60 protein-coding genes and 1 tRNA gene (2 of these 61 cut by a window edge) are annotated in these 55,220 nt (G+C 68.4%); 25 read left to right on the top strand and 36 right to left on the bottom strand.

Translation table 11 applies throughout. The features are described from left to right. A protein-coding gene (locus EV643_RS34010; protein WP_202869881.1) for a hypothetical protein crosses the window boundary here: on the top strand, positions 1 to 555 show its 3' portion. It extends 468 nt beyond the left edge of the window; the window shows 555 of its 1,023 coding nt (coding positions 469-1,023); the start codon falls outside the window, past its left edge; it ends in the stop codon at positions 553 to 555. A 28-nt stretch (positions 556 to 583) separates the two neighbouring features. On the opposite strand, the gene EV643_RS34005 is transcribed toward EV643_RS34010, so the two are convergent. The 4 genes from EV643_RS34005 to EV643_RS33990 form a co-directional block, all read right to left on the bottom strand. After that, a complete protein-coding gene (locus EV643_RS34005) occupies positions 584 to 1,060 on the bottom strand; it encodes a cupin domain-containing protein (RefSeq protein WP_133804293.1) in 477 nt (158 codons plus the stop codon). 133 nt (positions 1,061 to 1,193) lie between these two features. Continuing rightward, the gene (locus EV643_RS34000; RefSeq protein WP_133804292.1) at positions 1,194 to 2,750 is read right to left on the bottom strand and encodes an HD domain-containing phosphohydrolase; all 1,557 of its coding nucleotides are present in this window, start codon (positions 2,748 to 2,750) and stop codon (positions 1,194 to 1,196) included. A 48-nt stretch (positions 2,751 to 2,798) separates the two neighbouring features. Further along, on the bottom strand, positions 2,799 to 3,674 hold the full coding sequence (locus EV643_RS33995; RefSeq protein ID WP_133804291.1) for a diacylglycerol kinase catalytic domain-containing protein: 876 nt from the start codon (positions 3,672 to 3,674) through the stop codon (positions 2,799 to 2,801). Next, positions 3,671 to 4,669: an SPFH domain-containing protein gene (locus EV643_RS33990; RefSeq protein ID WP_133804290.1), complete on the bottom strand. Its 999-nt coding sequence runs from the start codon at positions 4,667 to 4,669 to the stop codon at positions 3,671 to 3,673. Before EV643_RS33990 ends, EV643_RS33995 begins: the two co-directional genes overlap by 4 nt. Positions 4,670 to 4,749: 80 nt before the next feature. On the opposite strand from EV643_RS33990, the gene EV643_RS33985 reads away from it, so the two are divergent. Further along, positions 4,750 to 5,433, top strand: a complete 684-nt coding sequence (locus EV643_RS33985; RefSeq protein WP_238165988.1) for an NUDIX hydrolase — start codon at positions 4,750 to 4,752, stop codon at positions 5,431 to 5,433. Here EV643_RS33985 and EV643_RS33980 read toward each other — a convergent pair. From EV643_RS33980 to lipB, 10 genes are all read right to left on the bottom strand, one after another. Continuing rightward, a complete protein-coding gene (locus EV643_RS33980; RefSeq protein WP_133804289.1) occupies positions 5,420 to 6,307 on the bottom strand; it encodes a carbohydrate kinase family protein in 888 nt (295 codons plus the stop codon). The two genes, EV643_RS33985 and EV643_RS33980, sit on opposite strands and share 14 nt — an antisense overlap. A 76-nt stretch (positions 6,308 to 6,383) precedes the next feature. Continuing rightward, a complete protein-coding gene (locus EV643_RS33975; RefSeq protein WP_133804288.1) occupies positions 6,384 to 8,330 on the bottom strand; it encodes a CocE/NonD family hydrolase in 1,947 nt (648 codons plus the stop codon). A 93-nt stretch (positions 8,331 to 8,423) separates the two neighbouring features. After that, complete coding sequence (locus EV643_RS33970; protein WP_133804287.1) at positions 8,424 to 8,642, bottom strand: helix-turn-helix domain-containing protein; 219 nt, start codon at positions 8,640 to 8,642, stop codon at positions 8,424 to 8,426. Beyond that, positions 8,642 to 9,244: a DUF2975 domain-containing protein gene (locus EV643_RS33965; RefSeq protein WP_133804286.1), complete on the bottom strand. Its 603-nt coding sequence runs from the start codon at positions 9,242 to 9,244 to the stop codon at positions 8,642 to 8,644. Before EV643_RS33965 ends, EV643_RS33970 begins: the two co-directional genes overlap by 1 nt. A gap of 107 nt (positions 9,245 to 9,351) precedes the next feature. Further along, a complete protein-coding gene (locus tag EV643_RS33960; protein WP_133804285.1) occupies positions 9,352 to 9,981 on the bottom strand; it encodes a CoA transferase subunit B in 630 nt (209 codons plus the stop codon). 1 nt (position 9,982) lies between these two features. Continuing rightward, positions 9,983 to 10,771: a CoA transferase subunit A gene (locus EV643_RS33955; protein ID WP_133804284.1), complete on the bottom strand. Its 789-nt coding sequence runs from the start codon at positions 10,769 to 10,771 to the stop codon at positions 9,983 to 9,985. A gap of 131 nt (positions 10,772 to 10,902) precedes the next feature. Next, positions 10,903 to 11,838, bottom strand: coding sequence for a tetratricopeptide repeat protein (locus EV643_RS33950; protein WP_133804283.1), 936 nt, complete (start codon positions 11,836 to 11,838; stop codon positions 10,903 to 10,905). A gap of 36 nt (positions 11,839 to 11,874) precedes the next feature. Further along, positions 11,875 to 12,579, bottom strand: coding sequence for a carbohydrate-binding family 9-like protein (locus tag EV643_RS33945; protein ID WP_133804282.1), 705 nt, complete (start codon positions 12,577 to 12,579; stop codon positions 11,875 to 11,877). Then, positions 12,572 to 12,997 carry a hypothetical protein gene (locus EV643_RS33940; protein ID WP_238165986.1) on the bottom strand — a complete coding sequence of 142 codons (426 nt, stop codon included), beginning with the start codon at positions 12,995 to 12,997 and terminating at the stop codon, positions 12,572 to 12,574. The genes EV643_RS33945 and EV643_RS33940 overlap by 8 nt, the downstream gene beginning before the upstream one ends. Before the next feature lie 29 nt (positions 12,998 to 13,026). Continuing rightward, positions 13,027 to 13,665 (bottom strand): lipoyl(octanoyl) transferase LipB, encoded by a 639-nt coding sequence (lipB, locus tag EV643_RS33935; protein WP_133804281.1) that lies wholly within the window; start codon positions 13,663 to 13,665, stop codon positions 13,027 to 13,029. Between the two features lie 343 nt (positions 13,666 to 14,008). Here lipB and EV643_RS33930 point away from each other — a divergent pair, with 343 nt between their 5' ends. Next, on the top strand, positions 14,009 to 15,010 hold the full coding sequence (locus tag EV643_RS33930) for an integrase core domain-containing protein (RefSeq protein ID WP_202869880.1): 1,002 nt from the start codon (positions 14,009 to 14,011) through the stop codon (positions 15,008 to 15,010). Positions 15,011 to 15,080: 70 nt separating this feature from the next. On the opposite strand, the gene EV643_RS33925 is transcribed toward EV643_RS33930, so the two are convergent. Both EV643_RS33925 and EV643_RS33920 read right to left on the bottom strand, forming a co-directional pair. Then, positions 15,081 to 15,154: transfer RNA gene (locus EV643_RS33925), tRNA-Pro, on the bottom strand. 9 nt (positions 15,155 to 15,163) lie between these two features. After that, complete coding sequence (locus EV643_RS33920) at positions 15,164 to 16,123, bottom strand: metallophosphoesterase (protein WP_133804280.1); 960 nt, start codon at positions 16,121 to 16,123, stop codon at positions 15,164 to 15,166. A 26-nt stretch (positions 16,124 to 16,149) separates the two neighbouring features. On the opposite strand from EV643_RS33920, the gene EV643_RS33915 reads away from it, so the two are divergent. After that, a complete protein-coding gene (locus EV643_RS33915) occupies positions 16,150 to 16,617 on the top strand; it encodes a GatB/YqeY domain-containing protein (protein WP_133804279.1) in 468 nt (155 codons plus the stop codon). Here EV643_RS33915 and EV643_RS33910 read toward each other — a convergent pair. From EV643_RS33910 to bagA, 4 genes are all read right to left on the bottom strand, one after another. Then, entirely contained in the window at positions 16,614 to 19,004 is a 2,391-nt protein-coding gene (locus EV643_RS33910; RefSeq protein ID WP_133804278.1) for a penicillin-binding protein, read from the bottom strand. The two genes, EV643_RS33915 and EV643_RS33910, sit on opposite strands and share 4 nt — an antisense overlap. 199 nt (positions 19,005 to 19,203) lie before the next feature. After that, on the bottom strand, positions 19,204 to 21,555 hold the full coding sequence (gene lon, locus EV643_RS33905; protein WP_133804277.1) for an endopeptidase La: 2,352 nt from the start codon (positions 21,553 to 21,555) through the stop codon (positions 19,204 to 19,206). Positions 21,556 to 21,643: 88 nt separating this feature from the next. Next, positions 21,644 to 22,768 carry an ArsA family ATPase gene (bagB, locus tag EV643_RS33900; RefSeq protein WP_133804276.1) on the bottom strand — a complete coding sequence of 375 codons (1,125 nt, stop codon included), beginning with the start codon at positions 22,766 to 22,768 and terminating at the stop codon, positions 21,644 to 21,646. Beyond that, a complete protein-coding gene (gene bagA / locus EV643_RS33895; RefSeq protein WP_133804275.1) occupies positions 22,765 to 23,715 on the bottom strand; it encodes an ATPase BagA in 951 nt (316 codons plus the stop codon). The genes bagB and bagA overlap by 4 nt, the downstream gene beginning before the upstream one ends. 84 nt (positions 23,716 to 23,799) lie before the next feature. Between bagA and sp36 the strand changes: the two genes are divergently transcribed. From sp36 to EV643_RS47045, 5 genes are all read left to right on the top strand, one after another. Next, a complete protein-coding gene (gene sp36, locus EV643_RS44395) occupies positions 23,800 to 23,961 on the top strand; it encodes a Sp36 family protein (RefSeq protein WP_166665676.1) in 162 nt (53 codons plus the stop codon). Next, entirely contained in the window at positions 23,958 to 24,419 is a 462-nt protein-coding gene (locus EV643_RS33890; RefSeq protein WP_133804274.1) for a RidA family protein, read from the top strand. Before sp36 ends, EV643_RS33890 begins: the two co-directional genes overlap by 4 nt. Positions 24,420 to 24,421: 2 nt before the next feature. Further along, a complete protein-coding gene (locus EV643_RS33885) occupies positions 24,422 to 25,273 on the top strand; it encodes an NUDIX hydrolase (RefSeq protein ID WP_238165985.1) in 852 nt (283 codons plus the stop codon). After that, entirely contained in the window at positions 25,270 to 26,058 is a 789-nt protein-coding gene (locus EV643_RS33880; protein ID WP_133804273.1) for an MBL fold metallo-hydrolase, read from the top strand. Before EV643_RS33885 ends, EV643_RS33880 begins: the two co-directional genes overlap by 4 nt. A gap of 101 nt (positions 26,059 to 26,159) precedes the next feature. Beyond that, positions 26,160 to 26,693: a type IV toxin-antitoxin system AbiEi family antitoxin domain-containing protein gene (locus tag EV643_RS47045; protein WP_370452417.1), complete on the top strand. Its 534-nt coding sequence runs from the start codon at positions 26,160 to 26,162 to the stop codon at positions 26,691 to 26,693. Here EV643_RS47045 and EV643_RS33870 read toward each other — a convergent pair. Then, positions 26,590 to 27,267: a Crp/Fnr family transcriptional regulator gene (locus tag EV643_RS33870; RefSeq protein ID WP_131361434.1), complete on the bottom strand. Its 678-nt coding sequence runs from the start codon at positions 27,265 to 27,267 to the stop codon at positions 26,590 to 26,592. The two genes, EV643_RS47045 and EV643_RS33870, sit on opposite strands and share 104 nt — an antisense overlap. 143 nt (positions 27,268 to 27,410) lie before the next feature. On the opposite strand from EV643_RS33870, the gene nth reads away from it, so the two are divergent. From nth to EV643_RS33840, 6 genes are all read left to right on the top strand, one after another. Next, positions 27,411 to 28,199, top strand: coding sequence for an endonuclease III (gene nth / locus EV643_RS33865; protein WP_133804271.1), 789 nt, complete (start codon positions 27,411 to 27,413; stop codon positions 28,197 to 28,199). 101 nt (positions 28,200 to 28,300) lie between these two features. Further along, complete coding sequence (locus EV643_RS33860; protein WP_238165984.1) at positions 28,301 to 28,867, top strand: TlpA family protein disulfide reductase; 567 nt, start codon at positions 28,301 to 28,303, stop codon at positions 28,865 to 28,867. Next, positions 28,861 to 29,634 carry an NUDIX hydrolase gene (locus EV643_RS33855; protein WP_238165983.1) on the top strand — a complete coding sequence of 258 codons (774 nt, stop codon included), beginning with the start codon at positions 28,861 to 28,863 and terminating at the stop codon, positions 29,632 to 29,634. The genes EV643_RS33860 and EV643_RS33855 overlap by 7 nt, the downstream gene beginning before the upstream one ends. Beyond that, positions 29,631 to 30,803 carry a MarP family serine protease gene (locus EV643_RS33850; protein WP_133804270.1) on the top strand — a complete coding sequence of 391 codons (1,173 nt, stop codon included), beginning with the start codon at positions 29,631 to 29,633 and terminating at the stop codon, positions 30,801 to 30,803. The genes EV643_RS33855 and EV643_RS33850 overlap by 4 nt, the downstream gene beginning before the upstream one ends. Positions 30,804 to 30,862: 59 nt before the next feature. Further along, positions 30,863 to 31,390, top strand: a complete 528-nt coding sequence (locus EV643_RS33845; protein ID WP_202869879.1) for a SigE family RNA polymerase sigma factor — start codon at positions 30,863 to 30,865, stop codon at positions 31,388 to 31,390. Then, on the top strand, positions 31,371 to 32,075 hold the full coding sequence (locus EV643_RS33840; RefSeq protein ID WP_133804269.1) for a hypothetical protein: 705 nt from the start codon (positions 31,371 to 31,373) through the stop codon (positions 32,073 to 32,075). The genes EV643_RS33845 and EV643_RS33840 overlap by 20 nt, the downstream gene beginning before the upstream one ends. On the opposite strand, the gene EV643_RS33835 is transcribed toward EV643_RS33840, so the two are convergent. The 3 genes from EV643_RS33835 to nhaA are packed head-to-tail and all read right to left on the bottom strand — an operon-like array spanning position 32,028 to position 34,616. Beyond that, positions 32,028 to 32,918 carry an alpha/beta fold hydrolase gene (locus EV643_RS33835; RefSeq protein WP_238165982.1) on the bottom strand — a complete coding sequence of 297 codons (891 nt, stop codon included), beginning with the start codon at positions 32,916 to 32,918 and terminating at the stop codon, positions 32,028 to 32,030. The two genes, EV643_RS33840 and EV643_RS33835, sit on opposite strands and share 48 nt — an antisense overlap. Positions 32,919 to 32,968: 50 nt before the next feature. Then, positions 32,969 to 33,367: a phage holin family protein gene (locus EV643_RS33830; RefSeq protein ID WP_370452414.1), complete on the bottom strand. Its 399-nt coding sequence runs from the start codon at positions 33,365 to 33,367 to the stop codon at positions 32,969 to 32,971. Between the two features lie 37 nt (positions 33,368 to 33,404). Beyond that, positions 33,405 to 34,616, bottom strand: coding sequence for a Na+/H+ antiporter NhaA (nhaA, locus tag EV643_RS33825; protein ID WP_133804266.1), 1,212 nt, complete (start codon positions 34,614 to 34,616; stop codon positions 33,405 to 33,407). Positions 34,617 to 34,894: 278 nt separating this feature from the next. Between nhaA and EV643_RS33820 the strand changes: the two genes are divergently transcribed. The 5 genes from EV643_RS33820 (at position 34,895) to EV643_RS33800 (ending at position 39,953) form a co-directional block, all read left to right on the top strand. Continuing rightward, on the top strand, positions 34,895 to 35,341 hold the full coding sequence (locus tag EV643_RS33820) for a CBS domain-containing protein (RefSeq protein ID WP_133804265.1): 447 nt from the start codon (positions 34,895 to 34,897) through the stop codon (positions 35,339 to 35,341). Positions 35,342 to 35,360: 19 nt separating this feature from the next. Further along, positions 35,361 to 36,650: an ArsB/NhaD family transporter gene (locus EV643_RS33815; protein ID WP_133804264.1), complete on the top strand. Its 1,290-nt coding sequence runs from the start codon at positions 35,361 to 35,363 to the stop codon at positions 36,648 to 36,650. Between the two features lie 48 nt (positions 36,651 to 36,698). Beyond that, on the top strand, positions 36,699 to 37,364 hold the full coding sequence (locus EV643_RS33810; protein ID WP_133804263.1) for a TetR/AcrR family transcriptional regulator: 666 nt from the start codon (positions 36,699 to 36,701) through the stop codon (positions 37,362 to 37,364). A gap of 82 nt (positions 37,365 to 37,446) precedes the next feature. After that, a complete protein-coding gene (locus EV643_RS33805; protein WP_133804262.1) occupies positions 37,447 to 38,355 on the top strand; it encodes an ABC transporter ATP-binding protein in 909 nt (302 codons plus the stop codon). Then, entirely contained in the window at positions 38,352 to 39,953 is a 1,602-nt protein-coding gene (locus tag EV643_RS33800; protein WP_133804261.1) for an ABC transporter permease, read from the top strand. Before EV643_RS33805 ends, EV643_RS33800 begins: the two co-directional genes overlap by 4 nt. Positions 39,954 to 39,971: 18 nt before the next feature. Here EV643_RS33800 and EV643_RS33795 read toward each other — a convergent pair whose 3' ends face one another. Continuing rightward, positions 39,972 to 40,919 carry a glutathione S-transferase family protein gene (locus EV643_RS33795; protein ID WP_133804260.1) on the bottom strand — a complete coding sequence of 316 codons (948 nt, stop codon included), beginning with the start codon at positions 40,917 to 40,919 and terminating at the stop codon, positions 39,972 to 39,974. Between the two features lie 165 nt (positions 40,920 to 41,084). Between EV643_RS33795 and EV643_RS33790 the strand changes: the two genes are divergently transcribed. Continuing rightward, the gene (locus tag EV643_RS33790) at positions 41,085 to 41,846 is read left to right on the top strand and encodes a GntR family transcriptional regulator (RefSeq protein ID WP_133804259.1); all 762 of its coding nucleotides are present in this window, start codon (positions 41,085 to 41,087) and stop codon (positions 41,844 to 41,846) included. A gap of 450 nt (positions 41,847 to 42,296) precedes the next feature. After that, positions 42,297 to 44,414, top strand: coding sequence for a hypothetical protein (locus EV643_RS33785; RefSeq protein WP_133804258.1), 2,118 nt, complete (start codon positions 42,297 to 42,299; stop codon positions 44,412 to 44,414). Between the two features lie 108 nt (positions 44,415 to 44,522). Here EV643_RS33785 and EV643_RS33780 read toward each other — a convergent pair whose 3' ends face one another. The 9 genes from EV643_RS33780 to EV643_RS33740 all read right to left on the bottom strand — a co-directional run bounded on the left by EV643_RS33780 (position 44,523) and on the right by EV643_RS33740 (position 51,507). Beyond that, a complete protein-coding gene (locus EV643_RS33780) occupies positions 44,523 to 44,948 on the bottom strand; it encodes a hypothetical protein (protein WP_133804257.1) in 426 nt (141 codons plus the stop codon). A 378-nt stretch (positions 44,949 to 45,326) separates the two neighbouring features. Continuing rightward, entirely contained in the window at positions 45,327 to 45,890 is a 564-nt protein-coding gene (locus tag EV643_RS33775) for a hypothetical protein (protein ID WP_133804256.1), read from the bottom strand. 46 nt (positions 45,891 to 45,936) lie between these two features. After that, positions 45,937 to 46,389 carry a hypothetical protein gene (locus EV643_RS33770; protein ID WP_238165981.1) on the bottom strand — a complete coding sequence of 151 codons (453 nt, stop codon included), beginning with the start codon at positions 46,387 to 46,389 and terminating at the stop codon, positions 45,937 to 45,939. 69 nt (positions 46,390 to 46,458) lie between these two features. Continuing rightward, positions 46,459 to 48,396, bottom strand: a complete 1,938-nt coding sequence (gene acs, locus EV643_RS33765) for an acetate--CoA ligase (protein ID WP_133804352.1) — start codon at positions 48,394 to 48,396, stop codon at positions 46,459 to 46,461. Between the two features lie 200 nt (positions 48,397 to 48,596). After that, the gene (locus EV643_RS33760; protein ID WP_133804255.1) at positions 48,597 to 48,944 is read right to left on the bottom strand and encodes a hypothetical protein; all 348 of its coding nucleotides are present in this window, start codon (positions 48,942 to 48,944) and stop codon (positions 48,597 to 48,599) included. Next, positions 48,941 to 50,314 carry a DUF4331 domain-containing protein gene (locus tag EV643_RS33755; protein ID WP_133804254.1) on the bottom strand — a complete coding sequence of 458 codons (1,374 nt, stop codon included), beginning with the start codon at positions 50,312 to 50,314 and terminating at the stop codon, positions 48,941 to 48,943. Before EV643_RS33755 ends, EV643_RS33760 begins: the two co-directional genes overlap by 4 nt. A 10-nt stretch (positions 50,315 to 50,324) precedes the next feature. Then, positions 50,325 to 50,609 (bottom strand): hypothetical protein, encoded by a 285-nt coding sequence (locus tag EV643_RS33750; protein WP_133804253.1) that lies wholly within the window; start codon positions 50,607 to 50,609, stop codon positions 50,325 to 50,327. A gap of 81 nt (positions 50,610 to 50,690) precedes the next feature. Beyond that, a complete protein-coding gene (locus EV643_RS33745; protein WP_202869878.1) occupies positions 50,691 to 51,134 on the bottom strand; it encodes a MarR family winged helix-turn-helix transcriptional regulator in 444 nt (147 codons plus the stop codon). A gap of 19 nt (positions 51,135 to 51,153) precedes the next feature. Then, positions 51,154 to 51,507 carry a winged helix-turn-helix transcriptional regulator gene (locus tag EV643_RS33740; RefSeq protein ID WP_133804252.1) on the bottom strand — a complete coding sequence of 118 codons (354 nt, stop codon included), beginning with the start codon at positions 51,505 to 51,507 and terminating at the stop codon, positions 51,154 to 51,156. 57 nt (positions 51,508 to 51,564) lie between these two features. On the opposite strand from EV643_RS33740, the gene EV643_RS33735 reads away from it, so the two are divergent. From EV643_RS33735 to EV643_RS33725, 3 genes are all read left to right on the top strand, one after another. After that, entirely contained in the window at positions 51,565 to 52,179 is a 615-nt protein-coding gene (locus tag EV643_RS33735; RefSeq protein ID WP_133804251.1) for an NAD(P)-dependent oxidoreductase, read from the top strand. A gap of 16 nt (positions 52,180 to 52,195) precedes the next feature. Next, on the top strand, positions 52,196 to 52,621 hold the full coding sequence (locus EV643_RS33730; RefSeq protein WP_238165980.1) for a MarR family winged helix-turn-helix transcriptional regulator: 426 nt from the start codon (positions 52,196 to 52,198) through the stop codon (positions 52,619 to 52,621). 166 nt (positions 52,622 to 52,787) lie between these two features. Further along, positions 52,788 to 53,279 carry a winged helix-turn-helix domain-containing protein gene (locus EV643_RS33725; protein WP_238165979.1) on the top strand — a complete coding sequence of 164 codons (492 nt, stop codon included), beginning with the start codon at positions 52,788 to 52,790 and terminating at the stop codon, positions 53,277 to 53,279. 86 nt (positions 53,280 to 53,365) lie between these two features. On the opposite strand, the gene EV643_RS33720 is transcribed toward EV643_RS33725, so the two are convergent. Both EV643_RS33720 and EV643_RS33715 read right to left on the bottom strand, forming a co-directional pair. Beyond that, entirely contained in the window at positions 53,366 to 53,878 is a 513-nt protein-coding gene (locus EV643_RS33720) for a hypothetical protein (protein WP_133804249.1), read from the bottom strand. A 267-nt stretch (positions 53,879 to 54,145) separates the two neighbouring features. Then, a protein-coding gene (locus EV643_RS33715) for a discoidin domain-containing protein (protein WP_133804248.1) crosses the window boundary here: on the bottom strand, positions 54,146 to 55,220 show its 3' portion. Its footprint extends 2,513 nt past the window's final position; 1,075 of the gene's 3,588 nt are visible here — the last part of the coding sequence; its start codon lies off the right edge, out of view; the stop codon is at positions 54,146 to 54,148.

Raw genomic sequence — 55,220 nt, 5'->3', positions numbered from 1 at the left:
TGGAAGCGCCGGGTCCGGATGCTCGGCTCGCCGCAGACCGACAACCTGCCCGCCTATCAGCCGCAGGCGGATCGGGTGCTCGTGCTGACGAGCGTGACCCGGCCCGACCCGACCGGTGGGGCCGCGCCGGGGACCGAGTTGCTGCTCGATGCCGCAGCGAAGTTAGAGGCCGCGGGCAAACACATCGTGGTCGGCCTGCATCCGCGCGAGGACCGGACCCTTTGGGAGCGGTACGAGATCAGCCTGGTCCCGTCGGTCCAGGCATCGGCGACGGCGGAGTGCGCGGTCGGCATCCCGGGCACGGTGTTCCCGATCGTGGCCGCGGTCGGCGTACCGCTGGTCGGTTGTGTGGACCCGAAGCTGGAGGTGCCGGACTACATCCTCGACGTCTGCTCGTCGACGATCGACAGCCCAGAGCAGGCTGCCGATGCTGTGGAAGCCGCGCGACCGGCCAGCCGCGGCGACGTGTTCGCGGCGGTCGGCCCGATCGGTGGCTCAGCCCGCAGGCTGTTCTCCGCGTGGCACGCGACAATCACCTGCACCGAGGTCGCCTGACCCCTGCTGGACAGCGTGGCGCTCCCGGCTACACCGCGGCGGGCGAGTGAACGATCACGCCGTACCGCGCCGCCGTGGTGGCAAGGGTTGCGACCGCCTCGGGGGCAGGAGGCCCGGCGGGGACGTCGGTCGGCAGCCTGCCGGAGAGCTCGAGGAAGAACTCCTCCAATCCGCCGGGGAGACAGACGAGCAGAGCCCGAGCGGGGCGGTCCGACAGGTTCGCGAAGGCATGCGTGCGTCCCTTGGGCAAGAACATCGCCTCCCCGGGAGCCAGCGCCGAGCGGCCGTCTTCGGTCTCGAGGACGATCGTGCCTTCGATCCCGTACCACATCAACGCCTCACGGGTGTTGGTATGCCGCGGAGCGCCGGCGCCAGGCTGGACGGAGACTTCGAGGACCCCGGCGGCACCATCGGTGTGTTCGTTCCGCAGCAGGATGTGGTTGTCCATGCCGAGGAAGGTGGACGTCTGGCGCTCATGGACGCTGATATGCACGTTGTTGCTCATGACAAGCCTCCGGTCTGTCGGGCGGGTGATCCTGGACCCCGCGGTACTCACGTCCTCATAGTTGATGACCGGTGTGCGTGCGGCATCGGTAGGACCTACCCATTCTCGGGATGTTGGCGATCCGCGGCGTGGTTCAAGACTCCAAGGCGGGCAGCAGGTCGTGCTCCAAGGCGAAGAGTGCCGCCGCTGAGCGGCTCGTCACGCCGATCTTGGCGTAGGTGTTCTGCACATGGTGTTCGGCTGTTCGTGGCGAGATGTGCAACTGCTCGGCGATCTCCCGGTTCGAGCACGCCCTCGCGACCAGCCGAAGGACCTCGACCTCCCGATCGGTCAGTCCGGCCGGCCCGGCTGCCCGCCGACGATGGACCCGTTGCCCGGCAGCCTCGAGAACCGCCGCGACCGCCTCGTGATCGAGCCTGCGCCTGTCGGCGGCCGCCCGAAGCTCCTCGGCGGCATGTTCAGGATCCAGGGCATCACGGTGAGGACGCTGCTGGGTCATCGCCTGGTAGACATCCGCAGCCGCCAGCACGCGCGCGGAGATCGAGATCTCCGGAGTCCGGCACCCCCGGTGGTAGCCGGAACCGTCGAGCCGCTCATGATGCATCCCGGCGATGCGAGCCAGTGGCTCGAGAGTTCGCGACGTCGCCAGGATCCGTTCGGTGTGGTACGCGTGCAGGCGGATCTGCTCCCACTCCGGACCGGTGAGCGGCCCCGGTCTCTCCCAGAGCAGGTCGGAGATCCCGACCTTGCCGAGGTCGTGCAGCAAGGCGGCGACGTGCAGGCGCTGGGTCGCTTCGGCGTCGAACCCAAGGCGCTCTGCCGCGCCCTTGGCCAGCCTGGCGACCTCCTTCGAATGTCCATGGGTGAACGGGGTCTTCAGATCCACCAGATCGCCGAAGGCGGCAGCGACCAGCGGCAGATCGCCAGCCGGCTTCTTCACGACGGGTTCCGGTTCCGCCGTCAGTACTCCTGCCCGCGGATCCCCGGCGTCGGCGTCCCTCAGCAGCGCATCCGCGTTCGCCACGAAGTCCGCGACGATCGCGGGATCGAGGAGCGAACCGCTGCGGCGTGACACCGCCTGTACGGCGAGCTCGACACCTCCGATGTCGTAGAAGAGGGTCGCTTCGGACGCCACCCGCGCAACGCGGGCGGGCACGCGAATCTCGTCCCCCTCGAGCCGCTGGGGGAAACCGCTCCCGTTCCACGCCTCCTTCACCTGGAAAAGGGCACTCTGCACTCCGTCGGCCAGATCGATCCGGCGTGCGGTTTCCCGCGCGATCTCACACACAGCCGAGTCGTAGTGCCGTCCCAGCGCGCGGCCCCGGGTCAGGATGAAGGCCGCGGTTCTTGCCCGCGCCAGGAGCGGCATCCCGCGCGTGGACTCCGGGATCAGCGACCAGAAGATGTCCTTCGGATCCGCGAAGTTCGTCCTCGCGCCTGCCTGGTTCGCTCTCAGTTCGTCGCCGAACGCGGCGGACATCTCATGGGAGAACGCTGCACATCCAACGTGGGACAACAGCGAGGTGTAGAAGGTTTCGCCGGTCTCGTGCTCAGACAGGCCGATCTTTCGTGCGAGGGCCACTCCGACAAGGCACGAGCGCATCGCGTGGCCCGGCGCCAGCCCGTAGCCCAGGTCAGCCGCGAGAGACAGTCCCGCCAGCAGGTCGGCAAGACGCAGATTGGTGCCCACCGTTCGATTGTGACCCGCCCGGCCGGTGCCCAGAAGAACTTGAGGTGGTCACCTGACCAGGTGGAGACGGATGTCGGCGACTGTGATGTCGAGACGTTGGCCCCAGCTGAGGACGAGGGTGTCGGACTCGACGCCATCGCCGAAGACCACCAGGTCGGACTCGGCCGTGACGGTGAGGTGCTGGTCCGCCATCAGCAGACCCTCCGTGCAGTCGGTGCCGGTCGCGGGCGACGGCCAGGCTTCGCGAACGAACCAGCAGAGTGTTGACTCGGATGCTGTCGGCAACATGAGCGGACTGTGCCGCTCCTGCCAGGCCGAGCGACACCAGCCGGTCGAACCGGTCCCCGTGCCCACCAGTAGGCCGGACGACGACTGGCGCTCTTCCAGCGCGTCGGGCGAGCGAAGCCGATAGCGGGCCGACTGGTGTGTCTGGTGGCCGACGTACACCTCGTTGAGGGCGAGCAGCCGCTGCCCGTCATCGGTGCTCGCGGCAACCATCGTTCGTTCCTCCACGACTGTCGACCCCAGCAGCCCGGCCACCGCCGCCGGCGGGTGCGGCACCAGCACCCCAGGGTTCCGCGCCGGTTCCGGATTCACCCCGATCACCGATTGCCCGTCGAGGTACTTCGCCACGTTCGCGACCAGACCGTCCTGACCGACCGCGATCACCACATCCTCCGGCCCGAACACGAACCGGTCCAGATCGTTGCGCTCGGCAACAGCGCGCCGCCAGTCCAGCGGGATCGCCGCCGACACCGTGGCCAGCGCCTCCTGCTGGGCCTGATGTCTGGCGTCCAGCTCGGCCAGATCCCGGCCCCGGCTGGTCAGGAAGAAGCCGGCCTGCTGACGGGTGCCGTGCCGGGCGACCAGCTCGGTGAGCTCGGTCGCCCGGTGTACCAGCACTGCCCGAGGTGGCAGGCTCATGCCTGGTTCCCGGACGTCAGCCTGGTCAGCAGCGGCGTGATCAGGTCCGGGGTCAGGTTCAGTGTGCCGATCTCCGGCAGCGCGCCCTGCTTGATCGCCATCGCCAGGATCTTCGCCTGGTCGAGCTCGGCGTACGCCTCCAGCAGCGCCTTCTCGGCCGCCGCCTCGGCAGCACCGATCACCCGCTTGGCGTCCGCCTCGGCCTCGCTCAGCGCCCGCTTCCGGCTCGCCGCGGCCTCGGTCTCGATCCGCCCGGCCGCGGCCGCCTCGGTGGCGCGCTGCCGCTCGTTCTGCCCGCGCTGGGTGACCAGCTGCTCCTCGCGTCGAGCCAGCTCGATCTGGTTCTGCAGCTCGTTCTCCGCGATCGACCGCTCCCGCTCGACCGCCATCGCGCGCCGCTCGTACGTCGCCTTGTCGGCCGCCTGCTGCACCATCTCCCGCGTCGGCGTCTGCAACGCCTTCTCCACTTCACGCTCGGCACGTACGGCGACCACGCGGACGTCTTCCACGCCGATCCCGAGTCCGGTGAGCCGTTGGTCCTCGCGGAGCCCAGTGCTCATCGTCTGCCGCAGCGACGCCATGCCCTCGGACAACGCCTCCGTCAGGTTCATCCGGGCCAGTACGTCCAGCGCGGTCTGCTGGGCCAGCTCGGTCATCAGGCCGCCGAGCTGCTCGAGCGGCGTGGACCGCCACACGCCCGTGTCCGGGTCGATCCCGAAGTCGAGCCGGGTCGACGCGAGCGCCGGGTCGATCACCCGGTACGTCACGGTCGCCTGCACGGTGACGTCCTGGAAGTCGATCGTCCGGCCGTGGAACAGCAGCGGCTGCTCGCGGTCGTCGATCGGCACCTCGCTCAGCGAGGAGTTCAGCGCCCGGAACCAGAACGCCTGGCCGGCCCCGTCGTGGCTGAGCTTGCCGTTGCGCAGGTGCCGGACGTGGGTGGTCGGGTTGGCCCGTAGGTGACTGATGAAGCGGAACCGGGTGATGTCTGCCATCTCTCATCTCTCCTTGTCGTCAGTATGACGATAAGGCCGGTGATCGCTTTTCGTCAAGGTGACGATTAGAGTGGTCCGTCATGGACTTCGAGCCGATGGGCGTGGCTGCCGACCTGATCATCCTGACCGTCCGGGACGGGTCGCTGCAGGTCTTGCTGATCCGCCGCGGGATCGCGCCGTACAAGGGCCGCTGGGCGTTGCCGGGCGGATTCGTCCGGCCGGCGGAGGATCTGGAGACCGCCGCGCGCCGCGAGTTGGCGGAGGAGACGGGACTAGGGTCGGACCGGATCCACCTCGAGCAGGTCGCGACGTACGGCCAACCGGGGCGCGACCCACGCGGCCGGGTGGTCAGCGTGGCCTATTTGGCCTTGGTCCCGGATCTGCCCACCCCGGTCGCCGGGTCGGACGCGGCGTCGGCGTCCTGGGTAGGGGTGGCCGACGTGCTGGGGGATCCGAAGCGGCTCGCGTTCGACCATCACCGGATCCTGACCGACGCCGTCGAGCGCGCCCGTGCCAAGCTCGAGTACTCCCCGCTCGCGACCGCCTTCTGCGCCGACGAGTTCACCATCTCCGAACTCCGTGGTGTCTACGAAGCGGTCTGGGGGCAGGCCCTGGATCCGCGCAACTTCCACCGCAAGGTCACCAAGACCGAAGGCTTCGTCACCCCGACCGGTGCCACCACCACCCGGGACGGCGGCCGCCCCGCGCAGCTCTTCCAGCGCGGCACCGCGACCACCCTGCATCCACCCCTCACTCGCGCCTGAGCGCAGCCAGTCCCTCGGCGGTGATGAGGTCGGTGTGGGTCCCGGCCGAGCCGCAGGCCCACGCGCCCGCGATCGATCCGGCGGCCGCGGCCCGCTCCCAGCTGTCGCCGTCAAGCCAGGTCGTGAGGAACGCCGCGACATAGGCGTCGCCGGCGCCGTTGCTGTCGACAACGGGGCGGTCGGCGAGCTGAACAGGCGGGACGTGAACCGGTTCCAGACCGCGGGCGTACAGGTAGCTGCCGTCGGCGCCTGCCATGACGACCACCGCTTCGGCACGTCCGTGCTTGAAGATCCACTCGATCGCGTCGTCCGGGAGTGCGGCGGCCGAGACGAAGACGACGTCAGCCGCCATCGCGAAGTCCTGGTGATACGGATTGTGGCCGTCCCAGTCGTGCAGGTCGGTCGACACCGTGCACCCGGCGGCGGACAGGTCGGGAAGCGCCTGGCGGGCGAAGTCCATGATCGACACATGGACGTGCCGGGATCGCAGAATGGGCATCCGCCAGAGGTCCGGGTCCACCTTCAGGTTCGGCGGGTGCCGGCCGTCGTACAGGGACAGCCGGCGGCCATCCGGGGCGACCAGGTTGACCGCCCGCCGGGTCCCGCTCGGGTGCAAGGCGCCGGCGAACGGGATGCCGAGATCCTCGTACAGCCGCCGGATCTGCCGGCCCTCCAGGTCGTCACCGATCACGTCCACCAGACCGGTCCGCAGCCCGAGCAGGTGGCAACCGAGCACGACCCCGTGCCCCGTATGGCCGACGTACGACTCGATCGGCTGCACGTGGATCGTCTCCACGTCTTCCAACGGCAGCGACGGCACCCGCACGATCGTGTCGACCCCGACCCCACCGATCACGAACACATCCAGCTCCACCCCGCAATCCTCCCGGAGAACCCCCCACTCCGACGAGGGGTTCACCGGTCAGATCGCAGGTTCTTTACGGAAAGCGTTACCGCGAGGTGTCGACGAACTGGCGGATCAGCTCGGCCGGGTCCTTCTCCGGCTCGGGGTGGGCCTTCACCCGCGCCGGCACCGGCTCGGCCGGACCGGGAGTACGCAGCGTCGTCGTCGCGCCCGCCAGGGGCAGGGTGAGCGACGAACCCACCGGGTCGATGGTCAGCGCCCGCCGCGCGTCGAGATCGTCGGGGTTGCCCGGCTCGACCGTCAGGATGAGGCCGATCCGGTGTCCCGCGGCGAACACCGCGTCGTCGGCGTTGAGCTCGAACGACAGGTCGTACCAGACCCCGCGCTGCAACGACTCCCGCTGGGTCAGCGACTTGTAGTGACCGATGTCCGCCATCGTGCGAGCCACCACGTTGAGGTCGGACTTCGCAGTCGCGATCCCGGTGTCGGCGTAGCAACCGGTGTCGGTCGTGGTCCCGTCTCCCCAGCACGTCGTCGTCGGCTTGGCGAAGTACGTCGTGTAGCGGTTGGCCGGGCCGTAATCGACCAGGCGGGCCTTGATCGCCGCCGACGGCTGGGACGACTGGACGCGGACCTTCACCGTGCCGGTGCCGGACAACCGTACGGCGCTGGTCAGCTCGTTCGTCAGGAACACGGCTCGGTCGGATCGCAGGGTCGTCGGGTCGAGCACGTAGTCGTCGTCGGAGTCCTTCCGATCGGAGAAGTTGACTGTGCCAGACGTCGTCACCGCATCCGTCGTCAGCGTGCCGGCGGTCCGCCCGGCCGACGCCGCCAGCGACAGCTTCGTCTGCTGGGCTCCGGCGGCCGGCCAGGTCGCCTCGGTGGTGAAGGTGCCGTCCTCGCGCTGGAGCATCGCCATCGGTGTGTCCATCACGCCGTTGTCGAGACCCTGCAACCAGTGGTTGAACCACGGGTGCAACCGCTGCACCCAGGTGTCGCGGTAGCTGAACGAGTCGATGTGGACGTCCTGGTGCAGGAAGATCTTTCGCGGTACGCCGTTCTTCGCCAGCTCGTCCCACCACTCGCCGAAGTGCCTGGTCTTGACGTTCTCGTCGTTCAGCCCGTGCACGACGTACACGCTGGACCGGACGTTCGCGGCGTCGAGGCGGTAGTTGCGCGGATCCCACCAGGAGCTGTAGCTGCCGGTCGCGGAGTCGGACGCGGTCTCCAGGTCCTTGGTCAGTTGCGGGCAACGCGGACTCACGTCGTTGCTGACGTAGTCGTGCAGGAAGCCGACGTACTTGCCCCAGAACGGGACGCCGTAGCTGCGGGTGTAGTCGTACCAGCTCGAGATCGCCGCGATCGGCACGATCGTCTCGAGGCCTTCCACGCCGGTGCCGGCGACCGAGTTGGCGATGGTGCCGTTCCAGGAGACGCCGATCATGCCGGCCTTGCCGGTGGACCAGTCCGCTGTCACGGGGCTGCCCGACGGCGTGAACCCGTTGGCCCGGCCGTTCAGCCAGTCGATCACGGCCTTACCGCCGGCGACCTCGTAGTCGCCGCCGACGTCGTCGCAGCCGGAGGAACGGAAGGTGCCGATCAGATCGACGAAGGCCACCGCGTAACCGCGCGGTACGAAGTAGTTGTCCAGCCAGGTGTTGAACACCTGCCGGGTGCCATCGGCGTCGAAGTAGCTCGCCGGGTTCGAGGCGTAGTACGGGGACGCCTGGATGATGACCGGTACGTCGACTCCGGCCTGCGCGGCCTCACCGGGCCGGATCAGGTCGACCATCACCCGGTCGTTCACGCCGTTGTCGTCGGCGTCGACCGGCACCTCGACCGAGACCCGCTCGTGGATCGCGTTGTCGTAGTCGTAGACGGCCGTTGTTTGCGTACCCGAGACGAAGGGTCGTGACTGTGCTGGTGGTGCCGCGCCGGAGGGGAGCGGGCTGAGGGCGGTCGCGGCGAGGACGGTGGCCGCTGTGGCGGCGATGGTTGCCCGGCGGGATCGCCGGAACGAGCTGAGCAGCATGGGCGGACTCCTGAGCTTGGGCGGGCACACCCCGGGCTGTTCAACCCAGGGCGTGCCCGCACACTAGGTGGTCGCCATTGCCCACGCCAGACCTCAGTTGAGCTTCAGGAGGTCGCCCGGCTGGCAGTCGAGGGCGTCGCAGAGCGCGGTCAGGGTGGAGAAGCGGATCGCCTTGGCGCGGCCGTTCTTGAGCACCGACAGGTTCACGACGGTGACATCGATGCGCTTGGCGAGTTCGGTCAGGGTCATGTCGCGCTCGGCCAGCAGACGACCCAGGTTGACCTGGATCCGGTGGCTGTCGTCGGCCGGCATCACACCAGCCCTTCGGTGTCTTCGCGGAGCCGTACGCCGATCCGGAAGGCCTCGGCCACCGCGGCGACGAGCGCGGCCACCACCAGCGGCAAGAACGAGAAGTCGACCGAGAACGGCACGTGTTCCTCGAGCGACGTGCCGGCCACCAGCTGGTGGGTCGTGATCCCCGTCAGCAGGCTGTCGCCGAACGTGCCGACGACGATCAGCGCGGCAATCCCGAAGAGGCGGAACGGGTTGCGCGGAGCGAAGGGGTCACCCGCGCCGAGTGTCCGCGCGACCAGGAACAGCCAGTAGATCCCGAGCAGAATCAGTACGGCGTAGAAGACGGCCGGCAGGTCGAGCAGAACCCGCTCACCGAGGCTCGGGTCGGCAACCTTCAGCGTCGCGGACTCGGAGACGGAAAGCTTCATGCCATCCGCCTCAGCGAGATCGGTCCCCACATTCGGGTTCACCAGAACGTCCCGGGTGCTCACGACGTCCAGCGCCCCGGCGACGTGCAGCAACGGGAGCACCAGGCCCCAGAAGGCTTCTATGACGAAGGCGATGCCGAGCATGCCGGTCAGAACACGGGTGTCGGTACGGCCCCAGCTGGCGAACCCCATGGCGTCCCCCTATCGTTTCTCGATAATATCGTTGGTCGATACTAACGATAAACGATATGTCGATGTCAAGCGCCGTACGACGACCGGGCCGGCGGTCGTCGTACCGCTTACTGCTTGATCGGGGCGCCCGTCTTCTCTTGCAACTCGTCGAAGGTGACGCCGTCGGCAAGCTCGACCAGCTTCAGGCCGTCGTCGGTGACATCCAGGACCGCGAGGTCGGTGATGATCCGGTCGACCACGCCGCGACCGGTGTAGGGCAGGTCGCACTCCTCGAGGATCTTGTGCGAACCGTCCTTGGCGACGTGTTCCATCAGCACGATCACCTGCTTCGCGCCGTGCACCAGGTCCATCGCGCCGCCCATCCCCTTGACCATCTTGCCGGGGATCATCCAGTTGGCCAGGTCGCCCTTGGCCGAGACCTGCATGGCGCCCAGGATGGCCGCGTCGATGGCGCCGCCGCGGATCATCCCGAAGGACAGCGACGAGTCGAAGAAGGATGCCCCCGGCAACGTGGTGACGGTTTCCTTGCCGGCGTTGATCAGGTCCGGGTCCTCTTCGCCCTCGACCGGGTACGGGCCGACGCCGAGGATGCCGTTCTCACTCTGGAGTACGACGGTGACGCCGGCCGGGATGTAGTTCGGCACCAGTGTGGGCAGCCCGATCCCGAGGTTCACATACGAGCCGGTCTCGAGCTCCGCAGCTGCCCGGGCCGCCATCTGCTCACGGGTCAGTGGCATCTCAGGCCTCCAGCTTCTCGCGGGCGGCCTCGTAGGCCTCGCGGGGTTGCACCGTACGCTTCTCGATCCGCTTCTCGATGTTCTTGCCAACGGCAACCACCCGCTGGACGTAGACACCCGGCAGATGGATCTCATCGGGGTCCAGCTCACCAGGCTGGACCAGCTCCTCGACAGAGGCGATGGTGATCCGGCCGGCCATCGCGGCCAGCGGGTTGAAGTTGCGCGCGCTCCGGTCGAACACCAGGTTGCCGTGGGTATCACCCTTCAGCGCGTGCACCAGGCCGAAGTCGGTGGTGATCGACTCCTCCAGCACATAGGTGACGCCGCCGATCTCGCGGGTCTCCTTCGGCGCCGAGGCCTTGGCGACCGAGCCGTCCTCGTTGTACCTCTGCGGCAACCCGCCATCGGCCACCTGGGTACCGACCCCGGTCGGGGTGAAGAACGCGCCGATCCCGCAACCGCCCGCCCGCAGCTTCTCCGCCAACGTGCCCTGCGGAGTCAGCTCGACCTCCAGCTCACCGGACAAGAACTGCCGGGCGAACTCCTTGTTCTCCCCGACATACGACGACGTCATCTTCGCGATCCGCTTGTCCGCCAGCAGGATGCCAAGACCCCAGTCATCGACACCACAGTTGTTCGACACCACACTGAGCCCGCTCACCCCCCGGTCATGCAGGGCGGTGATCAGTTCCATCGGGTTGCCGCACAGCCCGAAGCCGCCGACCGCGAGGCTCGCGCCGTCGCCGATGTCGTCGACCGCGGCCCGCGGCGACTCGTACGTCTTGTCCATCAGCTGCTCCGTTGCAGGTCTGCGCTGGGTCAGCCCGACTCTAACCAGCCATGTGCGAGTCGGGCGAGGGGGACCTTCTGTGGCCGCTGCCACAGGTGTGGCGGTGTCCCACAGCCGTATGTGGGCTGGCCCTACGCGGAGGCCTCGGAGTTGATCAGCAGGTTCAGCTCGTGCATTGCCTCGTAGCGGGCGTCTTCCAGGTCTTCCGAGTCGCGGGACACAACGACGGCCAGGTGCTCTCTGGCCGTCAGCAGGTCGCCACTGCAGCGGGCGACCCTGGCCAGGCCGATGTGGGCGGCAGCAGCGGTTTCCGGCAGGTCGGCGTGCTCAGCCAGAGCCAGCGCCCAGCTGAAGTCCTCGCCGGCCGCATCCAGGTCACCCTGACGGCGGTAGAGCTCGCCGCGCTGGCACAGCAGCAGTCCGGACTCGTCGTCCGCTCGGAGCTTCTCGGCCAGCTCCAGGGCCTCGCTGATGATGTCGACAGGGTCATCGACGATCTCTCTGAGCGCGGTCAGCGCCAGGAACATCCCCCAGCGGTCGTCGAGCATCCGGAAGCGTCCCAGCGCCGTGCGCAGCGCCTGAGCGGCGTCACCCGGCGTGGCGGAGGTCAGGCCTGGATAGCCACGGCACAGCTCGACCGCTGCCCTGGTCCAGGCGTCACCGTCCTCGTTCCGCGCCAGTACCTCTTCCACCACCGAGGCGGACTCGAACGGCCCGAACACCAGCGACCACAGCAGCACTGTCACCGAGTACCGAAAGGGTCCTGTTGTGGCCAGCACGATCTGCTCGGCCAACTCCAGCTGCTCCTGCTCAGCTGACGCGGCGCCGTGGAGCACTGCCAGCAAGTACTCCTCGTCGAGCCCGACAGGCACTGTCCGGCCCAGCATGCTCAGCACCCGCTCCGCCGCCGCCGCAGCCTCGTCCTGCATCCCGTGCGACCACCAGTAAGTCGAGTACTCCGCAACCAGTCGCAGCGCGGCCCGGGGGTCGGTGTCACAGGCGCGCTCGATGGCGCTCACGACCTCATCGTCGTACCCGTCGTCACCCCAGAACTCCACGTAACTCATTGTCACCCTGCCCCGGTCACGGGCTGACAACGGGGGTCAAAACTGGAGCACGCCCCACGTCGCCGGTCGGTGCATGTCGACCACGTACTGCGGCGACCAGACCCAGAAGTCCGACTCCTCGCCCTTGCGGTACGCCCCGTCCACGACCTCGTGCGGCCACTGGCACCGCATCAGGTTCATCCGCCACTCGTCCCCTGGTTGCGGAGGCGTCGCGCCGCCTTCGTTGAACTGCGCCAGGTCGGACCACGGCAGCGAGAACTCCACCGTCCAGCCGGTGTCGGTGTCGCTCGGGTCGTTCAGCGTCCCGTTCACCTGTACTGCGGAGCGCAGGCCCGGCAGGTTCGTCGGATCCACGGCGACCCCACCCTCGGCGTACGGCTTGGGCAGGGTGAGCTCCCAGATCGTGCCGAGTGGGTTGATTTCGAACTCGTAGTAGTTCAGCCCGTCGCCGTCCGGGTCGAGGAACAGCTCGAAGTTGTTCTCCTCGTACAGGAACGTGTTGCGCTCGGTCATCGTTGACCAGACGTGCGGTTCCTCGAGCTCACCGCCGACGTACAGGTGGGTGTCGTCGTACAGGAGCTTCGCCCGGGTCCGGAACCGCGGCACCGATCCGTCGCCGCGGATGTCGACGAAATCGCTGGTCCACGGCGCCTCCGCCCAGACCGGGTGGCTCAGCGTGCCGTCGATCGGCGGCGGCGTGCTGACCCGGTGGGCCTTGTAGCGGGGGGACTGGTCAGGCATCGGCACGCTCCAGGAATCCGGCGATCAGATGGGCGACTTCGAACATGATCGCGGTCAGCGCCGGTACCACCAGCAACGTCCAGGTGCTGAACAAGCTGTCCGACAGAAAGCCGACCACGATCAGGACCATGAACGCTACGCCGAGAAACGCCACCAGCTTCGGATGCGGCATCGCCAGCCGGCTCAACGCCATCGCCGCCAGCACCACCGTCACCACCATGGTCAGTACCAGCAACGGAAGCCCGAACGCGCCACAGTTCGAAGCGCCCCGGAACCGATCGCACCCTCGCTCGCTGAGCCAAACCATCGCGATGACGACGAACCCACTCAGCACCCCGACCACGGCCAGAATCAGCAGTGGCGGCAGCGGCGGGGCGTCGAACCGGCGGGCCTCGCTGTCGTCGTCGGGCTCGGTCATGGGCCGCAGGCTACCGACAACCGACCGTCCTAGACAGCTCCGAGAGCGGTTGCGACGGCGGCCCGTACTTCGGCCTCGGTCGGCGCCGGCCTGCCGCGCTCGGCGGCCAGTTCGGCCAAGGAGACCATCGTCACGTCGTGCAGGCCGCATGTTGTGAACGTGTGAAAGACGGTCATGTCGGGGTCGACGTTGATCGAGAATCCGTGGCTGGTGACGCCGTGGCGGATGCGCATGCCGATCGAGCAGAGTTTGCGGTGGTCCTCGGTCCAGACACCGACCAGGCTGCTCGCGCCGCGCGGGGTGTCGCGCCGGATCAGGGGGAAGCCGAGGGTGCCGAGCGCCTCGATCAGGCCGTTCTCGACCCAGCGGACGATGTCGACGGGGCCACGCCGCTTGAGGTCGATCACCAGGTAGCCGACCAGTTGGCCCGGGCCGTGGTACGTCGCGAAGCCGCCGCGGTCCACCGCAACCGTCGGGATCGCGGCCGTCTCGGCGGGTAGGTCGGCCAGGGACGTCCGCGGGCCGTAGGTGATCACCGGTGGATGGCTCAGCAGGAACAACCGGTCTCCCGCGTCCCCGTCGATCCGCTCGGCCACCCAGGTCTTCATGTCCTTCGCGGCGACCTCGTACTCGACCTCACCCAACTCGACCCGCTGCAGCACACTCACGCCGCCCAGCGTAGGTCGGGCTGGAAATGACTGAGGGCGGCGACTCTCGCGAGTCACCGCCCTCATCTGTCGGGCTGACAGTGTTCTGGTTCACGACATCCCGGACACGTGTCTCACGACATGCCGGACTGATGTCTCCGGAGATCCCGGGATGAAGTGCCGCCCGCGCTGAGCGTGCGGTCATGACATCGAATAGATTGCTGATCACCGCGATGGTGGTCGAGAACCGTCCTGTCCGGGAGGTCGCCGCGACCTACGGCGTCTCAACCTCGTGGGCGACGCGGTCTTCGATCCACGCTCCCGACGGCCCGCCTCCAACCCGAACGCGACGCCCGTAGAGGTCGTGGACCTTATCGTGCGGCTCCGCAAGGAACTGGCCGACCAGGGCCTGGACGCCGGCCCGGAGACGATCACCTGGCACCTGGCCCACCACCACGACATCACCGTGTCGCGGGCCACCGTGGCCCGACATCTCACCGCCCGCGGCATGGTCACTCCAGAACCGAAGAAGCGGCCGAAGTCGTCCTACATCCGCTTCGAAGCCTCGATGCCCAACGAGTGCTGGCAGTCCGACTTCACCCACTACCGGCTCACCCGACCCGACGGCCGACCCGGCGCCGACACCGAGATCCTGACCTGGCTCGACGACTGCACCCGCTACGCACTACGCATCACCGCCCACCACCGAGTCACCAGCTCGATCGTGCTCACCGAGTTCCGCAGAACCGTTGCCACCCACGGCATCCCGGCCTCCACCCTCACCGACAACGGGATGGTGTTCACCACCCGTCTGGCCGGCGGCAAAGGAGGCCGCAACCAGCTCGAGACCGAGCTCCGCCGACTGGGCGTGGACCAGAAGAACGGCCGCCCCTGGCACCCCCAGACCCAGGGCAAGGTCGAACGCTTCCAGCAGACCATGAAGAAGTGGCTCCGCGCCCAACCCGACCAGCCCGCGACCATCGCCGACCTCCAGGCCCTGCTCGACCGCTTCACCGAGGAGTACAACCAGCGACGGCCACACCGGTCCCTGCCCCACCGGGCCACCCCGGCCACGATCTACACCAGCCGACCCAAGGCCACCCCCGGCGACCGCACCGACGACACCCACGACCGGATCCGGCACGACCGCATCGACAAGTCCGGCAAGATCACCCTGCGCCACGGCGGGACGCTCTACTCCATCGGCATCGGCCGAACCCACGCCCGAACCCGCGTCATCGTCCTCGTCCAAGACCTCGACATCCGCATCATCGACGCCGCCACCGGAGAACTCCTCCGCGAACTGGTCCTCGACACAACCCACCGCTACCAAGGCACCGGCAGACCACCAGGCCCCACCCGCTAAAAACCAAGGACGGCCGAACCCACATCTATTGGGTTCGGCCGTCCGCGATGTCCTGAGACATCACAATCTGTCGGGCTGACAGGATTTGAACCTGCGACCTCGTCGTCCCGAACGACGCGCGCTACCAAACTGCGCCACAGCCCGAAGCCGGAGTTAGCTTACATGTGCCCTTGGCTCGGACGAAATCGGGTTAATCCGCGGAACCAACGTGAGCAATGTCGCCTCCGGCCGGCAGGCGAACCGGACCGGCGCATACGGCGAGGTGCCGAGCCCGGCCGACACGTGCATGGTCGCCTGACGGCCCTCGTAGCCCCAGGTGCTCAGGCCCTTCACCCGGGACGTGTCCAGATCGCAGTTCGTCACCAGTGCGCCGTACACAGGAACTGCGAGCTGCCCGCCATGGGTGTGCCCGGCCAGCACCAACGGATACCCGTCGCCGACGAACGCGTTCAGCACCCGCTGGTACGGCGCATGGGTGACCCCGATCGACAGGTCGGCGGCGGGATCCACCTCGCCCGCGACCTCGTCGTACCGGTCGCGTCTGATGTGTGGGTCGTCGGTGCCGGTGAAGTCCAGCCGCAGACCGTTGACCTTGAGGGTGGTCTTCGCGTTGTTCAGGTCGGCCCAGCCGGCATCGGTGAAGGCGCGGCGCAGTTCCTCGTACGGGAGATCCGGGCCGTGGGGTTTGTGCCGCTGCTTCTGGGGTGGGAGCAGGTAGTTCGCCGGGTTCTTGAAGTGCGGCTTCCAGTAGTCGTTCGAGCCGAAGACGAAGACGCCGGGCAGGTCGAGCAGCGGGCCGTGCGCGCGGAGCAGGGGGAGCACCGAATCCGGGTGGGCGAGGTTGTCGCCGGTGTTCACCACCAGGTCGGGCTCGAGCGCAGCCAGATCGCTCACCCAGCGGATCTTCTTCTCCTGCTTGGGCATCAGGTGCAGGTCGGACACGTGCAGCACCTTCACCGGCTCCGCGCCCGGCGGCAGCACCGGCACGGTGAACCGGCGCAACGTGAACCACCGCACCTCGATCGCCGCCGCGTACCCAACGCAGGCAGCACCAACCGCACCGACGACGGCAGCGGTCCTAAGACCCGTATGGGCAAGCCCGGAGAAACTCATTTCACCAGCCTGCCACAATCGTGGGCATGTCCAACTCCGAGCTGAAGCAGCGCCTGCACGACGACATGACCGCCGCCCTCAAGGCCCGTGACGACATCCGCAAGTCGACCCTGCGGATGGCGCTCACCGCCGTCACCAAAGCGGAAGTGGCCGGTAAGGAGGCCCGGGAGCTGTCCGACGCCGAGGTGCTCGACGTGCTCACCTCCGAGGCGAAGAAGCGGCGCGAGTCCGTTACCGCCTACCGCGAGGCCGGCCGGGAGGAACTGGCCGACAAGGAGCAGGCCGAGGCGGACATCCTGGCCGAGTACCTCCCCGAGCAGCTCACCGCCGAGGAGATCGCCGCCCTGGTCACCGAGACCATCGCCGCCACCGGCGCTGCCGAACTGGGCCCGCGCGGCATCGGCAAGGTGATGGGCGCCCTCCAGCCCAAGGTCAAAGGCAAAGCCGACGGCGGCGCCGTCTCCGCTGAAGTCAAGCGCCAACTAGGCGCCTAGCGGCGGTTGCAGTTGGGGTACTTCGGGTGCCAGGGCGGGCAGGCCGGGTTGGTCGTCGGGATGGTGATCGTGGGTTTGCCGGGGGTCGGCGGCTTCGGGATCTGGGGCTGACCCTTGGAGCCGTTGGAGATGTAGATGGTGATCATCGAGCCCTCGGGAGCGCCGTCGCGGCGTCGCGGACTGGTGTAGGCGACGGTGCCGGCGGCTTCCTCTGAATCGACCATGCCCGGCGCGACCTGGGCGGTGAAGCCGGCCTGCTGGATCCGGTTGATGGCGTCCTGCGGGCTCATGCCGGTGACGAACGGGATGTCCTTGACGTCACCGCGGATGGTCTTGTCGCTGGGGGCAACGAAGTGGGTCTCCGGCATGCCCTTCAGCGCGTTCCGCATCGCGGTCTCCCAGAGCGGACCGGCGGTGCCCGAACCGGACGCGTCGTTCATCTTCTTGCCGTCGAGCGTCTGGTTGATCAGGTTCGTGTACGGCAGAGTGGCGTCGGCGACCACCGAGGCGGCGGCGAGCCGGTTCGAGTAGCCGACGAACCACACGGCCTTGTTGGCGTTGATCGTTCCGGTCTTGCCGGCCAGGTCGCTCGGGCCGAACTTCAACCGGGCACCGGTACCGCCCGGCTCCATCACCTCGTGCAGGACCCGGTTCACACCGTCGGCGACCGGCGGGCTGAGCGCCTGCTTGCAGCTGATCCCGGGAGTCGCGATCGGCTTGCCGGCCGCGCCGTTCACCGCGGTCACCACCAGCGGCGTGCAGTACTTGCCGCGGGCGGCGAAGGTGGCGTACGCGTTCGCCATCATCAGCGGCGTCACGTAGCCGACGCCCAGGGTCATCGAGACGACCTGCTCGAGCGGCTTCTCCTGCTGGGCGTCGTACATCCCCAGGCCGGCCGCGATCGTCGCGATCGAGCACAGTCCGGTCTGCTGCGAAAGCTGCAGGAAGTAGGTGTTCGTCGAGGCGCGGGCGGCGTCGATCATGGTCAGATCGCCCTGCGCCGCGGTCGAGTTGCTCGGCCGGTAGGTGTCGAAGGACTGCGTCGTGCCGGAACAGGTGCTGAACTTCTTCCGGGTCAGGTCGATCGTGCGCGGCGACATGATCCGGTGGTTCAGCGGGAAGCCCTTCTGGATCGCGGCGGCGATCGTGAAGGCCTTCATCGTCGAACCGTTCTGGAAGCCGCCGTACCCACCGGCGTACGACTTCTCGACGTTGTAGTTGTAGGCGGTCTGGAACCTGCCGCTGCCGTACGGCCGGCTCTGCACCATCGCCTTCACCAGCCCGGTTCCCGGCTCGACGATCGTGATGGCCGCGATCGCCTGGTCGTTCGCGCGGGAGTGCTCGTTGATCGACGCCTGCGCGGCCGCCTGGATCTTCGGGTCGAGGGATGTCTTCACGGTGATGCCGGCGGTCTTGATGTAGTGCTCGCGGCTCTTCGCGTCCCGGCCGAACGCGCTGTTCTTGAGCAGCTGGGAGACGACGTACTCGCAGTAGAACGGGTAGCGGGAGTTGGCGCAGCCGTTCGGGACCTTGTTGACCTTCTTCGGGTCGATCACCGGAGTCTTGATCGCGTCCGTGGCCTGCTTGGCCGTGATCACGTTCAGCTCCTGCATCCGGCGGAGCACCACGTCGCGGCGGTCCTTGGCCCGCTTCATGTTGTTGGTCGGGTCGTACCCGGTCGGGTTCTTCACCAGGCCGGCCAGGGTCGCGGCCTGCGCCAGATTCAGCTTCGCGGCAGTGGTCGAGAAGTAGTGCCGGGCCGCGGCCTCGACGCCGTACGCGCCGTCGCCGAAGTTGGCCAGGTTCAGGTACTTCTCCAGGATCTCGTCCTTGGAGAACTCCTTCTCCACCGCCACGGCGTAGCGGAGTTCGGCGATCTTGCGCTCGTAGGTCTCGGCGGTGGCCGCCTTGACCTCCTCCTCGGTGCGCGCCTTCTCGATCAGGCTCATCTTCACGTACTGCTGGGTGATGCTCGATCCACCCTGCTGCACGTCGCCCTGGCTCTGGTTGCGGATCAGGGCGCGCAGGGTGCCCTTCGCGTCCAGGGCGCCGTGCTCGTAGTACCGGTCGTCCTCGATCGCGACGATCGCCTTGCGCATGATCGGGTTGATCTGATCCAGCTTCACCGGGACGCGGTTCTGCTCGTACAGGTTGGCGACCAGCGAGCCGTCGGCGGCCAGGATGCGGCTCTTCACCGCCAGCGGCTCGGTCTTCAGCTCCTGCGGCAGATCCTGCAGGGTCTCCGAAGTCTTCTCGGTGCCGTAGCCGGCCAGTCCCGCGAACGGGATCGCCAGACCGGCCGCCAGCGCGCCGGACAGCACGCTCACTCCCAAGAACAGAACCACCGACTGGACGACGCCCCGATCGTCCCTCTCCCTCACGCGCATGGGGGAGAGCCTACGTGATCGCAGAGCCACGCCGCGGTCACAGATGTGATCTACCTCACGTCAACCTGAGCGTCGTTTCAGGCGTCAGGGAGGCCTGTACTGCGGGTCTGTGGCGGGCTGCGGCCGGCAGATTTCATCCAAAAGTAGGACGGCCGGCGGACCCCTTTTGAGACAGGGGATCCGCCGGCCGTGGACGAGGTCAGGCGGCGAACTGCCTGGCGTCGACCTGAGCTGGTTCCAGCGCCAGGTCGAGCACCTGCCGGACGTCGCTCACCGGGTGGACAGTCAGCTCGGCCAGCACCGACTCCGGCACGTCCTCCAGATCCGGCTCGTTCCGCTTCGGGATCAGGATCGTGGTCAGCCCGGCCCGGTGCGCGGCGAGCAGTTTCTGCTTCACCCCACCGATCGGGAGCACCCGCCCGGTCAGCGACACCTCACCGGTCATCGCGACCTCCGAACGGACCGGCCGTCCGGATAGCAGCGACGCCAGCGCGGTCGTCATCGTCACACCCGCCGACGGCCCGTCCTTCGGGACAGCACCGGCCGGCACGTGGATGTGTGCGTTCCGCTCGGCCAGGTCGCCGACCGGCAGACCCAGCTCCGCACCGTGCGAGCGCAGGTACGACAGGGCGATCTGCGCCGACTCCTTCATCACGTCGCCGAGCTGTCCCGTCAACGTGACTCCGGTCGGGCCCGTCTCCTTGTCCGCCAGCGACGCCTCGACGAAGAGCACATCACCACCGGCGCCCGTCACCGCGAGACCAGTCGCCACACCCGGCAGCGCAGTACGCTCCGCCGACTCCGGCGTGAACTTCGGTGAACCCAGGTAGCTCTTCAACTCGCCAGCACCGATCGCCAGGTTGCCGACGTCTTCGCCCAACGCGAGCCGCGCGGTGACCTTCCGCAGTACGCGAGCGATCGACCGCTCCAGCTGCCGTACGCCGGCCTCACGGGTGTACTCGCCGGCCAGCAACCGCAGTGCCGAGTCGTCGATCGCCACCTCGTCGGTGGTCAGCCCGGCGCGTTCCAGTTGCCGGGGGAGCAGGTGGTCGCGAGCGATGGTGACCTTCTCGTCCTCGGTGTATCCGTCCAGCTGAACCAGTTCCATCCGGTCGAGCAGCGGAGCCGGGATCGAGTCGAGCACGTTCGCCGTCGCCAGGAACACCACGTCGGACAGGTCCAGCTCGACCTCCAGGTAGTGGTCCCGGAAGGTGTGGTTCTGGGCCGGGTCGAGGACCTCCAGCAGCGCCGCGGTCGGGTCGCCCCGGTAGTCCGCGCCCACCTTGTCGATCTCGTCCAGCAGTACGACGGGGTTCATCGAACCCGCTTCCGTGATCGCCCGAACGATCCGCCCGGGCAGCGCCCCGACGTACGTCCGCCGGTGACCGCGGATCTCGGCCTCGTCCCGCACACCGCCCAGCGCGACCCGGACGAACTTCCGACCCATCGCACGAGCCACGGACTCACCCAGCGAGGTCTTACCCACACCGGGAGGACCCACAAGCGCCAGTACTGCGCCACTTCGGCGTCCACCGACCACGCCCAGACCACGGTCCGCCCGACGGCGGCGTACGGCCAGGTACTCGGTGATGCGTTCCTTCACGTCGTCCAGGCCGGCGTGGTCCGCGTCCAGTACGGACCGGGCCTCGCGGATGTCGTAGTTGTCCTCGGTCCGCTCGGTCCACGGCAACTCAAGGACGGTGTCCAGCCAGGTCCGGATCCAGCCGACCTCGGGGGACTGCTCAGCGGTCCGCTCGAGCTTGTCGACCTCGGCGAGCGCGGCCTTCTTGACGTGCTCCGGCAGGTCGGCGGCCTCGACGCGGGCCCGGTAATCCTCTTCCTCGGACTCGGCCTTGCCGTCCAGCTCGGCCAGTTCCTTGCGGATCGCGGCCATCTGCTGGCGCAGCAGGAACTCCCGCTGCTGCTTCTCCATGCCTTCCTGGACGTCCTTCTGGATCGTCTCGGAGACCTCGAGCTCGGCCAGGTGGTCCTTCACCCAGCCGATCAGCTTGGTCAGCCGCTCGGAGACGTCCGCGTTCTCCAGCAGCCAGGACTTCTGCTCGTTGCTCAGGTACGACGCGTAGCCGGCCAGGTCGGACAGCTCGGCGGGGGCGTTCACCTGCCGCACCGAATCGATCACCTGATAGGCGCCACGGCGCTCCAGCACCGAAGTCACCAGCGACTTGTACTCCCGGGCGAGCTCCGCCGACCGGGCGTCGGTGATCTCGTCGAGAACGGTCGCGCCCACCCAGAGCGCGGCCCCCGGACCGGTCGTGCCGGCCCCGATCAGGACCCGGGCGGTACCCCGGATCACGGCCGCCTGGGCACCGCCCGGCAGCCGGCCGATCTGCTCGATCTCACCGAGCGTCCCGGCCTTCGCATATTTCCCGTCCAGCCGCGGTACCAGCAACACCTGGTCCTGGCCGGAGGCCTGCGCCGCGTCGATCGCCGCGCGCGCCTCGGTGTCGGCCAGCCGCACGGGCACGACCATTCCAGGCAGGACCACGACGTCGTCGAGCGGCAGTACAGGAAGATTCAACGTCTCAGTCACGCTGTCACACCCTCTGTCCGAAGATTGAGTCTGACAGGCTCAACCGAAGGGAGCCTCCGCTTCATTCCCCGGACCGGCGGACGTTCGCTCAGGGTGAAACGAGCAGCTTTCCGATCGTGCGCAGGCCGGTGAGGTCGTGGACGTCGTCGGGGAGGGCCGGCACGTCGACCGTGGCGATCGCGCGGTGGCCGCGGCGGAACCGGTCGGCGCGTTTGTTGTCGCCGACCACCTGCTGCATCCGGTCGGCGTGCAACCGCAGTACGGCGGCGGTCAGGTCCGAGGTCTCCCCCTCCTCGAGCTTCTCGGCCGCCGCGAGGGACCGTTCGGCCGACAGTTCGGGTGCGTGTGTCGTCGTCACCCGGTTCAGTACGACGCCGGCGAGCGGCATGTGTTCCTCCCGCAGCCGCTCCGCGAAGTACGACGCCTCCCGCAGCGCGTCGTTCTGCGGCGCGGCCACGACGAGGAACACCGTGTGCGGCTCCCGCAGCAACGCCACCGTCTGCTCGGCCCGCTCCCGGAATCCGCCGAAGAGTGTGTCGAAGGCCGCGGCGAACGTCTGCACATCCGTCAGCACCTGAGCGCCGAGCACCTTGTTCATCACCGACATCGCCAGGTTCACCCCGGCCGACATCAGCCGCAGCGGTCCGCGGGCCGGAGCCAGCAGCAACCGAAGGAACCGCCCCTCCAGCAACGACGCCAGCCGCTCGGGTGCGTCCAGGAAGTCCAGCGCGGATCGCGACGGCGGGGTGTCCACCACGATCAGATCCCAGTCGCCGGATCGCTCGGCCTGCTTGTGCAACTGCCCGAGCTTCTCCATCGCCATGTACTCCTGCGTCCCCGCGAACGACGACGAGAGCGCCACGTAGAAGGGGTTCGCCAGGATCTGCTCGGCCTTCTCCGGCGTGGCGTGCGCGAGCACCACCTCGTCGAAGGTGCGCTTCATGTCCAGCATCATCGCGTCCAGCCGGCCGCCGTTCGAGCCGTCCACCTCGGCGACAGCCCGCGGGGTGTTGTCCAGCTCGGTCAGCCCGAGCGCCTGCGCCAGCCGCCGGGCCGGATCGATCGTCAGCACCACGACCTTCCGCCCCCGCTCGGCGGCCCGCAACCCGAGCGCCGCAGCAGTCGTCGTCTTGCCCACGCCACCCGCGCCACAGGTCACCACGATGCGTGTCGCCGGGTCGTCGATCAGCGCGTCCAGGTCCAGCCGGGTCACGACCGCAGCTCCTCGGCCAGGTCGAACAACGCGCCCGTGTCGATCCCGTCCGGTACCAGCGCCAGCTCCGTCACTTTCTTGCCCAGGGCATCGATCCGGTCCCGGTTCTCCCGTTCCAGCCCGACCCGTACGGCGTGGTCGCGGGCCTCCTTGACCAACGTCCCCACCATCTCCTTGCTCGCCGTGATCCCGGCCGCCTTCAGCCCTCGGGTCAGTTCGGCGACGGGTAGTTTCTCCTTCACCGCAAGGGCGAGCGCGTCATCGTCGAGCGGGCTGTGCCGGACCATGTTCACCACCACCGAGCCGACCCGCAGGTCGAGGGCCTCCAGTTGCTCGGCCGCGTCCAGGGTCTCCTGCACCGGCATCTCCTCCAGCAGCGTGACCAGGTGGATCCTGGTCACGTCGGAGCGGAGCATGCCCATGATCGCGTCGGCCTGGTTCCGGATCGGGCCGACCTTGGCCAGCCCGGCCACCTCGTGGTTCACGTTGAGGAACCGGCCGACCCGTCCGGTCGGAGGCGCGTCCAGCACGACCGCGTCGTACGCGAGCCGGCCGTGCGACTTGCGCCGGGTGGCCTCGTACACCTTGCCGGTGAGCAGGACGTCGCGCAGCCCGGGGGCGATGGTGGTGACGAAGTCGACCGCGCCGACCTTGTCGAGCGCTTTCCCGGCGCGGCCGAGGTGGTAGTACATGTCGAGGTACTCGAGCAGCGCGGCCTCCGCGTCGACCGCGAGGCCGAACACCTCACCACCGGCCGGGCCGACCGCGATCCGCCGTTCGACGTACGGCAGCGGCGGAACGTCGAAGAGCTGGGCCAGCCCCTGCCGCCCCTCCACCTCACACAGCAGCACCCGCTTACCCGCTTCAGCCAGCGAGAGCGCCATAGCGGCCGCAACGGTCGTCTTCCCGGTACCGCCCTTGCCGGTGACCACGTGCAGCCTCGCCATGCTCCCCAGGGTAGGGCGTGGCGCAGAGCACACCGTTCCTGACCGGGGCGGTGGGGCGGGGAAAGTATCAGTAGAGTCCACCCCATGAAGAAGTTCGAGTACTTCACCGCGCCGCTGCTGGTCCACTCGACCAAGGAGATCCTCGACAACTTCGGCCAGGACGGCTGGGAGCTGGTCCAGGTGATCCAGGGCCCGAACCCGGAGACCCTGGTCGCGTACCTGAAGCGGGAGATCGAGGACAAATGAGCCACCCGGAGGAGAAGCTGGCCGAGCTCGGGCTGAAGCTGCCCGACGTGGCCAAACCGGTCGCCGCGTACGTCCCCGCGATCCGCACCGGCAACCTCGTCTACACGTCCGGCCAGCTGCCGCTGCGCGATGGCACCCTGATCGCCACCGGCAAGGTCGGCGCCGACGTCACCGCCGAGGTGGCGAGCGAGTGCGCCCAGCAATGCGCGCTGAACGCCCTGGCCGCGGTCAAGGCCGAGATCGGTGACCTGGCGAACGTGACCCGCGTGGTCAAGGCCGTCGCGTTCATCGCCTCCAGCACCGACTTCACCGGTCAGCCGCAGGTCGCGAACGGCGCGTCCGAGCTGTTCGGCCAGGTCTTCGGCGAGATCGGTCAGCACGCCCGCAGCGCGGTCGGCGTACCGGTGCTGCCGCTGGACGCGCCGGTCGAGGTCGAGCTGATCGTCGAGGTCGCCTGACGGTGGAATCGCGGGCGCTGACCGGGCCGATGGCGGACGCCGCGCTGTCCTTCGTCCGGGACGGCCGTCCCGCCGCCGAACCGCGGCCCGCCTCGACGGTGATCCTGCTCCGCGACCCCGACCCGAACTTCCGGGCCGCCGGGGACTCGACCGCCCGGGGGCCTGAGGTCTACCTGTTGCGCCGGCAGCGGTCGATGGCGTTCGCCGCCGGGATGACGGTGTTCCCCGGCGGCCGCGTCGATCCCACCGACTCGACCATCGCGGACTCCTGGGCGGGTCCGCCACCGTCCTGGTTCGCTTCCCGGATGGGATGCTCGGAGGAGACCGCAGCGGCGTACGTCGCGGCCGCGGTCCGGGAGACCTTCGAGGAGTCCGGCGTACTCCTGGCCGGCCCGTCGACCTCATCGGTCGTGGACGACACGACCGGCCCCGACTGGGAGGCGGACCGGGTCGCGCTGGAAGCCCGGGAGCTCGGTTTTGCCGAATTCCTGCACCGGCGCGGACTCGTACTCCGCGCGGACCTGCTCGGCGTCTGGGCGCACTGGATCACCCCCGAGTTCGAACCCCGCCGCTACGACACCCGCTTCTTCGTCGCCGCCCTCCCTGCCGGCCAGGTGACCCGCGACGTCACCACCGAATCCGACCAGGTCGCCTGGATGCCCCCCGCCAACGCCGTCTCCGCTGTGGACAACGGCGACCTGTTGATGCTCCCGCCGACCTACCTGTGCTGCCGGGACCTCATCCCCTACGCCACCGTCCCCGACATCCTCACCGCAGCCGCCACCCGCGAAATCCGCCCCGTCCTGCCCACCGTCCGGGTTGTGGACGACCGGATTTTTCTGGAGACCCCATGACCGCCGACCAGGTGACCCCGTACGCCGCTCGGGTGCTGGCCGCGAACCCCGGTCCGATGACCTTGGACGGCACCAACACGTGGATCCTCCGCGCCCCCTCGTCCGATCGGGCTGTCGTCGTCGACCCGGGTCCGCTCCTGACCGACCACTTGCAGGCCGTGCTCGACGCAGTCGCGTCGTACGGGTGCACGGTGGACGTCGTACTGCTGACGCACAAGCACCCGGACCACTCGGAGGGCGCCGCCTGGTTCGCGAACCAGGCGAACTGTGTCGTCCGCTCGGTCGACCCCGCATTCCGCATCCCGACCGACCACGCACACGGGCTCGCCGAGGGCGACGTGATCGCGGCGGGCGACCTACGCGTCGAAGTACTGCCGACCCCAGGCCACACCCTCGACTCGGTCTGCTTCTGGCTTCCCCAGGACGGCTCACTCCTGACCGGCGACACCGTCCTCGGCCGCGGCACCTCGGTCGTAGCCCACCCCGACGGTGCCCTGGGCCCCTATCTCGAGTCCCTCGACCGCCTACGCGCCTTCGCCAACTCACCCGCCGGCGTAGACCGCCTGCTCCCCGGCCACGGCCCCGTCATCGACGACCCCACCGCCGTCCTCACGTACTACCTCACCCACCGCCGAGAACGCCTCGACCAGATCCGGGCCGCCCTGTCCGCCGGCCACACCACCCCAGAATCCATCGTCGAACACGTCTACGCCGACGTAGACCCATCCCTCTGGCCCGCCGCCACCCGCTCAGTCCGCGCCCAACTCGACTATCTCGAAGGCTAGCCTCCGAGATGTCGAGAGGTGAGTTATCCACAGGCGGCGGCTGGTGACGCGTGAGGCCGACCGACTTCGGCAATCCTGGTGCGGTGAATCCGAAACTGAGCATGCTGGCGAGTGCACAAGGTGGTGTGTTCAGCCGCGGTCAGGCTCTGTCCTGCGGCTACACGACTCAACAGATCCAGCGCAGGCTCGGCGACGGCCGCTGGGAGCGGATCCGCTATGGCCAGTACGCCGTGGCGCTGGACCTCGGGAGTCGGCCGACCTGGGAGCAGCGACAGATCCGACATACGCAACTCGTCCACGCGGCGATGAACTCCATGAAGGCCGGCAGCGTTGCCGTTAGCCACCAATCGGCTCTGGTGCTGCACGGATCGCCGGTGTGGGGACTGGACCTGGCCGAGGCACACCTCACCCGCCTGGACGACCATCGGGGTGGACCGATCGCGGGTGTGCGGCATCATCACGGTCTCCTCGCGCCGGCCGATCTGACCGAGGTGAGCGGGCTGACCGCGACAGATTTGGTCGGGCCGGGGGTTAGCGGGCTCGGCGTTGGAGGCGGTCTACGTCTAGGAGGACGACCGAGCGGGGTTCCAGGCGGACCCAGCCTCGGGAGGCGAAGTCGGCCAGGGCCTTGTTGACGGTTTCGCGGGAGGCGCCGACCAGTTGGGCCAGCTCCTCCTGGGTCAGGTCGTGGTGGACGTGGACGCCGTCGTCGGCGGTTCGGCCGAAGCGGCTGGCCAGGTCCAGCAGGGCCTTGGCGACCCGGCCGGGGACGTCGGAGAACACCAGGTCGGCCACGACGTCGGAGACCTTGCGGAGCCGGGACGCGAGCTGCAGGAGGAGGCCGCGGGCAACTTCCGGCCGGCCGGCCAGCCAGCGGAGCAGTTCGTCGTGGGTCAGCGACATCAGCGACGCGTCGGTGACGGCGGTGACGGTGGCCGAGCGCGGCCCCGGGTCGAACAGGGACAGTTCACCGAACATCTGGCCCGGGCCGAGGACGGCGATCAGGTTCTCCCGGCCGTCGGCGGAGGTGCGGCCGAGCTTGACCTTGCCCTCGACCACGACGAACAGCCGGTCCCCGGAGTCGCCCTCGTGGAACAGCACCTGGCCGCGGCGCAGCCGGTTCTCGGTCATCGACGCGGCCAGCGCGTCGGCCGCCTCGTCGTCGAGCTGACTGAACAGCGGTGCCTGTCGGAGCACTGCGGCGTCCACGTTGGGCCTCCTCGGACCTCGACCACACAGATTCGGGCGGCCCCCATGGTGTCTTGGACCGGCCCGGCACCGGGTCAATCACACCCGGTCGCCCCAAAACCGTAGCCCCTCCGGTGTCGGCACCGCCACGTAGGCTGGCATCCATGTCCATCCAGCGTGTCGCGGACCCGAACCCGCACCCGGTCCCGGCGCCGGTTCTGAACCCGCCCGTGAAGCTGCCCCGCAAGGCCCCGGTGGTCGCCGGCGAGACGCCGACCCAGCTCGTCCGCCGCGCCCGGAAGATGCACAAGGTGCTGACCGAGACGTATCCGGATGCTCACTGCGAGCTCGACTTCAGTACGCCGCTCGAGCTGCTGGTGGCAACGATCCTGTCCGCACAGACCACCGATGTCACGGTCAACAAGGTGACCCCGACACTGTTCGCGAAGTACCCGACCGCGCAGTCGTACGCCGAGGCCGACCGGGACGACATGGAGGCGATCCTCAAGCCGACCGGCTTCTTCCGGGCCAAGACGAACAGCGTGATCAAGCTCGGCCAGGCCCTGGTCGACGACTACGACGGCGTCGTGCCCGGCAAGCTGGCGGAGTTGGTCAAGCTCCCCGGCACCGGCCGGAAGACGGCGAACGTGGTGCTCGGCAACGCGTTCGGCGTCCCGGGGATCACGGTCGACACCCACTTCGGCCGGCTGGTCCGCCGGTTCGGCTGGACCGAGGAGGAGGATCCGGTCAAGGTCGAGCACCTGATCGGCGCGCTGTTCCCGAAGAAGGACTGGACCATGTTGTCGCACCGGCTGATCTTCCACGGCCGCCGCCGCTGCCATGCCAAGAAGCCGGCCTGCGGCGCCTGCCCGATCGCCCAGTGGTGCCCGTCGTTCGGTCTCGGCCCGACCGACCCCGACCTGGCCGCGAAGCTGGTGAAGGTCCCCGCGTGAACCACTCGCCCCACCCCCGTACGCCGCTCCGCCGCGCGCGCGTAGCGCTGTTGAAATTCGGGGGGATCCGGCGGCGGGGCGGTTGGGCCGGGTGCGGGCTGGTGGTGGTGTTGGGGCTGTTGGTTGCCTGTGGGCCTGAGCAGGCGGGGAACGGGACAGACCAGCAGGCCGGTCCGACGAGCAGCAGTGTCGAGGGTGCCGGTCAGCTGAAGCCGTGTCCAGCTACGCCGTCCAGACCGCCGGTGACCAACGGCCTGCCCGATGTCAGCCTGCCGTGTCTGGGCGACGGCCCGGACATCCGGCTCGCCGATCTCCGCGGCCCGCTGGTGATCAACGTGTGGGCTCAGTGGTGTGGCCCCTGCCGTGAGGAAGCCCCGTTCCTGGCCGAGCTGGCGAAGAAGGCAAGTGGCAAGGTCCAGCTCCTCGGCATCGACTACGCCGACCCCCGCCCCGAGCTCGCGGTGAAGTTCGCGACCGAGCACCAGTTGGCCTACCCGCATCTGGTCGACTCGGACAAGGTGACCCAGCAGGCGTTGAAGATCGGTGGACCGCCGCTGACCGCCTTCGTCGACAAGTCCGGCGCCGTCGTCCACGTCCACCGTGGCGTCTTCACTTCGCAGGATCAGCTCGACGAGCTGGTGAAGGACAAACTGGGAGTGACATGGTGAGGACCAGTGTCAGCTTCGACACGGAACTGCCCGGCTGGCTGCAGACCCTGGCCGCCGCGTCGAAGACGGTCGATCCGTTGGAACTCTCCCGCTTCGTCCCACCGGACGATCCGTCGGTGCGGCCGTCCGCCGTACTGATCCTGCTTGCTGATGGCAACGATGCCGACGGCCCCGATGTGTTGCTGACCGAGCGGGCCTGGACGCTGCGGTCGCATGCGGGCCAGATGGCGTTCCCCGGCGGCCGGCTGGACGAGGAGGACGGCACCGGCGTCGAGGGAGTGGTCCGGACGGCGCTGCGCGAGGCCGAGGAGGAGACCGGGCTGGATCCGGCCGGCGTCGAGGTGTTCGCGGTCTGGCCGGCGCTCTGGGTCCCGGTCAGCAACTTCGGTGTGTCCCCGGTGGTGGCGTGGTGGCGGGAGCCGTCGCCGGTCGCGGTGGTCGACCCGGCCGAGGTGGCGTCCGTGCACCGGGTCGCGATCAGCGCGCTGGCCGATCCGGCGAACCGGGTCAGCTGTCTGCACCCGTCGGGGTTCACCGGTCCGGCGTTTCTGATCGACGACCTCTTCATCTGGGGGTTCACCGCCGGTCTGCTCGACAAAATGCTCGTTCTCGGCGGCTGGGCGCGCGACTGGGACCCGGCGAACGTCGTACCGTTGCCCGACCGGCTGGTCGAAGCGGCCTGGCGGAGTGAGGGGCAGCGGTCGCAGGAGGCGCGACGGCTGACGGCCATCGAGCACGACCTGGGGCGTCCGGAGGGTGTGGAGTGAGCGGTCTCGATATCGCGCTACTCGTGGTGACTGGGCTGGTGGCGATCTCCGGATACGTCGAGGGATTCGTCCTGGGCGCGTGTGCCACGATCGGGCTGCTGGCCGGTGCGGCGATCGGCGTGTACGGCGTACCGCGGGTGCTGGACAACTTCTCGCCCAGCGTCCAGGTCTCGTTCGCGGCTCTGGTCCTGGTGGTGCTGCTGGCCTCGATCGGGCGAACGATCGGGGCGTTGCTCGGTTCGAAGCTGAGACGACAGATCTCCTGGCGACCGGTGAGGGCCGTCGACGCGCTCGGTGGAGCGGCGTTGGCGGCCGTGTCGGTGCTGATCGTCTCCTGGGTGCTCGGGGTCGCGGTCAGTGGCGCGCGGATCCCGAGTGTCACGTCGGCCGTGCGTGGTTCGCAGGTGCTGGCCAAGGTCGACGAGGTGCTGCCGGGTGAGGCCGACCGGGCGTTGCAGGCGTTCAACGACGTCGTCAACACCGACCTCTTCCCGCGCTTCCTCGATCCGTTCGTCCCCGAGCGGATCCGCGACACGCAGCCGCCGGACGCGGGCATCGCCAAGACACAGGCGGTGAAGGATGCCTACTCCCGCATCGCCAAGATCACCGGCGTCGCGAACTGCTCCCGCGGTCTCGAGGGCTCCGGCTTCGTCTACGCCCCGGAGCGCGTGATGACGAACGCGCACGTCGTCGCCGGGGTGAGCGATCCCAAGGTCGAGGTCAACCGCCGCCAGTACGACGCGACCGTGGTTCTGTTCGACCCCGAGGTGGACGTCGCCGTGCTGTACGTACCGGGCCTGAACATCCAGCCGCTCAAGTTCGACCTGACCGGCAAGGCCGACGCCACCGCGGTCGTCCTCGGCTACCCGGAGAACGGCCCGTTCGACTCCGAGCCGGCCCGGATCCGCTCCGAGGAACGCCTCCGCGGTCCCGACATCTACGGCGACCGCACGGTCACCCGGCGAGCCTTCTCGATCTGGGCCTCGGTCCGCCCCGGCAACTCCGGCGGGCCGCTGATCTCGCCGCAGGGCAACGTCTATGGAGTCGTCTTCGCCGCCTCCGTCGAAGACAGCCGCACCGGCTACGTCCTCACCGCCGCCCAGGTAGCTGACGACGCGACAGCCGGCACCCGTACCACCCAAGAGGTCTCCACCCGAACCTGCACCTGACCTGATCCGCCCGGCGATGCAGCAGAACGGGCGGCCCGCGGCGTTGGGAGAGTGTGACGGTGACGGGCGAGGTGAACAGGCTGACGTTCGACGAGGTGGTCGAGTCGAGCGAGCGGCGGCTGTTGCGGGTGGCGCTGATGCTGTCCGGTGGAGTGCACAGCGCCGAGGACCTGGTGCAGACCGTGCTCGCCCGGGCCTATTGGCAGTGGGGCCGGATCGGCTCGCTCGACCATCCCGAGGCGTACCTGCGGACGATGGTGGTGAACGAGTTCCTCAGCTGGCGGCGCCGGCTGAAGAACCGCGAGCTGCCGATCGCGGAGTTCGACGAGACGGTCGCCACTGACGACTTCAGCAGCCGTCAGGCCGAGCGGGACGCCACTTGGCGGCTGCTGGCCGAGCTGCCGCGGCGGCAGCGCGCCGTACTGGTGCTGAGGTACTACGAAGACCTTCCGGACGACGAGATCGCCAGCATCCTCGGGTGTTCGGCGAGCACCGTCCGATCCAACGCCGCGCGGGGCCTGGCCGGCCTGCGGGCGAACCTGGCGGCCCGAGACGAGGAGCTGTGGGATGACGAACCGAACCGATGACGAACTGGGCCGGCTGCTCAAGGAAACCTTTGCCGACAAGGAGAATCTGGTCCTCGACAGCCAGTTCGCGCGCGCCGAGACGGCCGATCAGTTGCCGGTGGCAACCAGGCCGCGACGGGCGCCGATCCTGCTCGCCGCGGCCGCTGTCCTGGTGATCCTGGCCGGCGTCCTGTACGCCGCGAATCCGCGCGGCGGGTCCGAACCGGGACCGGCGGGTGCGACCGGGTCGGGCACCCAGACCAACCAGACGACCCAGGTGATCCCGAACGAGTCGCTGATCTGGGCCGCCACGATCAAGGGCATCCTGGACCGCGAGCAGAACCCGACGAAGGATCCCGTTCTCTATGTACTGAACGCTCCGTACGAGAACGCGGGGGATACGACCAAGCAAACCCGAGGGGTCCCCTTCACCGAGGCGGAGCGGATCGGGATCGAGAACGCGCTCACCGGTGTCGCCCCGATCGAGTGGGTCCGCCAACGCGATGACGGTTCGGGTGACTGCCCGGCGAATCCGCGCGGTCCGTTCATCATGGTTGGCCCGATCGAGCAGCGGGCCGGTCATGTCGAGGTCGGCGTGAACATCTGGCGCGACTGCCTCAACGCCCGCTGGGTCACCTTCACCCTCGCCCAGCAGGGATCAACCTGGAAGGTCACCGGAACGACGGGTCCCGAGGCGATCTCCTAGGGCGCTGAGCCAGTCGAGTAGCAGAGCGGTGAACTGGTCGGGCGCTTCCTCGTGGGGGAAGTGCCCGACCGTCGTCAGTAGCTCATGCCGTAGCGGGGCGCTGACCAGGTCGGGCGGTGTCGTGATGGTCGGCGCCAACGCCCCGTCGAGGGCCCCTTGCACCTGCAAGACCGGTACTGCGACCGGCGTCCGCATGCGGGCGGAGTACCGGCGTCCGTCGGTGCGCAGCCGGGACCGGACGAACCACCGGTGGTACTCCAGCGCGCAATGCGGAGCGGGCCAGACCTGGAGCGCAGCCCGGTACCGCCGCGAGGCCTCGGCGTCCGGGAACGTCCCGCCCGGGGCGGACCAGGCCCGCAGCAACCGCTCGATGTGGATACCGTCCTGCGCCAGCAGATGGCGTTCCGGGAAGATCGGCAGCTGGTACCAACCCACTTGCAAGGCCGAGCTCAACTGTCCAGACCGCATCAGCTGCAATGGATGCGGTGCCGACACAGCCGCCAGAGCCCGCACCTGCCGAGGCGCGAGTACGGCGGCCGACCAGGCGACGAATCCGCCCCAGCCGTGACCAACCACGACAGCATCCGTGGCTCCGAGCGACCTGATCACCCCGGAGACGTCCGCGGAGACCGTAAACGGGTCGTACCCACGGGGTGTCTTGTCACTGGCACCGTAGCCGCGGAGATCCATGGCGACGGCCCTGTACCCCGCCTCGGCGACCGCCGGCAGCTGATGCCGCCAGGCCCACCAGAACTCGGGGAAGCCGTGCAGGAACAGGACCAGGGGATCGTCGGCCGACCCGCAATCGGCGACGTGGAACCGGGCTCCGTTGGCCGCGACCAACGAGTGCGACCAGGGACCGTCGACGAGCAGGTCGGAGACGCCGGCGGGACTCAGTCGCCCTTGCCGATCGCCTTGAGCGCCTCGACCGATTCCTTCGAGGTCTCGATCGCGCGCTGCGGGCCCTTCGCCTTGCCGAGCTGGGCTTTGCCGATCAGCGCCATCACCAGGGCGATCAGCAGGTAGAAGCCGGCCACGATCAGGAACGCCCAGCCCGGATGCAGGCCGATCGCGCTCACGCCGTACGCCGCGGCGATGGAGAGCAGGATGATCGCCAGCAGAGCGAGGAACGCGGCGGCGCCAAACAGGCCCGCTCCGATACCCGCTGCCGCCGCGGTCTTCTTCAGCTCGGTCTTGGCCAGCTCGATCTCACTGCGGACCAGGGTGGACAGGTCCCGGCTGGCGTTGGCGACCAGTTGCCCGACCGTGGGCTCGTCCTGGTTCTGCCCCATCGACATGGCGCTCCTTCCGTCCGTGGATCCGACCCTACTAGCTGTAGGCACGGTTACGGCGGAACAGCAGGACGGCCGCGATCAGGGCGGCGAGCAACGACGCCACCAAGACGGCCGCCTTCGCCCGTTCGACCTGGGCGGTGTCACCGGCGAACGCCAGTTGCGCGATCAGCAGGGCCACGGTGAAGCCGATCCCGGCCAGCACCGCGACCGCGCCGACATCCCGCCAGGCCAGGTCGGAGTTCAGCTCGGCCCGGGTGAACCGCGCGGTCAGCCAGGACCCGCCGAACACCCCGGCGAACTTGCCCAGCATCAGCCCGGCCACCACCCCGATCGCCACCGGGTCGGTCACCATCTCCCGCATCGTGTCACCGCTCAACGTCACTCCGGCCGCGAACAACGAGAACACCGGTACGGCGACGGCGGCCGACCACGGACGGAGTACGTGCTCTAGATGCTCTGCCGGGGATTTGGTCTCGGTCGGGTCCGGGAGCACCCGGGTGACCAGGCCGAGAGCGACCCCGGCGATGGTCGCGTGGATGCCGGACTCGTGCATGAACCACCAGGCCCCGATCGCCAGTGGCACGTAGAGGATCGGCGACCGGACGCGCCGGCGCTGCAGCACGTAGAAGACGGCGATCAGGGCGAGCGAGATGACGAGTTCGATCAGGTGCAGGCCGTGCGAGAAGAACACGGCGATGACCAGGATCGCGCCGAAGTCGTCCACCACCGCCAGCGTCAGCAGGAACGCCCGCAGCGCACTCGGCAGCGACGAGCCCACGATGGCCAGCACGGCCAACGCGAACGCGATATCGGTTGCCGTCGGCACCGCCCAGCCGTGAGGCTTGCCGTCGGCAACAGTGACGTTGATCACCAGGTAGATCAGGGCCGGCAGCACCATGCCCGCGATGGCCGCTGCCACCGGAACGACGGCCTCACTGAACCGGGCCAGCGTGCCGACCATCAGCTCACGCTTCAGCTCCAGGCCGGCCAGGTAGAAGAACAACGTCAGCGCGCCGTCCGAGGCCCAGCCCTCCGCGGTCAACGGGCCCAGTTCGAGGTCCCGCAGGTGGTGATACGCGTCCTGCCATGGCGAGTTCGCCCAGATCAGGGCGATCGTCGCGGCGGCGAGCAGCAGCAGACCGCCGGTCGTCTCGGCACGCAGGGTGTCGGCCAGGAAGGCGCGCTCGCTACCGAGGATCCGGGGAAAGGCGCGGCGCTTCTGCAGCAGGCGGTTCACGGGGCTCATGCGGGGCCCTTCGGTCGGGGTCGTCGGATACATCGCCGACCAGACTTCCCGGCACACCGAGCCGAGGCTCAAACGGGATTCTATCGTCTGCGCGCCCCGTTTGCTCTTGACGATTCGATGGGAGACGCTTCGTACGGAGCGCCGGGAAGTCTGGTCGGCATCGCTCACCCGGGTCGGGGTGGGTCGGTCGAGCGTGCCCGAAGGAGTCCGGATGTCGACGCGTCAGAGTCCCGTCAGAAACTCCCGTCGGACCGGTGCGTGCGGCGTACCCTGCGAGTGTGCACGGACAGCAGATGGCCGAGGAATTCCCAGTGGTCGGCATCGACTCGAACGCCCTCGAGGCGGTCAAGTTGCTGGCCGCCGGACATCTGCCCGGCCTGATCGTCGCCGACCAGCGAGGCCGGCCGTACGCCGTTCTGCCGGCGTCGCAGGTGGTTCGCTTCCTGGTGCCGAGTTACGTCCAGGACGACCCGTCGCTGGCCCGGGTGATCGACGAGTCGCTGGCCGACCGGGTCGCGGACAAGTTGTCGGGTGCCACAGTGCGCAAGATGCTGCCCGCCGAGCTGCCGGAGCTGCCGGTGGTCAATCACGACGACACCATCCTGGAGATCGCCGCGATCATGGCCCGGCTGCGCTGTCCGCTGGTTGTGGTGACCAAGGGCTCCCAGATCCTCGGCGCGATCACCGCGTCCCGGTTGCTCGAGCTGGCAGTCGCCCCGCGCTGATCCAGACGGGGTCCGCGGTATGACGGTCGTGGCCGTCGCCGTCTTCGTCATCGCCTACGTCCTGATCGCGACCGAGCGGGTCCACAAACTGCTGGCCGCACTCGGCGGCGCCGCGGTCCTGCTGGCGCTCGGCGTGACCGATTCCGAGCATGCCTTCTACTCGCCCGACACCGGGATCGACTGGGACGTCATCTTCCTGTTGTTCGGGATGATGGTGATCGTCGGCGTACTGCGCCGTACCGGGGTGTTCGAGTTCATCGCGATCTGGGCGGCGAAACGGGCCAAGGGGTCGCCGCTGCGGGTGATGATCCTGCTCACCCTGATCACCGCGATCGCCTCGGCCTTCCTGGACAACGTGACCACGGTGCTGCTGATCGCGCCGGTCACGCTGCTGGTCTGCGACCGGCTCGGCGTCGACCCGGTGCCGTTCCTGATCGCCGAGGTGATGGCGTCCAACATCGGCGGCGCGGCGACGCTGATCGGTGATCCGCCGAACATCATCATCGCCAGCCGGTCCGGGCTCACCTTCAACGACTTCCTGCTGCACATGGCGCCGCTCGTCGTGATCGAGCTGATCGTCTTCTGCCTGGTGCTGCCACGGCTGTTCAAGGGTTCCTTCGCCGTCGATCCGGCCCGGGTCGAGGACGTCCTTCGGCTGAACGAGCGCGAGGCGATCGAGGACAGGTCGCTGCTGATCAAGTGCGGGGTGGTCCTGGCCGCCGTCTTCGTCGGGTTCGTCGGTCACGCCGCCCTGCACATCGAGCCGTCGATCGTCGCGCTGCTCGGCGCCGGTCTGCTGGTGCTGATCTCGGGGATGCCGACCAAGAACTACATGACCAGCGTCGAGTGGCAGACGTTGCTGTTCTTCGCCGGTCTGTTCGTGATGGTCGGCGCACTGGTGAAGACCGGCGTGATCGGGGATCTCGCGGACAAGGTCGCGGACGTCACCGAAGGGCATGCGCTGGCCGCGGTGATGCTCGTCCTGTTCGTCTCGGCCGTCCTGTCCGGCATCGTCGACAACATCCCGTACGTCGCCACGATGAGCCCGGTGGTGCTCGAACTCAGCAGGAGCATCCCGGATCCCGGCCAGGCCGACGCGTTGTGGTGGGCGCTGGCGATCGGCGCGGACTTCGGCGGGAACGCGACCGCGGTCGGAGCGAGCGCCAACGTGGTCGTGATCGGCCTGGCCCTGCGCGCCGGTACGCCGATCAGCTTCTGGGCCTTCACCCGCAAGGGCATCGTGATAACCGCGATCACCATCGTGGTCGCCGTCCCCTACCTCTGGCTCCGCTACTTCGTCCTCAGCTAACCGCTTGCCAACGCGTTGAACACGTGTTTAGCATTGAACGTGCGTTCAATGGAGGCCTCCGCGGGATCGGCCGGGCAGTCGACACCGGACCGGATCCGGGATGCCGCGATCCTCCGGTTCGGCCGGGACGGGTTCTCGGCCGGGCTGCGCGCGGTGGCGGCCGACGCGGGTGTCACCGCGGGGCTGGTGGTGCACCACTTCGGCTCCAAGGACGGGCTGCGCCAGGCCTGTGACACGTATGTGCTCGACCTGATCCGGTCGGAGAAACTGAAGGCTGTCACCGGCAGTGCGGCTGGGATGATCGCTCAGCTGGCCGCGGTGGAGGAGTACGCACCCATCGCCCTCTACTCGCTGCGCAGCATGCAGGCCGGCGGTGAGCTCGCGACCGCGTTCATGGAGCAAATGGTCCGGGACGCGGAGGACTACCTGGCGGCCGCCGTCGAGAGCGGCAAGGTCAAGCCGAGCCGCGACCCGGCGGCCCGGGCGCGGTACCTGGTCTTCCAGGGCATGGGTTCGCTGATGCTGTGGATCTCGCTGCATCCGGGCTTCCGGGAGATCGACGACTTCCGCAAGGAGCTGCGGCAGATTTCGAACGAGACCACCCTCCCGGCGCTCGAGTTGTTCACCGACGGATTGTTCACCGACCGCTCGATGCTGGACCAGTACCTGATGTATGTCACCGATCCGCCCAGCCACGGCGACGCCCGACCGTAGCGGAGACACGCCTTCGACGGCGTACCGAGTCAGACGACATCACACCGGGACGATCCCGGGTACACCCAGAAAAGGAACAGCGATGACCGCTGCCCTGGAAATCAACCAACTGCAAAAATCCTTCGGCCAGGTGAAGGCGCTCGACGGCCTCGACCTAGTGGTCCGCCCCGGTCAGGTGGCCGGCTTCCTCGGCCCCAACGGCGCCGGCAAGTCCACCACTATTCGCGTCCTGCTCGGCCTGCTTCGCGCCGACTCGGGGTACGTCGAGGTGCTCGGTCTGCACCCGTGGGACGACGCGGTCGAGTTGCACCGCCGGCTGGCCTACGTCCCCGGTGACGTGAACCTCTGGCCGAACCTGACCGGTGGCGAGGCGATCGATCTGCTCTGCCGGCTGCGTGGTGGCGCCGACCCGGCCCGCAAGGCCGAACTGCTCGAGCGGTTCGAACTCGACCCGACCAAGAAGGGCCGCACGTACAGCAAGGGCAACCGGCAGAAGGTCGCCCTGGTCGCCGCGCTCGCGGCCAACGTGGAGCTGCTCGTCCTGGACGAACCCACGTCCGGCCTGGACCCGTTGATGGAGACGGTGTTCCAGCAGTGCATCGCCGAGGCGAAGGCGGCCGGCCGTTCGGTGCTGTTGTCCAGCCACATCCTCGCCGAGGTGGAGAAGCTGTGCGACACGGTGACGATCATCCGGTCCGGTCGCGCTGTCCAGGCCGGGACCCTCGCCGAGCTGCGGCACCTCACCCGGACCACGATCACCGCCACGGTCGACGCAGCTCCGGGCCGGCTCGCCGCGCTGCCTGGTGTCCATGATCTGCGGCTGACCGACGACGTGGTGACGTTCGACGTCGACCACGATCAGCTTGCCCCCGTAGTACAGGCTTTGGGCGCGCTCGGCGTACGGAGTCTCAACAGTGCGCCGCCGTCGCTCGAGCAACTGTTCCTGCGTCAGTACGGCGACGAACTGGTGGCCGAAGAGGTGTCGGCATGAGGGAGAGCCTTACGGCCACAGCGGATCTGGTCCGCTTCGCGCTGCGCCGCGACCGCGTGAAGCTGCCGATCTGGGTGGGTGCGATCGGCCTGGGGATGCTGTACGCCGTGTCCGTGCTGCCGACCGTCTACAAGACGCCCGAGGAGCGCCAGGTCCGGGCCCGGCTGATGGATTCGCCGTCCGCGACGATGATGTCCGGGCCGGGGTACGGCCTGGACGACTACACGTTGGGGGCGATGATCACCAACGAGATGGTGCTCTGGCTCGCCGTACCGGCCGCGATGATGAGCGTCTTCCTGGTGGTCCGGCACACCCGCGCCGAGGAGGAGACGGGACGGGCCGAGCTGATCCGGTCCGCGGTGGTCGGCCGGCATGCCGCACCGGTGGCCGCGTTGATCGTCGCGTTGATCGCGAACGCCGGGATCGCCGTACTGACCACCCTGGCCATGCTGAGCGGCGATCTCGCCGTCACGGATTCGGTTGCCGTCGGCATCGGAATCGGACTGACCGGGCTGGTGTTCGCGGGTGTCGCGACCGTGACGGCGCAGCTGACCGAGCATGCCCGGGCGGCGTCGAGTATGGCGATGGCCGTGGTCGGCGGGGCGTTCCTGCTGCGCGCGATCGGTGATGCCGCGGAGCCGGGTGGGAGCCTCGTGTCGTGGTTGTCGCCGCTGGCCTGGATTCAGCAGATGCGGCCGTTCGTGGAGCTGCGCTGGTGGCCGATGTTGTTGTCCGTCGCGGTCACCGGGCTGACGGTCGGCGGGGCGTACGCGTTGTCGGGGCGCCGTGATGTCGGGGCCGGCCTGGTTCCGCCGCGGCTCGGGCGGGCCGATGCGGCGCCATCGCTGTCGACGCCGTTCGCGCTGGCGTTCCGGCAGCAGCGGGTGGCGTTGGTGGGTTGGTCGATCGGGCTGTTCATCTTCGCGGTTGCCACTGGTTCGCTCAGCGGCTCGGTGACCGAGGCGGCCGCGGAGAGCCCGGAGATGACCAAGATCTTCGCCGCCAACGGTCAGGAACCGACCGACGGGTTCTTCGCCCGGATGGCCTTGTTCTTCGCCCTGATGATCGCGGCGTTCGCCATCACGTCCGTACTGCGGTTGCGGTCGGAGGAGCGCACTGGCCACGCGGAAGCCGTCCTCGCGACCGCGGTCAGCCGTCGGCGCTGGATCTCCTCGTGGCTCGGGTTCACCACCGCGGCGTCGGCGTTCCTGCTGCTCGTCAGTGGGCTCGGCGTCGGCCTCGGCGCGGTGAGTGGTGGCTCCGGGGCCGGCGTGATCGGCGAGGTGCTGCTCGCGACGATCGCCTACCTGCCGCCCGTGGTGGTCGTCATCGGTCTGACCGCCGCGCTGTTCGGCCTCCGCCCGGGCGTGGCCGTGTGGGCTTGGCTGCTGATCGTCTATGCCTTTTTCTTCGGCATGTTCGGCGCCCTGCTCGAACTGCCGGACGTCGTTGCGGACCTGTCGCCGTTCAATCACCTCACGGTGATGCCGCTGGATCGGATCGAGGCACTCCCGCTCATCTTGCTCGCGGCGATCGCGGCCGCGCTGCTGATGATCGGACGGACCACCTTCGAGCGCCGCGACCTGGACGTTCCCTAGCCGGTTCGACCCTCGCGCCTAGCTTTCCCAGGCGCGGGGGTCCGGGCCCTTCGGGACGATGCCGGTCGGGTTGATGGTGTCGTGGGTGACGTAGTAGTGCCGCTTGATCTGGTCGAAGTCGACGGTCTCGCCGAAGGCCGGCCGCCGGTAGAGGCGTCGCGCGTACGCCCAGAGGTTGGGGAACTCGGTCAGCTTCTGCCGGTTGCACTTGAAGTGCCCGTGATACACCGCGTCGAACCGGACCAGCGTCGTGAACAACCGGATGTCCGCCTCGGTCAAGCTGTCCCCGAGCAGGTACTCGCGATCCATCAGCCGAATCTCGAGCTCGTCGAGCCGGGCGAACAGCGCGTCGTACGCCGCCTCGTACGCCTCCTGGCTGGTCGCGAACCCACATCGGTAGACGCCGTTGTTCACGTCCGCGTAGATCTCCGCGATCAACTGGTCCAGCTCGGTCCGGTCCGCTGGGACCAGTTGAGGCGCGTGGTTGCGGTGATACGCCCGCCATTCGGTGGACAGGTCGAGCGTGATCTGCGGGTAGTCGTTGGTCACCACCAGCCCGGTCACGGTGTCGACGATCGCCGGCACGGTCACGCGTCCGTCGTACTGCGGGTCGGTGGCGAGGTAGGCCTCGGAGAGGTACCCGATCCCGAGCACCGGGTCTTTGCCGTCGGGGTCGAGGGTGAACCGCCAACCGCGCTCGTCCCGGATCGGATCGACGATCGCGAGACTGATCGCGTCCTCCAGGCCGAGCAGCTTGCGGACGATCACCGACCGGTGTGCCCACGGGCAGGCGAGGCTGACGATCAGCCGGTAGCGGCCCGGCTCGACCGGCCACAATCCGTCCGCGTCCGGACCCTCGCCGGGCGCGGACTTCGAGGCGGTGCTGATCCGGCCGGTGAACCGATTGGCCTGCCGCTTCCACTCGCCGGTGGACGAACTTTCCTTCGCGAACGGTGCGCGGGTCATGCCGGCCAAACTACCCGGGGTGCGAAGATGGTCGCTGGCCGTCCTGGGGGCCGGACAGTACTGTCGGCTGAACGGTCCGACTCACACGCAGTCACTGTTCGCGGTAACTGTTCGCGCCCCCGGCAACCGGTTTGCCGGGCCAGACACGCAGGGATACTGACCATCATGGCCCGCCCCAGGAACAACCCCGGTGACCTAGCCGAGCTGCCGACCGAGCTCCGCGCCGACCGGCCGAAGGGTGACCAGATCCGCGAGATCCTGCACACGCTCACCCGCAGCCTGTCCGCGGGCACCGTGCTGCCGTCCGAACGGGTCCTGGCCGAGCGCTTCGGCGTCGCCCGGATGACGGTCCGCCAGGAGGTCGACCGGGTCGTTGCCGAGGGCCTCGCCGCCCGCCGTCCCGGCGGCGGCACCTTCGTCGCCGATGCCCGGCCGAACCGGATGTTCTCCTCGTCCTTCAGCGCGGACATGCGCGCCCGCGGCATCACCCCCGGCGCGAAGGTGCTCGACCATCGAGTCGCCGCCGCCGACCAGACCCTCGCCGCCGAACTCCAGGAACCCGTCGGCACGCCCGTCCTGCACCTGGTCCGCCTCCGCACCGCCGACGGCGAACCGACCGCGATCGAGCGCACCGCCCTCTCCCTGCGCCGGTACCCCGGCCTGGAGCACCTCGACTTCAGCAGCCTCTCCCTGTACGCCGAACTCGCGGCCCGCTGGGACGTAACCCTCGGCCTGGTCTCCGCCTCGATCATCGCCGCCCCACCCGAGTCCTCTGACGACGCGGCCCTCCTTGACGTCACTCCGACCACCCCCTGCCTGATCATCACCTCGGCGCCCCGAACCGCCACCGGCGAAGTCATCGAATTCGGCCGCTCCATCTACCGCTCCGACCGCTACAACCTCACGATCGCCTACCGCACCCCCTGAACCGGTTTTCACACACCAGCCCGTGATACCTGATCAAATCTGTGTACTGCGGTAGTACGTTCGCCGCCGCCGCCGCCGCCGCCGCCGCCGCCCCGCCGCCCCGCCGCCCCTCTCCACCGTCCTGCTCCACCCACCCGGGCCTCGCGTCTCCTCCGCCGCCGGTTCGCGTGAGGACTCCACGAGCCATCGTGGTCACTGCCCCGGGAGTCCCCAATCGGCGGCGGCCCCGCCTACCGGCACAGATGACCCGCGGCACTCCCCCTCAGGTCAAATAGGGGCCTAAGGCAATGATTTCGTCATTCTGCCCAGTTGCCCAAGGGGTGCCCGCCGTGCGGCAGTCCGCGCCGGCAGGCATTTCGCCTGCCCGCGACCGCGACTTCCCCTTGAAAACAAGGAGGAACGGAGCGCTCTCGATTTGGGCATCGAACGTATGTTCGATAGAATTGGTGCATGTTCGAAGGAGACTTGTCAGGGCTCACCGCGGCCGAGGTGCTCGCCTCGGCCGCGGAGCACCACGCCATGGCCCGCGAGCACGAGGTGAGTGTCCTTGTCCATGCCCAGCAGTTCGCCGCCCTCCACAGCGTCGAATCCCTCCAGTGCCGCCGCGGCGGCGCCCGCGATGGGGAGTCGGGCGGCGGCAGGGACGGTGTGCGGGGTAGTGCGCGTGGCCGGGAGCGGGGTGTGGTGCTGGGCGGTGCGGGCTGCCCCGAGATCGCGGAGTTCGCACCGGCCGAGTTCGGCGCCGTCGTGCTCGGCGTCTCCGCCGGCGTCTCCGCCGGCGTCGCCGCCGAGTTCGTCGGCCAGGCCCTGGCCCTGCTGCACCGCCTCCCCCGCTGCTGGGCCATGGTCCAGGCCTACGAGGCGACCCCGTGGAAGGCCCGCAAGATCGCCACCGCCTGCCTCGACCTGTCCCTGGAGGCCGCCGCGCTCGTCGACCACGAAGTCGCCGGCATCATCGACTCGGTCACCCCGGCCCGGCTCACCACCATCGTCAAGGCCGCCCTCTGGAAGGCCGACCCCGAAGCCGCCGCAGCCGCCGCGAAACAGAAGGCCCGCGAACGCGGCGTCTACGTCGCCCAATCCGACGACAACGGCACCAAGGCCATGTACGTGCTGGCCGCCTCCGGTGACGTGATCCGCTTCGACGCCACCATCAACTCGATCGCCGACGCCCTGAAGACCCTCGGCGACACCGACCCGCTGCGCCTGCGCCGGGCCAAGGCGATCGGCATCCTCGCCGACCCCGACTACGCCCTCGCCCTCCTCACCGCCGCCCACGAAGCCCGCACCGCAGCCACCGCCCCCGCCACCCCGTCCCGGCCCGCAGATTCCGCCGATCCGCCCGCCGATGCCGCCGCGCCCGTCGATCCGGCCGCGCCCACGAACCCGGCGGCCACGAACCCGGCGGCCGCCCCCGCACCGTCCGCGCGTCCCACCGCCTCGACCGACCCCGCAAGCCACCGGCGCCCGGACTCCCCGGCCACCGCCGCCGCCCGCCCCAGTGCGGCCGCGCGCCCCGCGGCCGCGGTCGATTCCGCGGATCCTGCCCACACCGCGGACCCCGCCCACCCGGCGGACCCGGTCGACGCCACCGATCCCTCAACTTCTGCGAACCCCGCACGCCCCACCCGCCCCGCCGACGACCTGGCCACCACCCCGGTCCATGCCGGACCCGCCGCCACCAACGACCCGGCCGATCCCGCGGCCCCGGTCAACCCGGTCGATCCCGCTGAATCCGCGCACTCGACCGACCCCGTCGACGACACCGACCTGGGCGAATGGTGGATGCGGGAACCCGACGACGAGACCGACCGCGACACACCACACCCCAGCAGCGACCTGCCCGACCCCCTCGACACCCCACCCCGCCGACCACCACCCGACCCCGGCAACCCCACCCCCACCACCATCGACGACGACGCCGCCGAACCGATGGACACCGCCGCACGCCGCGCCCTCAACGCCACCCTCAACCGGCTCGACGGCATCGCCCCCGGCACCAGCCTCGGGAGTGCAACCGAGCCCGGTGCGAGTGGGCGCGGTCCCACCCGACGTGCACGCGCAGGCGCGGGCACGGGCAGGACCGTGGTCTATGTCCACCTGACCGACCAGACCCTCGCCACCGGCACCGGCGTCCTGCGGGTGGAGAACCTCGGCCCACTCCTCGCCGACCAGCTCGCCGAACTCATCGGCCACCGCCCCTACATCGTCAAGCCGGTGATCGATCTCAACCACAAGATCGCTGTCGACGCCTACGAGATCCCGGCGAGGATCCGGGAACGGATCAAGCTCACCTACCCGGTCGAGCAATTCCCCTACGGCACCGCACACACCACCAACACCACCGACCTCGACCACATCCAGCCCTACGATCCCCTCGGACCAACAGAACAGACCTCCACCACCAACCTCGCCCCGCTGCGCCGGTTCACCCACCGCCTGAAAACGCACGGACGCTGGCAAGTCCGCCGACTCGACGACGGCGCACTGGAATGGACCAGCCCCCACCAGTTCACCTTCCGAGTCGACCACACCGGCACCCACCCGACCCGCACCCCATCAACTTGAGGCTTCGGGTCCTGCTTCGGCAGGGGGAGGTCGAGAAGGCGATGGTGTTGCCCAGAGCAACGACAGCGCCTGGAACCTCGACCAGGTTTCCCCCGAACGCGCGGGCCGTCACCGCGATTGGGTGCCTACTGCGAGTAGATCGGGACCGGTCGGGAGCCGAGGTATGCAGCGGGCCGTGTCGGGGTTGCCGGATTCGACCGGGAGGGGGCGGACTTCGAGGTCCTCGAGTAGGTTGCCGGGGTTCTGGTCCAGGTAGGTTGCGGCGGCGACCTGGCACTCTACGTCGGTCGCTCGCAGTAGGTTGCCGGCTGCCAGGTACTCGCCGCTGTGGAGTACGCCGCAGGAGACGTTCGTCCCGGTGCGGCGGTCGTAGCAACGCCGCCAGTTCGCGGAGTCGGGGCCCTGGAGCACATCCTTGGCGGTGCCGGCGACGTCGCGGCCCGCGGCGAGCCAGCACCGTCCGCCGGGTTGCTTGAGGGCCTTGGCGATCGTGACATCCAACGCCGCCCGGCCGCCGACATAGTCGATCACCATCCGTTGGTCGCAGGCACCGAAGGTCGCGAGTGCCTCGAACCGATGGTTCTCCCGGCAGTCGACCGCAGTACTGGTCGACGAAAAGCACAGTTGCTCGTCTGCCGGCTGGGTCGATCGTGAACCTGATAGCGACGGAATAGCCGGAGCTGTCGTAGGGCTGGCTCCACTGGGTACTACGACCGATGGGGCCGCGGGTCGTCGCGGTCGTCGGGTCGTCATCGCCGACCTGCCGGACCAGCCAGCTCACTCCGCTTCCGACGAGCACGAACAGCCCGACCACCTCACCGATGGCGACGAGCGTCTTCAGCCACCGGTTCTCGGTGATCCTGTCCAGGTGCTTGAAGAGTCCGCTGGACTGGCCGGCCGGAGGCGGATCGGTCAAGACAGCACCATGTTCATCAGCACCGCCTCGACCGTGCCGGAGCCACAGGTCGTCGACTCCTTCAGAGTGACGATGATCTTCAGTGCGTTGACCTTCTGGACCGGGAGGTCGAAAGCCGCGATCTGGTTGAGTTTCGTGCTCTTCTGGTCCCGGTACTGGCTGTTGGTGTCGATCCGGACCACGAGCACCTCATCGGAGCTGATCGACGAGTTGCTCTCACCGAATTCCAGCTTGAACCGGCTGAAGTTGTTGGCGAGCCGTAGCTCCAGCACGGACTGGTTGAAGTCGCCGCAGGAGGTGGTGAGGCCTCCGATGCCGGTCGCCTGTTTCTGGTCCGCGACGTCGTACCGGCCGTCCTTCCAGCCATCCGGATACTTGAAGACGTTGCTCAAGGTCAGCGGCCGGCCCGCGACGTCCGCGGCCAGCGCCGTCGGCGTCTCCGATTCGACCGGCTCGGAAGCTCCGATCGAGTCGTCCACCAGCGGTCCGTCCGGTGTCGTCGTCGAGCTACTCCCAACGGTCGGTGTCGGTGCGATCGCCGTGACGGTCACCGTCGTCACCGCGGCCGGTTGCTCGCCGTTCGATCCCCCACAGGCTGCTGTCAGATCAGGTGAGGTGGACGGACGCGACGCCGAGGGCGAAGGCCAGTGAGGTCAGGGCCAGCATGACGGTGGCGAGGAGGCGGAGCTGTCCTTGGTACGCCGGGCGTTCGGTGGACGTGGCGAAGACTCGGTGGGGCCAGTGGTGCCAGGAGACGTACCAGAAGATGGTGGTGGCGGCGAGGAGCAGGGCGGCCTTGAGGGCGTGGATCCACCAGTTGGTGTGGGTGAGCAGTAGAAGGCCAACGCCGGTCAACGCGATCGCGGCGATCAGGCCGAGCACCATCCAGCGGTTGCCTGAGGCAATTACCGTGGTGAGGGCCTCGCGGGATTCCTCGTCGGCGGCGTAGAACTTCTTCAGCTTGGGCTGGATGACGAACAGGGAGTAGGTCATCCCGCCTATCCACGCGGCGGCCAGGCCGGCGTGGGCGATCGCGACCAGCGCGGTGACGGCGTTCACCGGTTCAGGCTAGGGCCGGGAAGGGGCAGCGCCCGCCCACGAAGAGGTGGGCGGGCGCGCGGCAGGAAATCAGTCCTCGTCGGTGCCCTTGCCGGCGGCGAGGTCGGTCTTGATCAGGTCCATGACGCTGCTGTCGGCCAGGGTGGTGACGTCGCCGACCTCGCGCTTCTCGGCGACGTCGCGGAGCAGCCGGCGCATGATCTTGCCGGACCGGGTCTTCGGCAGTTCGGCCACGACCATGATCTGCCGGGGCTTGGCGATCGGGCCGATCTCCTTGGCGACGTGGTTGCGGAGTTCCTGGACGACGTCGGGGCCGCCGTCACCGGCCTCCGAGCGAAGGATGACGAACGCCGCGATCGCCTGGCCGGTGGTCGGGTCGGACGCGCCGACGACGGCGGCCTCGGCGACCTTCGGGTGCGAGACCAGGGCGGACTCGATCTCGGTGGTGGACAGCCGGTGGCCGGAAATGTTCATCACGTCGTCCACCCGGCCGAGCAACCACAGGTCGCCGTCTTCGTCCTTCTTGGCGCCGTCACCGGCGAAGTACATGCCCTCGAACCGGGACCAGTACGTCTCGATGAACCGCTCGTCGTCGCCCCAAAGCGTCCGCAGCATCGCCGGCCACGGCTTGGTCAGCACCAGGTAACCGCCCGACCCGTTCGGCACCGGCTTACCGGAGTCGTCCACCACGTCCACGTTGACGCCCGGCAGCGCACGCATCGCCGCGCCCGGCTTGCCCGCGGTTACACCGGGCAGCGGGGAGATCATTTGCATCCCGGTCTCGGTCTGCCACCACGTGTCGACCACCGGCGCCTTGTTGCCACCGATGTGCTCGCGGTACCAGATGTACGCCTCCGGGTTGATCGGTTCGCCGACCGATCCGATCACCCGCAGCGTCGACAGGTCGAACTTGGCCGGGATCTCATCGCCCCACTTCATGAACGTGCGGATCGCCGTCGGCGCGCAGTACAGGATGGAGACCTTGTACTTCTCGACGATCTCCCACCAGCGGCCCTTGTGCGGGGTGTCCGGCGTGCCTTCGTAGAGGACCGACGTGGTCGCGTTGGCGAGAGCGCCGTACACGATGTAGCTGTGGCCGGTCACCCAGCCGATGTCGGCGGCGGTCCAGTACACGTCGGTGTCGGCCTTCAGGTCGAAGACGGCCCATTGCGTGTACGACGTGCCCACCAGGTAGCCGCCGGTCGTGTGCAGGATGCCCTTCGGCTTGCCGGTGGTGCCGGACGTGTACATCACGTACAGCGGGTGCTCGGCGTCGAACGCCTCCGGGGTGTGCTCGGTCGACTGCTTGCCGACGAAATCCTCCCACCACAGGTCCCGGCCGTCGGCCATCGCGGTCTCCTGCCCGGTACGCCGTACCACGAGCACGTTCCGCACGTCCGGGCATTCCTCCAGCGCGGCGTCGACGGCGGGCTTCAGGGCGGCCGGGGCGCCACGGCGGTAACCACCGTCGGAGGTGATCACGATCCGCGCGTCGCAGTCCTGGATCCGGCCCTTCAACGCGTCCGCGGAGAAGCCGCCGAAGACGACCGTGTGCGGAGCGCCGACCCGGGCGCAGGCGAGCATCGCGACCACGGTCTCCGGGATCATCGGCATGTAGATGGCAACCCGGTCACCCGGCTGGACGCCGAGCTCGAGCAGCGCGTTCGCGGCCTGGCTGACCTCGTCCTTGAGCTGGGCGTAGCTGATCTCGCGGGTGTCGCCGGGCTCGCCCTCGAAGTAGTACGCGATCTTGTCGCCAAGGCCGTTCTCCACGTGCCGGTCGACGCAGTTGTACGCCGCGTTCAGCTTGCCGTCGGCGTACCACTTGGCGAACGGCGGGTTGCTCCAGTCCAGGATCTGGGTGGGCTCGACCGCCCAGGTCAGCCGCTTCGCCTGCTCGGCCCAGAACCCCTCCAGGTCGGCGGCTGCCTGGTCATAGGAGTCGGCCTTCACGTTCGCGTTCGCAGCGAGGTCGGCCGGCGGGTCGAACCGGCGTTCCTCGTGCATCAGGTTCGACAGCGCTTCGGACTGGGGTGACTCGGAACTGGTCACGTCGCGGACTCCTCGTCGATAGCTTGGTCGGCACCTTTCTACCAACGCGGGACCAGTGGCGGTACTGGTGCCTCGACGAGTCGACCGGCTTCTGCGCCGAACGGGGATCCAAGTGAACGGCGTCACAAGGATCCCCGTCCCCCCAGCTCAGAGGGTCAGGCGGGCCAGTCGGCGTACGTGACGACCCCGCCTTCGACGTGCACGGTCAGCCGGACGGGTCCGTTGGGGCGTACATACAGCTCGTACGAGCCCGTTGGGACCTCGAAGAAGACGGCTGAGTGGAGCAACTCCCCGTTGGGCGCCGGTCTTGGGACAACGCCCACATGTGGCAGGTGGTGGTGCCCATGACCGTGCCCATGGCCGTGGTGGTGAAGCGGCCGTAGTTCGATCTCTTGGCCGGCCAAAGTGGACGGCGTACCGATGACAAGAGCGCCGATGTCGTCGCCGATGTCCAGCAGGACGGACGAGCCCTTGCCCGCGTGCGGGTTCTCGACGGTGGTCATGACACGGCCGGGATGCCCGGCTTGGTCTGGTAACCACCCGCCGGTACGCCGAGGTAGGGGAACCAGGTCAGGTAGTCGGAGTTCGTGTTCGACGTCCCGTCCTTGATCGCGCCGGCCGCGTCGTCCGGGGTGAACGACGGATCGACCAGCGGGATCGTGATCCCCGCGACCGCGCGGAGCTCGACTGTGACCACGTCGTCGAACACCCGCCTGCCGTTCGGGAACCCGGCCGCGTCACCGGCGACCAGGCCGAGCGGATTCGGCGACTTGGCCGGCGGCACCGCGACGTTCAGCCGCAACATGTCCGCCTGCACCGGCCCGGTGAAGTTCTGGAACCCCGGTACGACGCCCTGCGGGATCCCGGTCAGCAGGATCGCGGCCAGGTCCGCCCGGGGCTTCTTGTACGCCGCCAGCCGCGGGAACACACCCGGGTAGAGCACCGGCAACAGCCCGGCCAGCTCGGGTTTCGTCACGAATCCCGCGTACGCCTTGTCGTCCTTCGGCGCCCGGCTGTTCCACTTGTCCTTCTCCGCCATCGGCACGATCACCTCGTTGAACAAGGGGTTCCCGAGCCGCGACACCTGCCGGTACGGCCCGTGCCACAGCGTTTCGCCGCCACTGATCATCCGCGACTGCTGCCGGCTCGCCGACGCGTAGACGCCGATCACGGCCCTCGGATCGAGCACATTCTTCGGTGTGCTGCCGTCGCGGGTCAGGTCCCGGATCGGTACCTGCAACGCGATCGTGTGCACGTTCTGCGCCTGCAACCCGTTGACGCCCATCGCGGCCGCGGACGGGATCAGGTGCGCCATCTGGAACGGCCGCAACGTGCCGAGATCGAAGATGCTGCCGAGGTCGGCGAAGAACCCGTCCGCGCGCTGCCCGGCGAACACCTTCCGGTCCGCCCCGATCGTGTGCACCGCCTTCTGGGCCAGTTTCGCGTACTTCGGCGTACTGCGCGGCCCGATGTTGACCGGCGGGACGGCCAGGTTCCGGGCCAGCACCCGGGATCGGCCGGTCTCGACCCGGGTGACCGAGTAGTACTGCGGCCGGTTCCAGTCCGGGTCGTCCAGCGAGTTGATCGGACCGGTGTTGTAGAGGAACGTCTTCTTGTTCCGGATCTTCGCCTGGAACCGGAACTGGTAGCTGATGTCCGCCTTGGCGTCGCCGCGGTTGGAGATGTGGATCTGGTAGAGCACGTCGTCACCGAACTCGTAGAAGTTCGGCCCGCCGTACGGGTTCTGGAAGGGGATGAAGTTCGCGATCAGCGTCACCGTGCCGGGCTTGTCCGGGCTGACGAACGCGTACACGTCGGTGTTGTCGGCGACCGGGTCCTTGGAGATCTCCGGGGCCTCGCGGTGTGAAGACATGGCCGGCCCCTCAGCTGGTCGCGTTGGCGAGGCGGGCGGCGAGTTCGCGATCGGTGACGAGCACCTCGCGCTGGTCGACCAGGATGGCAAGCTGCCCGGTCCTGACGTCCTTCACGTGCACCACGAACGACTCGGCGCTGGCCAGGTCGGCGGCGCTCAGATCCTGCACCTTCGGCTGCAACTCGTTCTTGTCGTTGTCCAGCAAGTACTGCGTCCCGGCGACCGCGGCGCCCACGGTGGCCGCGGCCCCCGTGCCGGCGATCACCAGAAAGCCGCGACGACTGGCTTCACTCATGACTCATCCTTCCGTCGTCCCCGTGAGGCGCCAAGTCGGCCCCCCGCAGACGCATTCGGAGCGCCGATGGGGTCGGATGGGTCAGCTGGATCGGTGGTGAGTGAGGACCTTGGTCAGGAGTTTGGTGAGCTGGTCGCGTTCGGTGGCCGACAGCGGGGCGAAGATCTCGTCCTGGGCCTTGCGGACCAGCTCGGCGAGGCGTTTGTGCTGGCGCTTGCCGGCCGCCGTGAGGGTGATGATGTTGCGCCGGCCGTCGTCGGGATCGGGCGAACGGTCGAGATAGCCGTCCGCGGCCAGCTCGTTGATCGCCGCGACGACGTCACTTCGGTCGATTCCGGTCCGGCGGCCGAGGGAGGCCTGGCTGGCCGGGCCGAACTCGGCCAGCGTCGCGAGCAGGCGGTAGTGGTACCCGCGTGCCCCGCCGACGCCGAACATCTCGCTGACGATCCGCTGCGCGTGCATCGCACTCTGCGTCAGCAACCAGCTCGGCGTCTCCTTGAGCACGCTCGGCGCTTGTTCGTCCACGGCCGCGAGTCTACGAGGGTCAGGCCTCGCGGGCGTCCAGGAGTTCGTCCCAGTGGTCGGCGGTCCACTCGCAGGCGATGCGAAGTGGCTCGAGCAGGCTGCGCCCGAGCGGGGTCAGCTCGTAGAAGACGCGGCGCACCGGTACGGCGTACTCGGTGCGGCTGATCAGGCCGTCCTGCTCCAGTGAACGCAGGGACTGGGTCAGCATCTTGGGCGTGACCCGGTGCAGGGGGACGCGGAGTTCGGAGTACCGGCGGGGGCCGTCCTCCAGGCAACGGATCACCAGTGCGGCCCACTTGTCCCGGCCGAACCGGAAGGGGTTCAGCGAGGACGGGCAGATCTCCTCGAACATGTCCGCGCGCAACGGCTCCATTGGGACAGGGTAGCCAGTACCCGTTCGGATACCGGGCCTGCTTCTACGGTCTTCGCCATGAGCAAAATCGCTGTCTTCGGCGCCGGTGGGCGCGCCGGTCGTGCTGTCGTGGCCGAGGCCCTTCGTCGCGGGCATCAGGTCGTTCCCGTCGTTCGTAACCCAGCCGATCACGAGGATCTCGCCGGCGTCGCAGGTGATGTCACCTCGGTCGCCGATGTCGAACGGATCGCGGGGGAGGCGGATGCGGTCGTTGCCGCCGTCTACGACCCTGGTTCATCGGACTTCTTTCGCGCTGCCGCGGGAGCACTCGCGTCTGGTGTGAACGGGCGCCGCCTGGTCTGGGTTGGGCTGGCATCGATCCTGCCAATGGCGTCCGGAGAGCTGCTGATGGACAGCCCGGGCTATCCGCAGGCGTACCGAGGTTTCTCCCTCGCCCACGCCTCTGCTGTCGAGGTCTTCAACAGCTCCGACCTCGACTGGGTCTCGATCGCCCCGTCCGGCGATTTCGACCACGAGAACCCAGCTCGGGTAGGCAGTTATCGGCTCACTCCGGCCGACGCGGGGCTGCGCATCTCGTACGCCGACCTGGCGATCGCCGTACTCGACGAAATCGACGACCCGCGTCACCATCGCACCCTGCTCGGCGTCTCCAGTGGCACGATGACTGGATAGGCACCGACGTGACGGGGTGGTCGCGCTGGACGAGAAAGCAGTTCACCTGATGGTGGCGATGCACCGGATCGTCCGCCATCTGCGCCGGAGTGCGATGACGACCTCGTTGCACCCGACGCAGTTCATCACGCTGCTGATGATCGCCGAGTCCCAGCCGATGCGGATCGGAACCATCGCCGCGCGCGTCCCGTGTTCCCAGCCCACCGCGACGACAACGGTGGCGACTCTCGAAGCGGCCGGCCTGGTCCGCCGCCAACCAGACTCCGCCGACGGCCGAGCCACCGCCGTAGTCCTCACCGAAGACGGCACAGACATGGTCAAACACGTCCGCACCGACGCCACCGAAGCCCTCGCCACCATCCTGGCCCAACTCTCCGACGCCGACCGAGCCCTGGTCACGGAGGCCGGCGAAGTCCTCTACAACCTGTCCGCCGACCTCTGATCAGCGCAGGCTGGGGACCACGGTGACTGTGTAAGGCGGGGTGCCGGGGGCGACGTCCAGTTGGCTGTTGACCCAGAGGAGGCGGTCTCGGTCTCGGTCTCGGGCGATCGTGGTCGGGGTCGAGTTCGGCGTACCCGGTTGCGAGTCGGCGACCACGGTTGCGGCTGTGAAGTCGCGGGCGCCCGTCCTGACGGTCTACGGCGCCTCGTCGTACGACGTCCAGCTGCGCGGCCGTGGTCTCCGGCTCTACCCGTCGCCGCTCACCGCGGAATGCCTGGCCTTGGATGCCCCGGACCGCCGCCCCGTCCTCGTCTACCCTTGCTCGGAGTTCCCCATGGACGCCCTCGCCGATGACCTGGCTGACACGGATGCCTTGGCCGATCTCGTCGGCCGCACCCGAGCCTCCGTACTCCGAGCCCTCACCTCGTCCGCTACCACCACCCAATTGGCCCGCCGCACCGGCATCTCCCTGGCCTCCGCCTCCGAACACGCCCAAGTACTCCGCAACGCCGGCCTCCTAACCACCCACCGAACCAACGGCACCGCCCTCCACTCCCTAACCCCCACCGCCCACCGCCTCCTAACCACCCCAGGGCAGATCAGGGCAGATCCCATCTGCCCCACAAAAACCCAGACATCACCCCGAATCAGCGGGTAAGGTTGTGACTGCTTGGGGACAGAAGAGTCCCCTTGAAGTGGACCCGGCAGCCTACCGGACGGTGGACGAGCCGGGTCTCGCGCTTTTCAGAGTGCCCGCACCTGACAGAAGCGTTCGACTGAGCGACGCCAGCTTCCGCCTCGTCTCCACGTCCAGGCGATGGCATCGGGCACCCACAGCAGCGGATCCAGCTTCGGCACCATCAGCTCCCAACGCAGGTCGAAGCACTTGAAACGCTGACACGCGGCGTGCAGCGTCCGTTGGTCGTGGTCGTAGGTTGACTCTTCTCGTTCGACCACCAAGCGTTCTGCCATCCCCGCCGTGTCCCGCACGACTGCCTCCAGACATCGGCGTCGGTCGGCCCACGTGTCCCGATCCGCCTGGTAGACATCCACCAGCAGATGGAAGTCGGCGATCACCTGGATGATCTGCTTACGTCGGGCATCTGTCTCGTGGTTGAAATGCAGGCGTTCCTGCCCGGGCAGCAGGAGACCGCGAAGCGCCTTCCGATGGACCGCGACCTCGCCTGATGGACAGCGGGCCGCGGCCATCAGGAGACCCCTGGATTTGTTCTCGTCGACGAACACGTGGATCGGCATTTCCCCGCCCTCTGGAGTGGCAAGGTGAGACCTTCGCACGGTCGATTGAGGCTATTCGGCTGGAACACGGGGGCAGCGTCGGGCAGTCGGGGGCAGATCTGGAAATGCCCTCAGGCAAGGGTTTGCTGGTGGATAACGTTGAGAGTGCCTGGGACAGGAGTCCTTAGGAAGTGGACCCGGCAGCCCTCCGGACGGTGGACGAGCCGGGTTCGCGCAAGGACGGCCCGTTGGAGCGAGTGCTCTGGCGGGCCGTCCTTGGTTGAGGGGCTAGTTGCGGGTGAGGGTGAAGGTTGTGGTGGTGTTTTGGATGTCTACTGCGTTGTTGGTGAGGGTTAGGTTGTTGAAGGTGGCGGCGCCTCGGGCTGGGCCTTCGCCTGGTTCGGGGAGTTCGTTGGCCCAGATGCCGAAGCCGGACTTGGCGTCGTAGGCGTCGCCGGATTTGCGCGCGCCGGAGATGGCGACGTTGGTGAAGATGGTGTCGGCGACCGGGAACAACGGCTGGCCGCCCACGTAGTCGGTCTGGAACATGATGCCGTGGTACGTCGGGTCGACGATGTCCACGTCGCTTACGCGGATGCCCTGGAAGATCTTCGTGGCCGAGTAGATCCAGATGCCGGGGAACGTCTGCGCTCCCCAGAAATGCCCACCCGCGCGAACCACGGAGACGTTCTCGAACCTCGTCGGCGGGGTGGCGCCGAAGCCGTTCATCGGGATGCCGAAGTCGAGTGAGCTGATCGTGATCCCGGAGTACACCAACGTGTCCGCGACGTACAGGTTGCGGAAGATGTTGTTGGTGCCGCCGTACACCGCGAAGCCGGCCGCCCGCCAGGTCAGTGTGGACGAGAGGTTCTCGAACACGTTGTCCCGGACCTCGCCGCCGCCGTTGTCGGTGGCGTTGAAGAGCGCGAAGCTGTCGTCACCGGTGGATCGGGCATCGTTGTTGCTGACCGTGTTGCCGGACGACCCGTTCGTCATGTTGATGCCGTCGGCAAACAGATTCCGGATCCGCGAGTTCTTGATCACCGAGTTGTCGGTGTTCGCGCCCCAGTACAGGCACATCTGGTGCTCGACCCAGATGTTGTCGATCGTCATGTTCGACGTACCGCCGAAGTTGAACACCTTGCCCGGTCCGTCGTTGCGGCTGTCGTAGTTGCCGAGGTACGCGAATCCGCTGAACGACGATCCGTTCGCCGACGACTGGGCGTCGAATCCGACGTCGGTGTTCGCCTGGTTCGTCGGCGCGACGAATCTGGTGAACCACGGACCGGCGCCGACCACGCGGATCGCCTTCCCATAAACGGTGAACTTGCTCGACGTCGGGTAGTCACCCGGCGGCAGGTAG

It is taken from the genome of Kribbella caucasensis (genome assembly GCF_004361855.1).
Classification (GTDB): domain Bacteria; phylum Actinomycetota; class Actinomycetes; order Propionibacteriales; family Kribbellaceae; genus Kribbella; species Kribbella caucasensis.
Note: the sequence above shows the minus strand (reverse complement) of the source record. Positions and strands in the feature narration are given on the sequence as shown.

Coding starts and splice junctions, on each gene's coding strand:
- EV643_RS34005 (WP_133804293.1), bottom strand. CDS start 1,060: ATGAGCAACAACGTGCATATCAGCGTCCATGAGCGCCAGACGTCCACC.
- EV643_RS33995 (WP_133804291.1), bottom strand. CDS start 3,674: ATGAGCCTGCCACCTCGGGCAGTGCTGGTACACCGGGCGACCGAGCTC.
- EV643_RS33990 (WP_133804290.1), bottom strand. CDS start 4,669: ATGGCAGACATCACCCGGTTCCGCTTCATCAGTCACCTACGGGCCAAC.
- EV643_RS33985 (WP_238165988.1), top strand. CDS start 4,750: ATGGACTTCGAGCCGATGGGCGTGGCTGCCGACCTGATCATCCTGACC.
- EV643_RS33975 (WP_133804288.1), bottom strand. CDS start 8,330: ATGCTGCTCAGCTCGTTCCGGCGATCCCGCCGGGCAACCATCGCCGCC.
- EV643_RS33970 (WP_133804287.1), bottom strand. CDS start 8,642: ATGCCGGCCGACGACAGCCACCGGATCCAGGTCAACCTGGGTCGTCTG.
- EV643_RS33965 (WP_133804286.1), bottom strand. CDS start 9,244: ATGGGGTTCGCCAGCTGGGGCCGTACCGACACCCGTGTTCTGACCGGC.
- EV643_RS33960 (WP_133804285.1), bottom strand. CDS start 9,981: ATGCCACTGACCCGTGAGCAGATGGCGGCCCGGGCAGCTGCGGAGCTC.
- EV643_RS33955 (WP_133804284.1), bottom strand. CDS start 10,771: ATGGACAAGACGTACGAGTCGCCGCGGGCCGCGGTCGACGACATCGGC.
- EV643_RS33950 (WP_133804283.1), bottom strand. CDS start 11,838: ATGAGTTACGTGGAGTTCTGGGGTGACGACGGGTACGACGATGAGGTC.
- EV643_RS33945 (WP_133804282.1), bottom strand. CDS start 12,579: ATGCCTGACCAGTCCCCCCGCTACAAGGCCCACCGGGTCAGCACGCCG.
- EV643_RS33940 (WP_238165986.1), bottom strand. CDS start 12,997: ATGACCGAGCCCGACGACGACAGCGAGGCCCGCCGGTTCGACGCCCCG.
- EV643_RS33920 (WP_133804280.1), bottom strand. CDS start 16,123: ATGAGTTTCTCCGGGCTTGCCCATACGGGTCTTAGGACCGCTGCCGTC.
- EV643_RS33915 (WP_133804279.1), top strand. CDS start 16,150: ATGTCCAACTCCGAGCTGAAGCAGCGCCTGCACGACGACATGACCGCC.
- EV643_RS33910 (WP_133804278.1), bottom strand. CDS start 19,004: ATGCGCGTGAGGGAGAGGGACGATCGGGGCGTCGTCCAGTCGGTGGTT.
- bagA (WP_133804275.1), bottom strand. CDS start 23,715: ATGGCGAGGCTGCACGTGGTCACCGGCAAGGGCGGTACCGGGAAGACG.
- sp36 (WP_166665676.1), top strand. CDS start 23,800: ATGAAGAAGTTCGAGTACTTCACCGCGCCGCTGCTGGTCCACTCGACC.
- EV643_RS33890 (WP_133804274.1), top strand. CDS start 23,958: ATGAGCCACCCGGAGGAGAAGCTGGCCGAGCTCGGGCTGAAGCTGCCC.
- EV643_RS33880 (WP_133804273.1), top strand. CDS start 25,270: ATGACCGCCGACCAGGTGACCCCGTACGCCGCTCGGGTGCTGGCCGCG.
- EV643_RS47045 (WP_370452417.1), top strand. CDS start 26,160: ATGCTGGCGAGTGCACAAGGTGGTGTGTTCAGCCGCGGTCAGGCTCTG.
- nth (WP_133804271.1), top strand. CDS start 27,411: ATGTCCATCCAGCGTGTCGCGGACCCGAACCCGCACCCGGTCCCGGCG.
- EV643_RS33855 (WP_238165983.1), top strand. CDS start 28,861: ATGGTGAGGACCAGTGTCAGCTTCGACACGGAACTGCCCGGCTGGCTG.
- EV643_RS33840 (WP_133804269.1), top strand. CDS start 31,371: ATGACGAACCGAACCGATGACGAACTGGGCCGGCTGCTCAAGGAAACC.
- EV643_RS33830 (WP_370452414.1), bottom strand. CDS start 33,367: ATGGGGCAGAACCAGGACGAGCCCACGGTCGGGCAACTGGTCGCCAAC.
- nhaA (WP_133804266.1), bottom strand. CDS start 34,616: ATGAGCCCCGTGAACCGCCTGCTGCAGAAGCGCCGCGCCTTTCCCCGG.
- EV643_RS33815 (WP_133804264.1), top strand. CDS start 35,361: ATGACGGTCGTGGCCGTCGCCGTCTTCGTCATCGCCTACGTCCTGATC.
- EV643_RS33810 (WP_133804263.1), top strand. CDS start 36,699: ATGGAGGCCTCCGCGGGATCGGCCGGGCAGTCGACACCGGACCGGATC.
- EV643_RS33805 (WP_133804262.1), top strand. CDS start 37,447: ATGACCGCTGCCCTGGAAATCAACCAACTGCAAAAATCCTTCGGCCAG.
- EV643_RS33800 (WP_133804261.1), top strand. CDS start 38,352: ATGAGGGAGAGCCTTACGGCCACAGCGGATCTGGTCCGCTTCGCGCTG.
- EV643_RS33795 (WP_133804260.1), bottom strand. CDS start 40,919: ATGACCCGCGCACCGTTCGCGAAGGAAAGTTCGTCCACCGGCGAGTGG.
- EV643_RS33790 (WP_133804259.1), top strand. CDS start 41,085: ATGGCCCGCCCCAGGAACAACCCCGGTGACCTAGCCGAGCTGCCGACC.
- EV643_RS33785 (WP_133804258.1), top strand. CDS start 42,297: ATGTTCGAAGGAGACTTGTCAGGGCTCACCGCGGCCGAGGTGCTCGCC.
- EV643_RS33780 (WP_133804257.1), bottom strand. CDS start 44,948: ATGGTGATCGACTATGTCGGCGGCCGGGCGGCGTTGGATGTCACGATC.
- acs (WP_133804352.1), bottom strand. CDS start 48,396: ATGCACGAGGAACGCCGGTTCGACCCGCCGGCCGACCTCGCTGCGAAC.
- EV643_RS33760 (WP_133804255.1), bottom strand. CDS start 48,944: ATGACCACCGTCGAGAACCCGCACGCGGGCAAGGGCTCGTCCGTCCTG.
- EV643_RS33755 (WP_133804254.1), bottom strand. CDS start 50,314: ATGTCTTCACACCGCGAGGCCCCGGAGATCTCCAAGGACCCGGTCGCC.
- EV643_RS33750 (WP_133804253.1), bottom strand. CDS start 50,609: ATGAGTGAAGCCAGTCGTCGCGGCTTTCTGGTGATCGCCGGCACGGGG.
- EV643_RS33740 (WP_133804252.1), bottom strand. CDS start 51,507: ATGGAGCCGTTGCGCGCGGACATGTTCGAGGAGATCTGCCCGTCCTCG.
- EV643_RS33735 (WP_133804251.1), top strand. CDS start 51,565: ATGAGCAAAATCGCTGTCTTCGGCGCCGGTGGGCGCGCCGGTCGTGCT.
- EV643_RS33720 (WP_133804249.1), bottom strand. CDS start 53,878: ATGCCGATCCACGTGTTCGTCGACGAGAACAAATCCAGGGGTCTCCTG.